This window comes from Marinobacter sp. ANT_B65, assembly GCF_002407605.1.
Taxonomy (GTDB): domain Bacteria; phylum Pseudomonadota; class Gammaproteobacteria; order Pseudomonadales; family Oleiphilaceae; genus Marinobacter.
Window position 1 is genome coordinate 1 of sequence record NZ_NXGV01000001.1, and the last position, 57004, is coordinate 57004.

55 protein-coding genes and 1 other RNA gene (1 of these 56 cut by a window edge) are annotated in these 57004 nt (G+C 54.7%); 18 read left to right on the forward strand and 38 right to left on the reverse strand.

What is annotated here, in order from left to right; all coding sequences use genetic code 11:
- On the reverse strand, positions 1–2579 hold a 2579-nt coding region (locus CPA50_RS00005; protein WP_143750710.1), incomplete at its 3' end, for a retention module-containing protein.
- A 300-nt stretch (positions 2580–2879) separates the two neighbouring features.
- Between CPA50_RS00005 and CPA50_RS00010 the strand changes: the two genes are divergently transcribed.
- Genes CPA50_RS00010 through CPA50_RS00030 form a run of 5 tightly spaced genes read left to right on the forward strand, consistent with a single transcriptional unit; the run spans position 2880 to position 9303 of the window.
- Positions 2880–4754, forward strand: a complete 1875-nt coding sequence (locus CPA50_RS00010; protein ID WP_227519424.1) for a TolC family outer membrane protein — start codon at positions 2880–2882, stop codon at positions 4752–4754.
- Positions 4755–4777: 23 nt separating this feature from the next.
- Entirely contained in the window at positions 4778–6913 is a 2136-nt protein-coding gene (locus tag CPA50_RS00015) for a type I secretion system permease/ATPase (protein ID WP_096780467.1), read from the forward strand.
- A complete protein-coding gene (locus CPA50_RS00020; protein WP_096780468.1) occupies positions 6910–8337 on the forward strand; it encodes an HlyD family type I secretion periplasmic adaptor subunit in 1428 nt (475 codons plus the stop codon). Before CPA50_RS00015 ends, CPA50_RS00020 begins: the two co-directional genes overlap by 4 nt.
- Positions 8334–8984 (forward strand): response regulator transcription factor, encoded by a 651-nt coding sequence (locus CPA50_RS00025; protein WP_096780469.1) that lies wholly within the window; start codon positions 8334–8336, stop codon positions 8982–8984. The genes CPA50_RS00020 and CPA50_RS00025 overlap by 4 nt, the downstream gene beginning before the upstream one ends.
- Positions 8962–9303: a tryptophan synthase subunit beta gene (locus tag CPA50_RS00030; RefSeq protein ID WP_227519425.1), complete on the forward strand. Its 342-nt coding sequence runs from the start codon at positions 8962–8964 to the stop codon at positions 9301–9303. The genes CPA50_RS00025 and CPA50_RS00030 overlap by 23 nt, the downstream gene beginning before the upstream one ends.
- Here the strand turns inward: CPA50_RS00030 and CPA50_RS00035 are convergent.
- Complete coding sequence (locus tag CPA50_RS00035; RefSeq protein ID WP_096780471.1) at positions 9300–11225, reverse strand: EAL domain-containing protein; 1926 nt, start codon at positions 11223–11225, stop codon at positions 9300–9302. The two genes, CPA50_RS00030 and CPA50_RS00035, sit on opposite strands and share 4 nt — an antisense overlap.
- Positions 11212–11946, reverse strand: a complete 735-nt coding sequence (locus CPA50_RS00040; RefSeq protein WP_096780472.1) for a transglutaminase-like cysteine peptidase — start codon at positions 11944–11946, stop codon at positions 11212–11214. The genes CPA50_RS00035 and CPA50_RS00040 overlap by 14 nt, the downstream gene beginning before the upstream one ends.
- A gap of 293 nt (positions 11947–12239) precedes the next feature.
- On the opposite strand from CPA50_RS00040, the gene CPA50_RS00045 reads away from it, so the two are divergent.
- The 3 genes from CPA50_RS00045 to senA all read left to right on the forward strand — a co-directional run bounded on the left by CPA50_RS00045 (position 12240) and on the right by senA (position 17262).
- Positions 12240–13832, forward strand: a complete 1593-nt coding sequence (locus CPA50_RS00045) for an isocitrate lyase (protein ID WP_096780473.1) — start codon at positions 12240–12242, stop codon at positions 13830–13832.
- Between the two features lie 135 nt (positions 13833–13967).
- Positions 13968–15863 carry an SLC13 family permease gene (locus CPA50_RS00050; RefSeq protein WP_096780474.1) on the forward strand — a complete coding sequence of 632 codons (1896 nt, stop codon included), beginning with the start codon at positions 13968–13970 and terminating at the stop codon, positions 15861–15863.
- Between the two features lie 34 nt (positions 15864–15897).
- Complete coding sequence (gene senA, locus CPA50_RS00055; RefSeq protein WP_227519426.1) at positions 15898–17262, forward strand: selenoneine synthase SenA; 1365 nt, start codon at positions 15898–15900, stop codon at positions 17260–17262.
- An 8-nt stretch (positions 17263–17270) separates the two neighbouring features.
- Here senA and CPA50_RS00060 read toward each other — a convergent pair whose 3' ends face one another.
- From CPA50_RS00060 to CPA50_RS00115, 12 genes are all read right to left on the reverse strand, one after another.
- Positions 17271–18851, reverse strand: a complete 1581-nt coding sequence (locus CPA50_RS00060) for a cation:proton antiporter family protein (protein ID WP_096780475.1) — start codon at positions 18849–18851, stop codon at positions 17271–17273.
- Positions 18852–18881: 30 nt separating this feature from the next.
- Positions 18882–19829: an alpha/beta fold hydrolase gene (locus CPA50_RS00065; protein ID WP_096780476.1), complete on the reverse strand. Its 948-nt coding sequence runs from the start codon at positions 19827–19829 to the stop codon at positions 18882–18884.
- A 106-nt stretch (positions 19830–19935) separates the two neighbouring features.
- Positions 19936–21222, reverse strand: coding sequence for a phosphoribosylamine--glycine ligase (purD, locus tag CPA50_RS00070; RefSeq protein ID WP_096780477.1), 1287 nt, complete (start codon positions 21220–21222; stop codon positions 19936–19938).
- A gap of 120 nt (positions 21223–21342) precedes the next feature.
- On the reverse strand, positions 21343–22923 hold the full coding sequence (gene purH / locus CPA50_RS00075) for a bifunctional phosphoribosylaminoimidazolecarboxamide formyltransferase/IMP cyclohydrolase (RefSeq protein WP_096780478.1): 1581 nt from the start codon (positions 22921–22923) through the stop codon (positions 21343–21345).
- Between the two features lie 85 nt (positions 22924–23008).
- Positions 23009–23326, reverse strand: coding sequence for a DNA-binding transcriptional regulator Fis (gene fis / locus CPA50_RS00080; protein ID WP_096780479.1), 318 nt, complete (start codon positions 23324–23326; stop codon positions 23009–23011).
- Positions 23323–24321 (reverse strand): tRNA dihydrouridine synthase DusB, encoded by a 999-nt coding sequence (gene dusB, locus CPA50_RS00085; protein WP_096780480.1) that lies wholly within the window; start codon positions 24319–24321, stop codon positions 23323–23325. Before dusB ends, fis begins: the two co-directional genes overlap by 4 nt.
- 223 nt (positions 24322–24544) lie before the next feature.
- Complete coding sequence (locus CPA50_RS00090) at positions 24545–25840, reverse strand: DUF3426 domain-containing protein (RefSeq protein ID WP_096780481.1); 1296 nt, start codon at positions 25838–25840, stop codon at positions 24545–24547.
- A gap of 62 nt (positions 25841–25902) precedes the next feature.
- Complete coding sequence (gene prmA, locus CPA50_RS00095) at positions 25903–26799, reverse strand: 50S ribosomal protein L11 methyltransferase (protein WP_096780482.1); 897 nt, start codon at positions 26797–26799, stop codon at positions 25903–25905.
- Between the two features lie 28 nt (positions 26800–26827).
- A complete protein-coding gene (gene accC, locus CPA50_RS00100; protein WP_096780483.1) occupies positions 26828–28174 on the reverse strand; it encodes an acetyl-CoA carboxylase biotin carboxylase subunit in 1347 nt (448 codons plus the stop codon).
- A gap of 18 nt (positions 28175–28192) precedes the next feature.
- Entirely contained in the window at positions 28193–28654 is a 462-nt protein-coding gene (gene accB / locus CPA50_RS00105) for an acetyl-CoA carboxylase biotin carboxyl carrier protein (protein ID WP_096780484.1), read from the reverse strand.
- 27 nt (positions 28655–28681) lie between these two features.
- Positions 28682–29122 carry a type II 3-dehydroquinate dehydratase gene (aroQ, locus tag CPA50_RS00110; protein WP_096780485.1) on the reverse strand — a complete coding sequence of 147 codons (441 nt, stop codon included), beginning with the start codon at positions 29120–29122 and terminating at the stop codon, positions 28682–28684.
- A gap of 267 nt (positions 29123–29389) precedes the next feature.
- A complete protein-coding gene (locus tag CPA50_RS00115) occupies positions 29390–31003 on the reverse strand; it encodes a diguanylate cyclase (protein WP_096780486.1) in 1614 nt (537 codons plus the stop codon).
- A 224-nt stretch (positions 31004–31227) separates the two neighbouring features.
- Between CPA50_RS00115 and CPA50_RS00120 the strand changes: the two genes are divergently transcribed.
- Positions 31228–32280 carry a DUF2333 family protein gene (locus CPA50_RS00120; protein WP_096780487.1) on the forward strand — a complete coding sequence of 351 codons (1053 nt, stop codon included), beginning with the start codon at positions 31228–31230 and terminating at the stop codon, positions 32278–32280.
- A 70-nt stretch (positions 32281–32350) separates the two neighbouring features.
- Here CPA50_RS00120 and ppa read toward each other — a convergent pair whose 3' ends face one another.
- The 3 genes from ppa to rpiA all read right to left on the reverse strand — a co-directional run bounded on the left by ppa (position 32351) and on the right by rpiA (position 35011).
- A complete protein-coding gene (ppa, locus tag CPA50_RS00125; protein WP_096780488.1) occupies positions 32351–32878 on the reverse strand; it encodes an inorganic diphosphatase in 528 nt (175 codons plus the stop codon).
- Positions 32879–33034: 156 nt separating this feature from the next.
- Positions 33035–34174 carry an acyl-CoA dehydrogenase family protein gene (locus CPA50_RS00130; protein WP_096780489.1) on the reverse strand — a complete coding sequence of 380 codons (1140 nt, stop codon included), beginning with the start codon at positions 34172–34174 and terminating at the stop codon, positions 33035–33037.
- A gap of 156 nt (positions 34175–34330) precedes the next feature.
- Positions 34331–35011 carry a ribose-5-phosphate isomerase RpiA gene (gene rpiA / locus CPA50_RS00135; RefSeq protein WP_096780490.1) on the reverse strand — a complete coding sequence of 227 codons (681 nt, stop codon included), beginning with the start codon at positions 35009–35011 and terminating at the stop codon, positions 34331–34333.
- 135 nt (positions 35012–35146) lie between these two features.
- Between rpiA and ilvA the strand changes: the two genes are divergently transcribed.
- Both ilvA and CPA50_RS19380 read left to right on the forward strand, forming a co-directional pair.
- The gene (ilvA, locus tag CPA50_RS00140; RefSeq protein ID WP_096780491.1) at positions 35147–36682 is read left to right on the forward strand and encodes a threonine ammonia-lyase, biosynthetic; all 1536 of its coding nucleotides are present in this window, start codon (positions 35147–35149) and stop codon (positions 36680–36682) included.
- Between the two features lie 211 nt (positions 36683–36893).
- Positions 36894–37064 (forward strand): hypothetical protein, encoded by a 171-nt coding sequence (locus CPA50_RS19380; RefSeq protein WP_179397120.1) that lies wholly within the window; start codon positions 36894–36896, stop codon positions 37062–37064.
- 12 nt (positions 37065–37076) lie between these two features.
- On the opposite strand, the gene CPA50_RS00145 is transcribed toward CPA50_RS19380, so the two are convergent.
- The 6 genes from CPA50_RS00145 to CPA50_RS00170 all read right to left on the reverse strand — a co-directional run bounded on the left by CPA50_RS00145 (position 37077) and on the right by CPA50_RS00170 (position 40575).
- Positions 37077–37709, reverse strand: coding sequence for a 5-formyltetrahydrofolate cyclo-ligase (locus tag CPA50_RS00145; protein WP_096780492.1), 633 nt, complete (start codon positions 37707–37709; stop codon positions 37077–37079).
- Between the two features lie 4 nt (positions 37710–37713).
- Positions 37714–37893: non-coding RNA, 6S RNA (gene ssrS, locus CPA50_RS00150), on the reverse strand.
- A 61-nt stretch (positions 37894–37954) separates the two neighbouring features.
- Positions 37955–38251, reverse strand: a complete 297-nt coding sequence (locus CPA50_RS00155; RefSeq protein ID WP_096780493.1) for a cell division protein ZapA — start codon at positions 38249–38251, stop codon at positions 37955–37957.
- A complete protein-coding gene (locus CPA50_RS00160) occupies positions 38251–38457 on the reverse strand; it encodes a TIGR02449 family protein (RefSeq protein ID WP_096780494.1) in 207 nt (68 codons plus the stop codon). The genes CPA50_RS00155 and CPA50_RS00160 overlap by 1 nt, the downstream gene beginning before the upstream one ends.
- Before the next feature lie 133 nt (positions 38458–38590).
- Positions 38591–39865: an ABC transporter permease gene (locus CPA50_RS00165; protein WP_096780495.1), complete on the reverse strand. Its 1275-nt coding sequence runs from the start codon at positions 39863–39865 to the stop codon at positions 38591–38593.
- Complete coding sequence (locus tag CPA50_RS00170) at positions 39862–40575, reverse strand: ABC transporter ATP-binding protein (protein ID WP_096780496.1); 714 nt, start codon at positions 40573–40575, stop codon at positions 39862–39864. Before CPA50_RS00170 ends, CPA50_RS00165 begins: the two co-directional genes overlap by 4 nt.
- Before the next feature lie 134 nt (positions 40576–40709).
- On the opposite strand from CPA50_RS00170, the gene CPA50_RS00175 reads away from it, so the two are divergent.
- The gene (locus tag CPA50_RS00175; RefSeq protein WP_096780497.1) at positions 40710–41192 is read left to right on the forward strand and encodes a DUF3299 domain-containing protein; all 483 of its coding nucleotides are present in this window, start codon (positions 40710–40712) and stop codon (positions 41190–41192) included.
- A 2-nt stretch (positions 41193–41194) separates the two neighbouring features.
- Here CPA50_RS00175 and CPA50_RS00180 read toward each other — a convergent pair whose 3' ends face one another.
- Positions 41195–41776, reverse strand: coding sequence for a ZrgA family zinc uptake protein (locus CPA50_RS00180; protein ID WP_096780498.1), 582 nt, complete (start codon positions 41774–41776; stop codon positions 41195–41197).
- 138 nt (positions 41777–41914) lie between these two features.
- Between CPA50_RS00180 and CPA50_RS00185 the strand changes: the two genes are divergently transcribed.
- Genes CPA50_RS00185 through CPA50_RS00200 form a run of 4 tightly spaced genes read left to right on the forward strand, consistent with a single transcriptional unit; the run spans position 41915 to position 46350 of the window.
- Positions 41915–42514: a UPF0149 family protein gene (locus CPA50_RS00185; RefSeq protein WP_096780499.1), complete on the forward strand. Its 600-nt coding sequence runs from the start codon at positions 41915–41917 to the stop codon at positions 42512–42514.
- 26 nt (positions 42515–42540) lie between these two features.
- The gene (gene pepP, locus CPA50_RS00190; RefSeq protein WP_096780500.1) at positions 42541–43860 is read left to right on the forward strand and encodes a Xaa-Pro aminopeptidase; all 1320 of its coding nucleotides are present in this window, start codon (positions 42541–42543) and stop codon (positions 43858–43860) included.
- 4 nt (positions 43861–43864) lie between these two features.
- Complete coding sequence (gene ubiH / locus CPA50_RS00195; protein ID WP_096780501.1) at positions 43865–45130, forward strand: 2-octaprenyl-6-methoxyphenyl hydroxylase; 1266 nt, start codon at positions 43865–43867, stop codon at positions 45128–45130.
- A complete protein-coding gene (locus CPA50_RS00200) occupies positions 45127–46350 on the forward strand; it encodes a UbiH/UbiF/VisC/COQ6 family ubiquinone biosynthesis hydroxylase (protein ID WP_096780502.1) in 1224 nt (407 codons plus the stop codon). Before ubiH ends, CPA50_RS00200 begins: the two co-directional genes overlap by 4 nt.
- A gap of 23 nt (positions 46351–46373) precedes the next feature.
- On the opposite strand, the gene CPA50_RS00205 is transcribed toward CPA50_RS00200, so the two are convergent.
- Genes CPA50_RS00205 through CPA50_RS00220 form a run of 4 tightly spaced genes read right to left on the reverse strand, consistent with a single transcriptional unit; the run spans position 46374 to position 49523 of the window.
- Positions 46374–47357 carry an FAD:protein FMN transferase gene (locus tag CPA50_RS00205; protein WP_227519428.1) on the reverse strand — a complete coding sequence of 328 codons (984 nt, stop codon included), beginning with the start codon at positions 47355–47357 and terminating at the stop codon, positions 46374–46376.
- A 25-nt stretch (positions 47358–47382) separates the two neighbouring features.
- Positions 47383–48738, reverse strand: coding sequence for a DUF3570 domain-containing protein (locus CPA50_RS00210; protein WP_096780503.1), 1356 nt, complete (start codon positions 48736–48738; stop codon positions 47383–47385).
- Positions 48729–48992: a DUF4266 domain-containing protein gene (locus CPA50_RS00215; protein ID WP_179397122.1), complete on the reverse strand. Its 264-nt coding sequence runs from the start codon at positions 48990–48992 to the stop codon at positions 48729–48731. The genes CPA50_RS00210 and CPA50_RS00215 overlap by 10 nt, the downstream gene beginning before the upstream one ends.
- Before the next feature lie 9 nt (positions 48993–49001).
- On the reverse strand, positions 49002–49523 hold the full coding sequence (locus tag CPA50_RS00220) for a TlpA family protein disulfide reductase (RefSeq protein WP_096780504.1): 522 nt from the start codon (positions 49521–49523) through the stop codon (positions 49002–49004).
- A gap of 148 nt (positions 49524–49671) precedes the next feature.
- Between CPA50_RS00220 and CPA50_RS00225 the strand changes: the two genes are divergently transcribed.
- Positions 49672–50592, forward strand: coding sequence for a DUF808 domain-containing protein (locus CPA50_RS00225; protein WP_096780505.1), 921 nt, complete (start codon positions 49672–49674; stop codon positions 50590–50592).
- Position 50593: 1 nt separating this feature from the next.
- Here the strand turns inward: CPA50_RS00225 and CPA50_RS00230 are convergent, their stop codons facing one another.
- The 6 genes from CPA50_RS00230 to hisI form a co-directional block, all read right to left on the reverse strand.
- Positions 50594–51313: a 16S rRNA (uracil(1498)-N(3))-methyltransferase gene (locus CPA50_RS00230; protein ID WP_096780506.1), complete on the reverse strand. Its 720-nt coding sequence runs from the start codon at positions 51311–51313 to the stop codon at positions 50594–50596.
- Positions 51310–52122 (reverse strand): twin-arginine translocase subunit TatC, encoded by an 813-nt coding sequence (tatC, locus tag CPA50_RS00235; protein ID WP_227519429.1) that lies wholly within the window; start codon positions 52120–52122, stop codon positions 51310–51312. The genes CPA50_RS00230 and tatC overlap by 4 nt, the downstream gene beginning before the upstream one ends.
- Entirely contained in the window at positions 52119–52529 is a 411-nt protein-coding gene (gene tatB / locus CPA50_RS00240) for a Sec-independent protein translocase protein TatB (RefSeq protein ID WP_227519430.1), read from the reverse strand. Before tatB ends, tatC begins: the two co-directional genes overlap by 4 nt.
- Positions 52530–52540: 11 nt before the next feature.
- Positions 52541–52774, reverse strand: a complete 234-nt coding sequence (gene tatA / locus CPA50_RS00245) for a Sec-independent protein translocase subunit TatA (RefSeq protein WP_096780507.1) — start codon at positions 52772–52774, stop codon at positions 52541–52543.
- 92 nt (positions 52775–52866) lie between these two features.
- Positions 52867–53196 carry a phosphoribosyl-ATP diphosphatase gene (locus tag CPA50_RS00250; RefSeq protein WP_096780508.1) on the reverse strand — a complete coding sequence of 110 codons (330 nt, stop codon included), beginning with the start codon at positions 53194–53196 and terminating at the stop codon, positions 52867–52869.
- Positions 53197–53208: 12 nt separating this feature from the next.
- Positions 53209–53625: a phosphoribosyl-AMP cyclohydrolase gene (gene hisI / locus CPA50_RS00255; protein ID WP_096780509.1), complete on the reverse strand. Its 417-nt coding sequence runs from the start codon at positions 53623–53625 to the stop codon at positions 53209–53211.
- Between the two features lie 352 nt (positions 53626–53977).
- Between hisI and CPA50_RS00260 the strand changes: the two genes are divergently transcribed.
- Positions 53978–54481, forward strand: coding sequence for a shikimate kinase (locus CPA50_RS00260; RefSeq protein ID WP_096782256.1), 504 nt, complete (start codon positions 53978–53980; stop codon positions 54479–54481).
- Positions 54482–54544: 63 nt separating this feature from the next.
- Here CPA50_RS00260 and CPA50_RS00265 read toward each other — a convergent pair whose 3' ends face one another.
- The 3 genes from CPA50_RS00265 to CPA50_RS00275 all read right to left on the reverse strand — a co-directional run.
- A complete protein-coding gene (locus CPA50_RS00265; protein ID WP_096780510.1) occupies positions 54545–54925 on the reverse strand; it encodes a nuclear transport factor 2 family protein in 381 nt (126 codons plus the stop codon).
- Between the two features lie 130 nt (positions 54926–55055).
- The gene (gene ubiB / locus CPA50_RS00270) at positions 55056–56699 is read right to left on the reverse strand and encodes a ubiquinone biosynthesis regulatory protein kinase UbiB (protein ID WP_096780511.1); all 1644 of its coding nucleotides are present in this window, start codon (positions 56697–56699) and stop codon (positions 55056–55058) included.
- A protein-coding gene (locus CPA50_RS00275; RefSeq protein WP_096780512.1) for an SCP2 domain-containing protein crosses the window boundary here: on the reverse strand, positions 56696–57004 show its 3' end. 333 nt of this gene lie beyond the right edge of the window; 309 of the gene's 642 nt are visible here — the last part of the coding sequence; the start codon falls outside the window, past its right edge — the gene reads right to left on this strand; the stop codon is at positions 56696–56698. The genes ubiB and CPA50_RS00275 overlap by 4 nt, the downstream gene beginning before the upstream one ends.

The following is a 57004-nucleotide window of genomic DNA, read 5'->3' on the forward strand; positions in this document are numbered from 1 at the left end:
GCACTGTCATCAACACCATCAATTGCGACCGACAGGTCGCCATTGACCGGACTCAGNGTNCCGTTGGCGGTATCGGAAACGGCGCCGCCGTTACGATCGGTGGCCGTGGCGGTCACCGTCAGGGNGCCGTCAGCCAGGGTAGAAATATCGGTTCCGGACACGGAGTAAGAGCCATCCGCGCCGACGGTGGCGGTGGTGTTGACACTGGCGCCGTTGCTGTCGGTGATGGTCAGGTTCACCAGTGAGTTCGGAGCCACATCGTCGGTGGTACCGGAAAGATCGATGGTGCCCGCGCTGCTGTTAACAGCCTCCACGGTAACGGAGAGGTCACCGTCGGTGGCATCCAGTGAATCTGTTGCGGTGTCGGATACCGGATTGCCATTGCGATCGGTGGCGGATGCCGCAACCGTCAGCTGGCCATCTACCAGCCCGGAAATGTCGATATCGGTAAGAGAATAGGAGCCATCGCTGGCAACCACCGCAGAGGTAGTCACCACGTTGTTGTCGGCATCGGTGATGGTGATGCTCACTGANGTGTTCGGAGCCACTTCACTGGTGGTGCCGGACAGGTCCAGCGTCTGGGCACTGTCATCAACACCATCAATTGCGACCGACAGGTCGCCATTGACCGGACTCAGNGTNCCGTTGGCGGTATCGGAAACGGCGCCGCCGTTACGATCGGTGGCCGTGGCGGTCACCGTCAGGGCGCCGTCAGCCAGGGTAGAAATATCGGTTCCGGACACGGAGTAAGAGCCATCCGCGCCGACGGTGGCGGTGGTGTTGACACTGGCGCCGTTGCTGTCGGTGATGGTCAGGTTCACCAGTGAGTTCGGAGCCACATCGTCGGTGGTACCGGAAAGATCGATGGTGCCCGCGCTGCTGTTAACAGCCTCCACGGTAACGGAGAGGTCACCGTCGGTGGCATCCAGTGAATCTGTTGCGGTGTCGGATACCGGATTGCCATTGCGATCGGTGGCGGATGCCGCAACCGTCAGCTGGCCATCTACCAGCCCGGAAATGTCGATATCGGTAAGAGAATAGGAGCCATCGCTGGCAACCACCGCAGAGGTAGTCACCACGTTGTTGTCGGCATCGGTGATGGTGATGCTCACCAGGTCTCCCGGAGTCACATCACTGGTGGTGCCAGAGAGATCGAGCGTCTGGGCGCTGTCATCAACACCATCAACCGCTACTGTCAGGTCGCCCGCCAGATTATCGAGTGTGTCGCTGGCAGTATCAGAAACGGCGCCACCGTTACGATCAGTGGCCGTGGCGGTCACCGTCAGGGCGCCGTCAACCAGAGTAGATACATCTACACCGGTTACAGAGAAAGAACCATCACTGTTAATGATCGCAGTGGTGGTGACCTGGTTGCCCTCAGCGTCTGTGATGATGATGCTGACCTGTGATCCTGGTGCTACATCGGCTGTGATGCCGGCCAGGTCCAGGGACTGCGCGTCGTCATCGACGGATGTGCCTGTTAAAGTCAGGTTGCCAGCGACAGCATCCAGTGTGCTGCTGTCGGTGCCGGATACCGGATTGTCATTACGGTCTACAGCGCTGGCTGTCACGGTCAGGGTGCCGTCAACCAGGCCACTGATATCTGTACCTGTTACAGAGTAGGAGCCGTCGCTACCGACCAGGGCGGTAGTCGTGACCAGATTGCCATCGGCATCTGTGATGGTCAGATTAACGGATTGGCCCGGTGCAACATCGGTAGTCATACCATCCAGATCAATAGTCTGAGCGGTGTTATCGATCCCGCTGATGCTCACTTCCATTGTGCCGGCAGTCACATCCAGGGAGGTCAGGTTGGTATCAGTTACTCTTATGCCGTCCCGGCCGGTTCCTGCCACCACAATCGTCACGGCGCCGTCTACCAATCCTGTCAGCTGAGAGAATACGCCTGTAAATGAACCGTCCGGCCCCGCAGTGACTTGCTGGCTGACGGTGCTTCCATTCTGATCTGTAATGTCTATCTGAACAGTGCTGGACGGTAAGAGGTTACTGCTGGAACCAGAGACTGTGAGCGTCGGGGATGCGATAGAGCCGCCATCAACCAGATCAATGGCAATGTCGCCGGGCGCAGGTGTGTTGTCGTCGGTCCCATTGCCTTCTTCGGTCAAAAGGCTGTCGTTGTCAAAGGCCGATCGTTCAAGGCCAAACTCTGCGGGATCAATAGTTTCGACAATGCGGGCAAGGCGAACAGAGCTGCTGCCTCCCGAACTGCCACCTTCCAGACCTGCAGCCGGAGCTTCCGCATCTTCAATGGACCCGCCAAGCGCTTCTTCAATAGAGGCCAGCGCCTGGGCGATGCTGTCGTCTTCAACGCTTGTATCGGCAAGTTCCGGTGCGAAGTTCCCGGCCATTTCGGGGGTCGCCAGCAGTGTTGTGCTGCCCTCTATAATGGTAGAGTTGCCATAGCCAAAATCCAGCAGAATTCTTGTGTCGTCTTCTGTGATCAGTCGTTCTCCAGCCATCAGCGCACTGCCTTCATCGAGCAGACGGCGGCTTCCGTCAGGTGCCTCGGCCCAGGCTTTTCCTGAAACGTTCAAAACGATGGCGATGGTGATGCTCATGGCGATTCTCTTATGCAGGTTGGATCCAGACGGCAAATATGCGTCTTGGTAGCTTTTATTAAGATACGGGGGTATATGGTTGTTGCCTACTGGACTCAGGTACAGGTTAGGGCCGTTTCGTGCAAGGAATTGTAAATACTTGTGATATCAGCGAGTAAAGTGCACGTATCACTGTCAAAATGAATGGTACGCAGGCATAGGGTCTCGGCACTGAAGGCGGTAGGGACTGGAAGGTTGCGTGATAGCAGAGTTAATTTATTGCTTACGGGTCATTTGCCCGGGAGCCTGGAGGTAGGAATCTTGTCAATTGTCAAACAGGCCGTTAAATCCGGCGCGGCAGCGTGGTTTTGTGCTGTTTTCCTGGTATCGCCTCTTGCGGCCCGGGAACAAACGAATTCAGATTTAATTGAAGCCGTACAGGCGGCTATAGAAACAAACCCGGAAGTGCGTGCGAGCTGGCACCAGTTCCTTGTTGCCGGGCATGATGCAGACAGCGCCTTTGGCGGCTATCTGCCGTCGCTGGATGCGCAGGCGCGCTACGGGCTGGAACACCAGAACTATGGCTCTGTAAATGAATATGATGGCTACGACGGTCAGCTGACCCTCACTCAGATGCTGTATGACGGCTTTCAGACAAAGAGTTCTGTCCAGAGACTGGAAGAACAGCAGTTAGTGAGCTATTTCGAACTTCTCAGCCAGATCGAGGACACGTCTCTTGAAGCGCTGGGAGCCTATCTTGATGTCTCGCGCCAGCGTGAGTTGCTTGATCTGGCCTGGAAGAATCTTGAAACCCATCAGGAAGTATACGACCAGGTCAGTGCCAGCGCAGAGGCTGGAGTGGCACGCGCGGCTGACCTCGAACAGATCAGTGGCCGTCTTTCTTTGGCGGAATCCAATCTGGTTGTCGTTGCAAGCAATCTTCATGACGTCCGGGCCCGCTATCTGAGAATTATTGGTGAGAACCCTCCCGCGGAAACCGGGGAGGTTTCTCTCAGCGCTGATTTGTTGCCCGCGACGGTGACTGAGGCCCTGAAAATTGCCTACGAAGGTAATCCCGGCTTCCGCGCTTCTCATCGTGATATCAAAGCAGCAGAAGCCGGTGTTCAGGAAAACCGGTCTGGCTTTCACCCAAAGCTCGACCTGGTCGCAAGTTACGGCCATCGTTCATATGATGATCTGGGTTTCGACGAGTCTGAAACGGATGGCCGTGTCGGCGTTGAGCTGAACATCAATCTGTATCGCGGTGGTTCGGATCGTGCCCGGGTCAGAAGTGCGTACGATCAGGTCAACGTTGCCAAGGATCTCCGGGATAAAGCCTGTGTGGATATCAGACAGGAGATTCAGATTGCCTTCAACGACGTACGCAATCTTGACGCTCAGGCACCTATCCTGAATAACCATCGTTTGTCCTCGGCCCGAGTGCGTACTGCTTATAAAGACCAGTTTGATATAGGCGAACGCACACTGCTGGATCTGCTGGATGCCGAGAATGAATATTTTGATGCCAGTCGGGCATATGTCAATGCGCTCTATGATCGTAAACTGGCAGTTGCCAGAGTTCAGGCGGGTATGGGACATCTGGTGTCTTCCCTTGGTCTGGTCCGGGATGGATTGCCAACGCTCGAAGAATTGGGTGCCAAGCCATTGCAGATTACTGACGGTGTCTGTCCGGCCGCAGAGATCGATGGATCCTTTGAGCTGATGCTGGATTTTGATGCTGACGGCGTAAGAAACTACAAAGATGAGTGCCCTGGCACCCCTCCTGGTACGCCGGTTGATATCAAAGGCTGTGCGAACGCCGTTAAACCCTCGGTGATTGCAACTGCGACGGTTGAATTTGCAAATGATTCGGCCCGGATCGAAGCGTCCAGTGACGAGTTTATAGACAATGTTGGCAAGCTCCTGGAGCAGAATCCGGAGGCTGAAGCTTTGGTGGTCGGACATGCTTCAAGAACTGGTGCTCCCGCATACAACCAGGCGCTTTCCATGCGCAGGGCTGAAGCTGTTGCGCAACGGTTGGTCGATGTTTATGGCGTCGACCCTGCGCGGATAAAGACGCAGGGGCTCGGTTTCTATCAGCCGCGGTTTACTCTGGATGCATCTGCCGCAGTTAATGCGAACCGCAGGGCTGATATAACGGTAAGTGCGCCGGGCGCTGATTCTGAAGCGAACTGATTCGGGTGTGAATAGGGTGGAATGTGGGAAAACCTGAGCAAGTGTTTGAAGCTGACAGTTTGCTGACATGCCTGCAGGTTTTGTGCAGGTTTCATGGACGTCAGTCCTCTGCCGAAAGCATTTTGTCCGGCTTGCCGTTGGCAGAAGGCCGGCTGATACCCTCTACCTTTGGCCGGGCCGCCCAGCGCCTGGGCTTCTCGAGTCAGATCGAGAAACAGCCCCTTGATGCAGTTAATTCTGCTCTCCTGCCAGCAGTGCTTTTGCTGAACGGAGACCAGGCATGCGTGCTTCATGCGGTAGATTATGAACAGGGAACTGCATCGCTGGTTTATCCCCAGTTACCGGATTCAGAGACTGAGGTCCCGTTGTCTACCCTTTCGGAGGACTACGCCGGAACCATCATTTATTGCCGGCCGAGGTTTAATTTCGAAAGCCGTGCGTCCCGTACCCATCCGAGCCGGAAAGGACACTGGTTCTGGAGTGTTATCGCCGAGAACAAGAAGCTCTATCGGGACATATGTATTGCGGCGTTAATGATCAATATTTTTGCCGTAGCTATGCCGTTGTTCGTGATGAATGTTTACGACCGTGTAGTACCAAACCATGCGACTCATACCCTTTGGGTTCTGGCAATCGGGTTATTGATAGCATTGTCGGCAGATCTTTTACTGAGGCTGATGCGGGGGTGGTTTGTTGACCTTGCAGCGAGCCGCTCGGACGCAAAGCTTTCTGCCACGATTATGGAGCGGGTACTTGGGCTGAGTCTTTCCCACAGACCCCAGTCAGCAGGTGCGTTCGCTGCCAATGTTCAGTCCTTTGAATCCATCCGGGCCTTCGTCAGTTCCATGACCGTTGTGGGGTTGGTGGACCTGCCGTTTGTGTTGCTGTTCCTGCTGGTTATTATGCTGATCAGCTGGCCTTTGGGTATACCGGTTATTGTGGGGGCCACTGGCCTGATCATCTATGCCTCTATTGCCCAGCGTCGCCTCAGGGATTTGTCGGAAGAAAGCATGGCAGCAGGCTCTCAGCGAAATGCGACGCTCGTCGAGGGGCTTTCCAATCTTGAAGCGGTAAAGACTTTCGGTGCTGAAGGCCGCATTCAGGAAACCTATGAGCGCACATCTCTTTATATGAGCAATATCAGTGCGCGCCTCAAGTTTATTTCTTCGTCGATACAGAATGGCGCGCAATGGTGTCAGCATCTGGTATCTGTTGCCATCATCATTCTGGGTGTTTACCTCATCATCGCGGGCGAACTGACCCAGGGCGGGCTTATTGCTGCGTATCTTCTTTCATCCAGGGCAATGGCGCCGGTGAGCCAGGCGGCAGGGCTGCTGGCTCAATACCATCAGGCCGCGACGGCTTTGCGCACGCTTGATGAAATTATGGAGTTACCTCAGGAGCGTACCCAAGGGAAGAACTGGGTTTCCCGACCGGTGCTTAGCGGCAGGATTGAATTTCGCGACGTACAGTTTCAGTATCCCGAATCAGGTCAGCTGGCACTCTCTGGCGTATCCATCAAGGTAAATCCGGGCGAAAGGATTGCTGTGCTGGGCAAAAACGGTTCTGGTAAAAGTACGATACAACGCCTGCTTCTGGGTTTGTATTTCCCCGTTTCCGGAACTATCAGCCTTGATAATGTGGATCTTCGGCAACTGGACCCGGCAGAGTTGCGCCGGAATATTGGCTACGTACCTCAGGATGTGGAGCTGTTCTACGGTAGCCTGCGAGACAACATCATGTTGTCCCGGCCTGTTTCAGATGAAGAGTTACTGCGGGTTGCCGAGCTTGGTGGCCTGAAACAATACATTGATGCGCATCCGGACGGTTTCGATCTGCAAATCGGCGAACGGGGGCAGAGGTTGTCTGGTGGCCAGCGACAGTCCCTTGCCATAGCGCGGGCGATGATCGGTGATCCTCCCATTCTGCTGCTTGATGAACCCACTGGCGCTCTCGACCACTCCAGCGAAGAGCATTTCAAGCGCAGTCTTGCGCGAGCGGCGAAGGGGAAAACGGTGGTGATGGTTACTCATCGCACCTCGCTGCTTGAGCTGGCAGACAGGATCGTGGTGCTGGACGGAGGGCGGATTGTCGCCGATGGCGCCAAGGATGCGGTTATTGAAGCCTTGCGTCAGGGCAAGATCCGGGGAGCGTCATGAGCAGCGGCCGGGAAAAGCAGTCCTTCACTGAGAAAAGCTTCCATGGCATTGGTCGCGGCTCCGACCGTGTGGGCCGGCGAACGGAACGTTGGCTTGATCGTATTACCGGGCGCTGGCTTCGGGTTCCGGATAAAAACGGTTGGGAAGTCGATGGGGAATGGGCCCGTGTCCAGCAAGAGCCTGCCCGGGCAAGAGCGTTGCTGTGGGTGGTTTTTTTCGCTCTGATCGCACTTTTGGTATGGGCGGGGCTGGCCCCGATTGATGAAGTTGCGCGTGGAGAGGGCAAGGTCATTCCGTCGAGCCAGCTTCAGGTTGTCCAATCGCTGGATGGTGGCGTGGTTGAAACACTGTCTGTTCAGGAAGGCGAACTGGTCAGGAAGGGGCAGTTGCTCGTCAGTATTGAGTCCACCCGCTTTGATTCGGATTTTGCTGAGCAAAAATCCCGTGAGATGGCGTTGCAGGCCAACATTATTCGCCTGCGCGCGCTGGTAGACGACACAGAGCTCCGCTTTCCTCCGGATTTTATTGAGCGTTCTCCCGAGCTGGTTTCAGTGCAGGAGTCTCTCTTTGTAAACGGTCGCAATGAACTGCAGGAACAGAAGGTCATCTACCAGCAGCAGCTTGAACAGCGCCAGGCCGACCTGAGAGAAGCCCAGTCCGCGCGCCAGCAGTATCGGGAGGTGCTTGCTCTGGCGTCAAGAGAACTTGAACTGAAGAAGCCACTACTGGCATCGGGCGCGGTGTCGGAGGTGGATCTGATCAAGCTTGAACGTGAAATATCCAATGCCCGTGGCGAGGTTAATCAGGCTGAAGCTGTTATAGACCGGTCACGCTCGGCAATTGCGGAGGCTGAATCGAAAATTCGGGAAACCCGGCTGGTGATGACGAACAGTTGGCGGGAGCGGTTATCTGAAGCGGTCAGTGAGTTGGCAGCGACTCAAGACATGATCTCGGGCCTTAGTGACCGGGTCAGAAAGACACAGATTTTGGCGCCTGTGGATGGCACGGTTCAAAGGTTGTTCGTCAAGACCGTGGGTGGTGTGGTTGCTCCGGGTCAGGACGTAATCGAGATTGTTCCCCTGAATGATGAGATGCTGGTAGAGGCCCGAGTGCGGCCCAAGGACATTGCTTTCATTCACAAGGGGCAGGACGCAATTATCAAATTCTCTGCCTACGACTTTGCCGTTTTTGGTGGCCTTAAGGCAAAGGTAGAACATATCAGTGCTGATACGATCACTGACGAAAACGATAATACATACTACCTGATACGGCTGCGGACTGAAGTGCAGGGGTTTTCTGATCAGTTGGCAATTATTCCTGGCATGACTACTCAAGTAGATATTCTTACCGGCCAGAAAACAGTGCTGGAGTATCTTTTGAAGCCAGTTGTGCGAGCAACCTCCCAGGCGCTGAGTGAACGATGACAGACGGCCAATCCCTCCTTGTTTATGCTCCAACATTTTGCCCGCGGGACCATTGGCAACGGGTGCTTCCGGGTGTTCGCCTTTTTGAGACCAGTCAGCATCTGCCACCTCCGTCTGACGGGCATGTCCTGTGGCTCTGCAGTGACCTGTCAGACTGGCAGGATGTCAGTCAGAGCTGGTCCCGCAGCGGCAGTCGGGTGGTGGTTCTGACTCGTGAGCCTCAGTCCGGAGAGATGAACCTGGCTCTCGCCAGTGGAGCCCGGGCCTATGTGCCTGCGCTCGCGAACAAAGAAGTATTTCAGCAAGTTGGAGAAAGCGTTAACTCCGGCGGGCTTTGGTTTCCGGAAGATATGCTGGGTAACCTGTTGAAAATGGTGTCCCATGCTCTGGATAAAGGGACCCGCCGGAGGGTCGAAGTGGACTTGTCCATGCTTACAGCCAGGGAGAAGGAAGTTGCCCTGCATGCATCGAAAGGCTCAACCAACCGGCAGATTGCTGACGCCCTTGGTATCACAGAACGCACGGTTAAAGAACATATGGGCTCCGTGTTCAGGAAGCTCGGGGTACGGGACCGTATGCAGCTGATGCTGCTTGTAACCGGACAGCGCGGAGCAGGTGAGGGTAATGATGTATATCAAGCGCAATGAGAACGGAGAAGTTGTAGCTGTCAGTGAAGAGCGGCTTGCCGGTTTTGTCGAGGTATCCTCTGATGATGCCGGTCTTCAATCGTTCCTGGCTTCCACAGCGACCGACCGTGTGGAGAGCCGCTTTCGTGATTCTGACTCATCTCTCATCCGGGTTATAGAAGATCTGGTAGACCTGCTGACAACCAAGGGCATCATCCGGTTTACCGATCTGCCACCGGAGGCCCAGGACAAGCTGATGCTCCGGAAGTCTTTACGGGGACAGGATGAGCACCTGAATCTTATCGACGAAGCCGGCGATGATATCTTCAATTTTGACTAACCCTGATCATCCTGATGCTTAGCTATGCCCGGACCTGTCACTCCATCAAAACCCGCTTCCCAGGCCACCTGAGCACAATGCCGGGATGTCGCCCCCGCTAAATAAACCTGAAGACCGATTGAATGAGCCAGAGCTGTGAGCCGCTGCAGGTATTGCTGGGTTGTGCTGTCTGAATCCAGGCGCTGAGCATACACAGGATCTGTCTTGATATAGTCCAGGCCGAGTTCGTGAATCCGTGAAATCCGTTCGAGATTGTGGCCAACGCCGCTGATACCAACCTGGCTCCCCCCTTGCTGCGCACTGTGAATGAAAGAACTCAGGCGAAGGTCGCCGATACCCAGCGCCGATTCAGGTAGTTCAAGCCGGAACAATTGTGCCGGTACAGTGCAGTTTGCAATAGCATCCAGTATCCGTTTGCTGGTTTCCTCGTCCATCAGGGTGGCGGTGGAAATGTGTACGACAACAGGCTCAGAGGTTGCCTGTGCCGGCAATGTGCAAAGATGGTTCACCATTGCACTGTCCACGAGGGGAAGTAACGACAGGCGCCGGCTCCACGGCAGGAAATAGCCTGCAGTCTGCCAGTTCCCATTGAGCTTCAGGCGAATCTTGGCCTCTTGGTGCAGGGGGGCGCCGGAGCGTCCTATCAGCGGATGAAACTCTGCCTTCAGTTCTTTGTTCCGGATCGCCTGGCTGATGGCTTCCCGCCATTCGGTGGCGCTGTGGAACGGAATATTGTCCTCATCATCCTGGGCGACAACCAGTATCTGTTGTGTTTGTTCTGCCTGTGCCAGCAAATGATCAGCTTTCATCAGGACTTCAGCCCGGGAAGAGCCTGGCCGGAATGTGCAGACAGACAACCGCAGGCCCTGCATCAGTTCACTGTGGATAGACAGCTGAATATCCCGGGTCAGCCTTTCTCTGAGCCCCGGGATATCATCAAATTCGGTGAGCAGAAGGCCAAAATCCGAACCGTTCAGACGCCCGAGGAACGCATCCGAATAATCGTGCTGACGCTGTTTCAGAGTCTCAGATATCTGTTCACAGAATTTTCGCAGCTCTGCGTTCACCTTTTCATGCCCGAGCTTCGAATTCAGTGCTGTCAGGTCGGGTACACGAACAAGCACGAGCGTATGCTGAACCGCTGTGTCCCCGTCTGCAATAAGCGCATCAAGGCGGCTGATAAAGAACTCTCGATTGGCAACGCCTGTTACCGGATCATGGAGGGCTTTCTCGCGCATTTCCGACAGCGCTCTGGCTTCACCTTCGAGAATGGTCTCAACCCTCTTCGAGAGTTTGTTCATTGCGCGCACAACACGCTTGAACTCTGTTGTGCCGGGTTCTCTGGAAACAATGAACCGTCGTTCCCCGATAGCCTCTGCCTGCTGGATCACATCCTTTAAAGGATGGCTGATCCGCCGAACCAGCCAACTGCCAGCAAGTCCAGCAAACAGTGCAACCAGGGCCAGCCACAGGAAAAGCCGTTTTGTGGTTACCCATAGAGAAGTCTGGGCATAGGTAGTGTCGCTCTCTACTGAGAGGGCTCCGTACTTAACCCAGCCATCGGAAACCGTGGCCTGTCCGGCCGGCACGTTCAGAGGGAAAAGGGTGCGGAACCATGCAGGTGCATTGTCTCCGGTTGGTTCACTCCGGAGATCAAAGGACTGTTCGTTCTGAGTGTTCAGTCTGATGCTCTGGTAGTGGCCTGTGGCAAACTGCGCGTCGAGAAAGGACCGTATCAGCGCAGGCTCTTTTTCGGTATGTGACAGCGTGATGGCAAGGGAGTTTGCGCTATCAATGTTTTTCAGAGCCAGCTGCTCCTGATAGTAACTGTGTGCAGATACCAGACTGGCCGCAAGGCTGGCGCCAAAGGCAGTGACAATCAGAAAGCTTGTGGCCAGCCACAGCTGTTTAACGAGAGACATTGAAGCTCACTCCTTCACTTTGCATTCGATTGAGGACGTTTCGCCAGGGGGACAGACGGGCTGTTGAACTACCGGCCGAAGCTCCGGCACCACCCGCCCAGAGTTCACTACTGTTAAAACTGAACACCGGAGTCAGGTCTGTGCGCTCTCCGGCTGGCAGGATATCTTCCATCAGGCTGTCCAGTAGCATGGGTTCGGATCCGGGTGTCGGGTAGTAGCCCAGCACCATGTGAGCTCTTGTGATCGGGCTCTCCGGCCCGCCGATACGGGCCCGAACGTAAATAAGCCTGAGCTGGTCATCGGTAATGCCGGCGCTGAGAAGCGTTATGTATTGAATGATAACAAAGTCTTCACAGTCACCCACGCCGCGGGAAAGGGTCTCGAGCGGTGTCGCCCAGTAGTCTTCACGTTGCCATACCACGCTGTCCAGTTTGTAGTTCAGGGACTTGTGAACGAACGCGTTGACCTGGCTGAGCTTGTCTTTATCGTCGAGCGGTTCAATGCGCTGCAGCAATGACTGCCAGTCATCCAGAATGGATGTATCTGGATCGTAGCCGTAATTGCGCCATTGTGTTCGGCTCTTGGTAAAATCAATGCTGGCGTAGACTGTATTCTCTGAGGAGCTGGAGGGCAGAACCAGCAAGGCGCAGGCAAGTGTTAACAGGGCAATGATCGCGTTGATTGCCCTCTTGCCGTCTGGTTTGTGGTTAATGACGCCCATCAGTACTCACTTTCTTTTCCGGGTCAGGAGCCGGATGCATCACCGTCGTGTGACGATTCCGAGTTGACCAGCCTGATCGAAAAGTCTCAGGGTGTCAGTTGCGTATGTGTAAACACTGGCCATATTTTTGACAAGCATCAGTCATTCATGAAAAAAATGATGAATATAGATCATATAAATTTCAATTATAAATTGAATGCTACTAGAGTACTCGTCAACGCAGGCAAACCACATATTGTTTTGCCCTGAAGTCAGTCATCAGAACCGTCATTAACATACAAAGGATCGAAATCATGCCTTACGCAAAAGACGTCGATACCATTGCTTCCATCCTGAAGCAAAACCCGACCTGGCACGCTATCAACCCCAAGCACGCAGCCCGTATGCGCGCCCAGAATAAATTCAAGACTGGTCTGGATATTGCCAAGTACACCGCCAAGATCATGCGCGAAGACATGGCAAACTACGACAAAGACACGTCCCAGTACACCCAGTCTCTGGGTTGCTGGCACGGTTTTATCGGCCAGCAGAAGATGATCTCCATCAAGAAGCACTTCGGCAGCACCAAGCGTCGTTACCTTTATCTGTCTGGCTGGATGGTTGCAGCTCTGCGTTCCGAGTTCGGCCCGCTGCCTGACCAGTCCATGCACGAGAAGACTGTTGTTTCTGGTCTGATCGAAGAGCTGTACACCTTCCTGCGTCAGGCGGATGCATGGGAACTGAACCACCTGTTCCGTGATCTGGAAGCTGCTGAAAAAGCCGGCGACAGTGCCAAGGCTGCTGATCTGATCAATCAGATCGACAACTACGAAACTCACATCGTGCCGATCATTGCTGACATCGACGCTGGTTTCGGTAATGCCGAAGCGACATACCTGCTGGCCAAGCAGATGATCGAAGCGGGTGCGTGCTGCATCCAGATCGAAAACCAGGTTTCTGACGAGAAGCAGTGTGGTCACCAGGACGGTAAAGTAACAGTTCCTCATGCTGACTTCCTTGCCAAGATCAACGCTGTTCGTCTGGCGTTCCTGGAGTTGGGTGTGGACGACGGTGTTATCGTTGCCCGTACTGACTCACTGGGTGCTGGCCTGACCAAGCAGATCGCTGTAACCAACGAGCCGGGTGACCTGGGCGACCAGTACAACAGCTTCCTGGACGGTGAATACATCGACGACGCTTCTCAGATCGAGAACGGCGACGTTGTTATCAAATCTGACGGCAAGCTGCTGAAGCCGAAGCGTCTGGCTTCTGGCCTGTTCCAGTTCAAAGAAGGTTCAGGTGAAGACCGTGTTGTTCTGGACTGTATCACCAGCCTGCAGAACGGTGCGGACTTGCTGTGGATCGAAACCGAGAAGCCGCACGTTGGTCAGATCGCTGCCATGGTTAACCGCATCAAGGCAGTTGTGCCTGACGCGAAGCTGGTTTACAACAACAGCCCGTCCTTCAACTGGACTCTGAACTTCCGTCAGCAGGTATTCGATGCGATGAAGGAAGAAGGCAAGGACGTATCTGCATACGACCGCGCCAAGCTGATGAGTGCTGAGTACGACGACACTGAACTTGGCAAGCTGGCTGACGAGTGGACTGCTAACTTCCAGCGTGATGCGGCTCGTGAAGCAGGTGTGTTCCATCACCTGATCACTCTGCCTACCTACCACACTGCAGCTCTTTCTACCGACAACCTGGCTAAAGGTTACTTCGGTGAAGAAGGCATGCTGGCCTACGTTAAAGGTGTACAGCGTGAAGAAATCCGTCAGGGCATCGCTACTGTTAAGCACCAGGATATGGCTGGTTCTAACATCGGTGATGACCACAAGGAATTCTTCGCAGGTGATGCTGCGCTGAAAGCTGGTGGTTCAGATAACACCATGAACCAGTTCGGTTAATCGAACGGTTTACTGTACCTCCGCTCCCGGGCTTGTCCCGGGAGCAGGCAAACCCCGCGGCTGGAAACAGTTTGCGGGGTTTTTATTTTGGGTTTTGCTATATTCTGTTACCCGTTGAGGAACCGGAGGTCGCACTTGAGTCTTGAGCAAGGCATTGTATTTTCGGTGCTCGGAATCACCCTCGCCATGTTTGTGTGGAACCGCCTGCGCTTTGATGTGGTGGCTATGCTTGCCTTGTTGGCGGTAGCCGTTGCAGGACTGGTGCCGACCGAAGAGCTGTTTGCCGGTTTTGGCCACCCGGCAGTGATCACCGTGGCAGCTGTGCTGGTGATAAGCCAGGGGCTCGTAAATGGCGGAGTGGTAGATAACATTGCGCGCCTTTTGGGCAGGATTGGTCATCGACCGACACTCCAGGTGCTCACTCTGACCAGTGTGGTAGCTCTTTGTTCCGGGTTTATCAATAACGTAGGTGCACTCGCACTGCTGATGCCGGTCGCAATCTGGATGTCCCGGGAAGCCGGACGTTCGCCTTCGTTGCTGCTGATGCCCCTGGCTTTTGGTTCCCTGTTGGGTGGCACCATGACACTGATAGGTACGCCGCCCAATATCATTATCGCTTCCTACCGTGAAAGCGGCACCTTTGGTCTGTTCGATTTTGCCCCTGTTGGTGTTGCAATCACCCTGGCAGGGATTGCCTTTATTACCCTCGCAGGCTGGCGACTCACGCCCCGTCGTGAAGAAAATTCCGCTGACAGCAAGCTGTTCAGTGTTGGCGAATATGTGACGGAGCTGCGTATTCCGGCCGATTCCCCGCACGCCGGTTCAACCTTACACAGCCTGCTAACCACATCCGGGGATGAGCCGGACGTGGTGGTTCTCGCGTTGATTCGGGGTGAGCAGCGTCTGGCGGCACCCTCCACCTATAAAGTATTGCGTGAAGGTGATGTGTTGCTGGTAGAGGCCGACACCACCAGCTTGCAGACATTCCTGGATACCACCGGACTTGAGCTGGCCCACCAGGCCATCGATGATCAGGAGGCAGAAAGCGAAGGCGCCAGCAATAACGATGGTCTGGCGGATGAATCCCGGGGCAGAAATGGATTCAGGGAGACCAACGGGCATAACGATGCTGTTGGTGCCGGGGACGACAAAGCGGCGTCAGACCCTATAGCGAAAGGTGAGCTGCACCTGGTGGAGGCGGTGATAGCGCCAGAGTCTTCTCTGGTCGGACAAACCGCCAACCGACTTCAGCTACGGGAAAATCACCAGATAAATATAGTGGCCGTCGCGCGGCTGGGGCACCGGCTAAAGCGGCGCCTTGGGGATATACGCTTTAATGCTGGTGATATATTGCTGGTGCAGGGCTTTGAGGATTCTCTGGGAGGCGCCCTGGCTGAGCTTGGTTGTCTGCCACTTGCGGAGCGTGGGCTGAGACTCGGCTCTCCCCGCAATACTGCGCTGGCCTCCGGTATCTTTCTGGCCAGTATAGCTGTCATTGTTACAGGGCTGCTCTCAGCTCCGGTTGCTCTGGTAGCTGCGGCCGTCGCAATGGTGCTTGTAAAGCTCCTGTCTGCCGCAGAGGCTTACAAGGCAATTGACTGGTCTGTGATTGTTTTGCTGGCGGCAATGATACCGGTTGGTCAGGCAATGGAAAGCACGGGTGGAGCCGGTCTGATCGCTGCGCAGATGCTGGTGCTGGGCGAGAACCTCTCGGTTGCTTCGGTACTGGTTATGATACTGGTGGGTACTACGCTCTTGTCTAACGTAGTCAATAACGCCGCAGCGGCTATTGTCGTTGCGCCTATTGCCCTGAGCCTGGCCGGTGAGTTGCAGATAGCTTCGGATGCCGTCTTGATGGCTGTTGCCGTTGGTGCATCCTGTGCTTTCATGACGCCTATAGGCCATCAGTCCAATGCGCTGGTTATGGAGCCTGGAGGGTATCAGTTCGGTGATTACTGGCGCCTGGGATTACCGCTGACTGTGATTGTCACTGTCGTTGCAGTGCCAGTCATAATGCTGGTCTGGACCTGAGAGGGTAAAGGCGAACCAAACAAGAGGAATCGTGATGGACACGGGGCAGATGCGGAAAACTGAATTGCTGGCAGAGCTTGCCCTGACGCGGAAGCGAACGCGGGAACTCATTACCTCACTGGCAGAGCGACAGCTTAAGGTTCCGTATCACCCGGGAGTGAATCCACCTCTCTGGGAAATGGGGCATGCGGCATTCTTCTATGAAGTATTCGTCTTTAACCTCCTGGACGGTGACGCCAGTTTTGATCCGGAAATGGACGACCTCTGGGACTCTTTCCACATTGATCACCAGGATCGCTGGTGCCGTGACCTGTTCCCGGGCCTTGAAAGGACGCTGTACTATTTTGACCACGTCTACGACAAAATGGCTGAGCGTATTCAGTGTAAGCCACTGACAGATCGGGCGGTCTACCTCTGCCGTTACGCTATATTTCATCAGAATATGCACATTGAGTCTCTGGTGTGGTGTCGTCAGACTGTTGGTTATCCGTCACCTCCGGGGGCTAACTTAACGCGCCCTGCGCCTGCTGAGGTGCCAGATGAGTTTCCGGGTGGTGATGTGATTGTGCCTGCCGGGGACTGGGAGATCGGCATGCCGGGGAACTCATTGCAGTATGCAACGGAGGATTTTGCATTCGATAACGAAAAGCCTCGTCATCTGGTCCGCCTGGAAGGGTTTGCGATTTCCCGGTGCCTTGTCAGTAACCAGCAATTCAGTGTTTTTGTAGAGGATGGTGGTTATCAAAAGCCGGAATTCTGGTCTTCTGGTGGCAGGAAATGGCTGACAGAAAAAAACGGTATGGAGCTGGTGGAGGGTGAAATGAAGCCCCGGATGGAGGCTCCAAAGCATCCGCTATACTGGCGCTGGCATGCTGGCCAGTGGCAGGAGAGGTTGTTTGACCACTGGAACCCGTTGATCCCTGACGCACCAGTGACTCACGTCAGCTATTGGGAGGCTGAAGCCTATTGCCATTGGGCCGGGCGGCGTTTGCCTGAAGAGTATGAGTGGGAGGTGGCGGCACTTGGTAACCAACAGGGGGGAGCATTCCAGAGGTATCCATGGGGTAACGAATCGCCAGAGCCTGTTCATGCCGACATGAATGCCAGCAGTATGGCGCAGAATCCGGTGTACGATTATCCCGCGGGTGACAGCCCGTTCGGTTGCCGACAGATGGTCGGCACGGTATGGGAGTGGACCAGCAGCCAGTTTTTTCCCTACGACGGTTTCTGCATAGACATGTACCCGTTCATGTCCAGCCTTCAGTTTGGCGACCACAAAGTCTGCCGGGGGGGCAGCTGCGCTACCTCATCCGGCCTGATTCGTGGCACCTATCGCCAGGCTTATCTGCCCCGGAGAAACGATGTCTACACCGGATTCCGGACGTGCGCCCTGCCGTGAGGCGGCGATCAGCCCGCCCTGGCTGAGACGGGAGTTGATGCGGTCGGAGCCTTGTCGAGAAGGTGGCTGGCCAGGGCGACACCGGTTTCGCTCATGGTCAGGTAGGCGTTGTCGGCGCCGGCTTCGCAAATGCGCTCAGCTTCATCCGTATACATGGTGTGGGCCACGATGTAGCCGGTAAATCCAAGTTTCCTCAGCATGCGGGCCGCAATCAGTTTCGCCTCGATGTCGCTCATGGCCAGAATGACGGCTTCCAGGGATGGCATGTGGAGCGCTTCCCAGAAGGTATTGTCTTCAGCGTCGGCGTAGACGACATTACGCCCTTCTGCCTGGTGCCGGGTCACTTTGGGGAGATCGGAATCAAGTGCCATCAGCCTGGCTTCCGAGCTTTGTAGCCAGTCATAGGCAGCCGTACCTGTCCGCCCCATGCCCATAACCAGAACGCGGGTGTCACCAAGAGAAACAGGGAGTTCATCCGGGTGTCGCTGATGGCTTTCGAAGCGCACAAGACGATTGCTCAGCCGCTCATACAGAGGATGTGCGAGGCGGTTTAGCGGCGCTGAAATCAGAAATGAGAGTGCCACAGTTATAGCAAGAGGAACCAGCCACTCGGGCAGTGCAATGCTGGCTACGATGAGCCCGAATTCACTGTAGTTGGTCAGAGCCAGCGACGTCAGAAAACTGCTGCGGGCCCGCAGACGGAACAGCAGCATCAGGAAGAAAAACAGAATGCCCTTGAGGGGCAGAACCAGCGCTGCCACGACAGCAAAAATTATGGCGTTTGTGTCCGGCAGGCCCCCGATTCCGATCTGTAGAAAAAAACCGACCAGAAAGATTTCCTTCACACTCCACAGGGATTTTGCCAGTTCCTGGCTGCGGGGGTGATTCGCAAGAATGGCACCGAAAATCAGGGCTCCCAGTTCCGAGCTGAGGCCAACAGTTTCAAAGCCCATTCCGCCAAGTACCAGTGCCAGCAGCAGGCCGAGAAGAACCAGGAGTTCATCGTGCCCGCTGGCATCCAGGAGCCTGAACAGCAGGGGGCGCAACAGTGGCAGGCCAAAGACAATCAATGCCCATTCTGAAGGTGTCTGACCCGCAGCCAGGCTCATCACCAGCAGCGCAATCAGATCCTGCATGATCAGAATGCCAATGGCCACGCGGCCATGAAAGGCACGGAGTTCGCGCTTGTTTTCCAGTACTTTTGCAGCCAGTACGGTAGACGAGAAAGACAGGGCAACGGCCAGCATGAAAGCTACGTACCAGCTTATGTCCATCAGGAAGTAGAGGCCGGGTGTAAATACAAAGCAGGTGATGGAAAAGTGCAGCAGGCTGCCGCCGATGACTTCCGGGCTTATAACCGATTTGAACTTGAGTTTGAGGCCGACCGTAAACAGCATCAACAACACACCCAGGTGAGCGATATGAGCCAGCACAGATGTAGGCTCCGCTGATATGCCGACATCGGGATTGGCGGCGAGACCGCTGAGCACAAAGCCGGCTGCCAGGTAACCAACCAATGGCGGTAATCCGACCGCTTTGATCAGCAGGCCAAGGCCAAATGCAAAAGAAATCCAGATAGCTTCAGGCATGTGCGGTTCTTTACCTCGTGCTTTTGTGTCTTACCCGGCGGGGGTAATGTAGGGATTGGCAAATTCCAGGAACAGGCGGGCCGAATCTTCCGGAGCCTCGATCATTGGTACATGGCCAATACCTTCCAGTATCTCCAGCCGTGCGCCGGGAATGGACTCCCGGAAAACTTCACCGTTGCGGTAGTCCAGTACGCGATCTTCCCTACCCCAGACTATCAGTACTGGATCTTCTATGCGTTTAATGGCGTCGCGGAAATCCGGTTCGAAGCCGGCATCGCTGATAGCTGCAAAGATGACCTGATTCACATCCCGGTTGGCCAGAGCCTGCTCTTCCATAACGCCCATAATGGGCCAGGGTACAAAAGGCTTTTTCTCAAGCGCAAAATCCATTAGGCGTTCGAAATCTCCGGGCTTTGAAGGTATCAGGGGGTTGTCTCCGGCCAGCACCATATCAACCAGTTCGTTTTCATAGTCGAGAATGCCGGCAGGGTCGAACAAGACGGCGGTTTTTATCTGTTCGGGGTAAGTGGCAGCGTAAAGCGCCGTAATCCCGCCACCCATGGAGTTGCCCATCATGTGCATCTCTTTTATGCCCAGTGCTTCAAGAATGCGGGCAAGATGCCTGACCTGGTCTTCCAGTTTGTAGCCCAGGTCGAGTGGTTTGCTGCTCTCACCGTGGCCGGGGAGGTCTATGGCATAGATGTTGAAGTCATCGCTGAGCTCCCGGGCGATGCGGGTCCAGTTGTCCTTGTTGGCTCCAAAGCCGTGAACCAGCACTACAGTGTCGCCGTTATTCATTTCTGAATTGCGCAGATATGCAATATTCAGATCACCCACAATAACCGTGTCAGCCTCTAATCCCGCGGCAGAACGTTCCAGGCCAATGGCTGTTTCGTATAAGTCATGTCGCGAGCATGCGCCTACAAGCAGAAAGATTAAAAGGAGAAAAACACCAGTAGAAGGGGACTTCTTCAGCATGAGGGTTATTCCTGACTTTTGGCGTAATTCGCTGCTGGGAGAACGGATTTACACTACTCCATAAAAAAGCCCGGTCAATAGCCGGGCCCTCATTCAGGATGTCAGATCAGGCCTGTTCGCGTGCAATAGCCCGATAAGCTATGTCTTTGCGATAAAACACCCCATCCCAACGGATTTTTTCAGCAAGCCTGTAAGCACGCTGCTGGGCTTCTGTTACGGTGTTACCCAGCGCCGTTGCGCAAAGAACCCGGCCACCACTGGTGATTACCTCATTGCCCTCAAGGGCAGTGCCTGCATGGAACGCCTTCTCGCCCCCGGTCTCCGTTTCTGGCAGGCCGGAAATGACATCGCCCTTATTGTAACTGCCGGGATAGCCCCCTGCGGCCAGAACGATGCCGACGGCAGCGCGCTCGTCCCACTCAGAGCTGCACTGGTCGAGCCTGCCATCGATGGCAGCCTGGCAGAGCCCGACAATATCGGATTTCATCCGCAGCAGGATAGGCTGGGTTTCAGGGTCGCCAAAGCGGCAGTTGAATTCGATCACCTTGGGTGCTCCCGAGGTATCGATCATCAAACCTGCATACAGGAATCCCTTGTAGGGATGGCCTTCAGCCGCCATGCCGCGCACAGTCGGGTAAATGACTTCATCCATGATGCGCTGGTGCACTTCAGCGGTTACTACCGGAGCCGGAGAGTAAGCTCCCATGCCGCCGGTGTTCGGGCCGGTATCACCGTCGCCCACGCGCTTGTGATCCTGGGATGTGGCCATGGGCAGTACATGCTCACCATCAACCATTACGATAAAGCTGGCTTCTTCTCCGTCCAGGAACTCCTCAACGACAACCCGGCTGCCTGCTTCCCCAAAGGCATTGCCTGCAAGCATGTCACGGATGGCGTTTTCGGCTTCCTCAAGGGTCATGGCAACAATCACGCCTTTACCTGCGGCAAGACCATCTGCTTTCACGACAATGGGTGCACCCTGCTCGCGAACATAGGCGAGGGCTTCATCTACGTCTGTGAAGTTGCCATAGCCGGCTGTAGGAATCTTCTGGCGCGCCAGAAAATCCTTGGTAAACGCTTTCGAGCCTTCCAGCTGCGCTGCTCCGGCACTGGGGCCGAATACGCGCAGGCCGCGTTCTTCAAAGAGATCCACAATGCCGGCTACCAGCGGTGCTTCTGGTCCAACGATGGTAAGGCCAACGTTATTGTCGGCTGCAAATCCGGCCAGGCCTTCAAGGTCCATAACGTCCAGGTTAACGTTCTCTACACCCGGTTCGCGTGCAGTACCGGCATTACCCGGTGCTACAAAAACTGTGTCCGCATCCGGGGACTGGGCCGCTTTCCAGGCCAGTGCGTGTTCGCGCCCGCCACTGCCGATTACCAGAATATTCATATCTTGTTGCCCTGTATCATCATAAAAGTTGCCACTAAGAACTGTGACAAAGAGCTATCAAAAGTGTTTTCTCAGGCACGATTGTATGCGGGGCAGAATGGGTTTTCACCCCGCTTGCAATCAGTGCCGGAAATGGCGCATGCCGGTAAATACCATGGCAATGCCGTGTTCATTGGCGGCATCAATGACTTCCTGGTCGCGCATGGAGCCGCCGGGCTGGATAACAGCGGTAATGCCGGCTGCCGCAGCAGCATCAATACCATCCCGGAAAGGGAAGAAGGCATCGGATGCCATAACCGAACCTTTTACTTCCAGGTTCTCGTCGGCGGCTTTGATTCCTGCAATCCGGGCGCTGTAGACGCGGCTCATCTGGCCTGCGCCAACACCAATCGTGCGGCCCGCACGGGCATAAACGATGGCATTGGATTTCACGTATTTTGCCACTTCCCATGCAAACAGCAGATCATTCAGCTCGTTTTCGGTGGGCTGGCGGGTGGTCACAACTTTAACGTCGGACATGGCCACCATACCAAGATCGCGATCCTGAACCAGCAGCCCTCCGGTCACGCGCTTGTAGTCCATAGCCTGGGCGCGTTCACCACTGAGTTCACCGCAGGCCAGCAGTCGAACGTTTTTCTTGGCGGCGACCAGTTCTACGGCTTCGGGCGCAATAGTTGGTGCAATGATGACTTCAACAAACTGGCGATCAATGATTGCTTTCGCGGTTTCTGCATCCAGCTCCCGGTTAAAGGCAATAATGCCGCCGAACGCCGAGGTGGGATCGGTTGCAAAGGCCAGGTCATAGGCCTGAAGAATATCAGCACCGATTGCCACACCGCAGGGGTTGGCATGCTTGACGATAACGCAGGCAGGATCTGCGAAGGGCTTCACGCACTCCAGGGCAGCGTCGGTGTCTGCAACGTTGTTGTAGGACAACTCTTTGCCCTGAAGCTGCTTTGCAGTAGCAACGCTGGCTTCCTTCGGGTTGCGCTCAGCGTAAAAGGCCGCGCGTTGGTGCGGATTTTCACCGTAACGCATGTCCTGTACTTTGACATACTGGCTGTTGAAGGTGCGCGGGAAATCGACGTTGTCATTGTCCGCCGTGCGGCCACCCAGATAGTTGGCGATGGCGCCGTCATACCCTGCAGTATGCTCGAATGCTTTTACTGCCAGGTCAAAGCGCGTGCTATGGCTCAGTTGGCCGTCATTGTCATCCAGTTCTTGCAGAACCCGCTCGTAATCAGAGGCGTTGACCACAATGGCAACGTCGTTGTGATTTTTTGCCGCGGCACGGACCATGGTCGGGCCGCCGATGTCGATATTTTCGATGGCAGTGGCGAGATCACAATCCGGGTTGGCAATGGTGGATTCAAACGGATACAGATTAACCACAACCATATCAATCGCAGTGATGCCATGCTCATCCATAATGGCATCGTCGGTGCCCCGGCGACCCAGAATACCGCCGTGGATTTTCGGGTGCAGGGTCTTTACCCGGCCGTCCATCATCTCCGGAAACCCGGTGTAGTCAGAAACTTCCGTTACGGGAACCTTGTTTTCTTTCAGGAGACGAAAGGTGCCTCCGGTGGAGAGTAGTTCGATACCGCGGCCGGTAAGGGCGCGCCCGAACTCGACGATGCCGGATTTATCACTGACGCTGATCAGTGCGCGACGGATGGGGGTGTTAGCCTGGTTTGCCATGGGGTCACATTCTTCACTTGGGGTGAACGAACGAGGGCCTCGCGGAGGGTATCCTGGAGGCCCTCATCAAGTCAGGGTGTTTCGATTATAGCAGCCCGTACTGTTTAAGCTTTTTACGCAGGGTTCCGCGGTTCAGACCCAGCATAGTGGATGCCTTGGTCTGGTTGTTCCGGGTGTATTTCATCACCTGTTCCAGCAGAGGTGCTTCCACTTCAGAGAGTACCAGTTGATAGACTTCAGTAACGGGAGCCCCGTCAAGCTGGGTGAAGTAGTTTTTCAGTGCCACTTCAACGTTGTCGCGCAGGGTAACGGTGTTGCCGCTGCTGTTCACCGTTTGTAACTGGTGAATATCATCGTTGGCCGGGGTGTTCAGAGTGTTGTTTGCCAAAGTCTCAGCGGTCATGCTGCGAATTCCTCTCCATTTCGTAAGCCTGAAAAATACTGTTGAATGCTGTCTTTCTGCGCCAGTGATTCGTTGAGCGCATTAAAGCGATTACGGAACTGTTTGCCGGGGTCGTGGGACTGCAGGTACCAGCCCACATGTTTTCTGGCAATACGCACGCCCATGAGCTCTCCGTAAAAGCTGTGCAGGGCGTCCAGGTGTTCGCTCAGAATCTGTTCTACTTCATCGAGTGGCGGAGCCGGAAGGTGCTGGCCGGTTTCAAGGAAATGCAGTATTTCCCTGAAAATCCATGGGCTGCCCTGTGCGGCACGGCCTATAAGCAGGCCGTCTGCGCCGGTATATTCCAAAACCCAGCGGGCTTTCTCCGGTGATGTGATATCGCCGTTGGCGAATACCGGAATGCCTATGCTGGATTTCACTTCGGCAATGGTGTCGTATTCAGCATCGCCGTTGTACTTGTCTGCGCGGGTGCGGCCATGAATTGCCAAAGCCTGAATGCCAGTATCTTCAGCCATGCGCGCAATTGTCAGGGCATTGCGATTGTCCTGGTCCCAGCCAGTGCGCATTTTCAGGGTAACCGGAATATCAACTGCGCTGACCACTGCCTCCAGTATGTCCCTGACCAGCCTTTCATCCTTCATCAGTGCAGAGCCGGCAGCCTTGTTGCACACTTTTTTAGCCGGGCACCCCATGTTGATGTCGATAATCTGGGCACCGGATTCTGCGTTCAGCCGGGCTGCATTTGCCAGCATGTCCGGATCACCGCCGGCGATCTGTACTGATCTTGGCTCTGGTTCCCCGGTATGATCCATGCGGGTCCTGGATTTTCGGGTATGCCAGAGTTTGCTGTCTGCTATTACCATTTCCGATACCGCCAGCCCCGCGCCCATTTTACGGCAGAGAAGCCGGAAGGGCCGGTCTGTTACACCCGCCATAGGTGCAACTATCAGCGGATTGGGCAGCGTGTACGGCCCGATTTTTGCCATTGGCAACATGGTATGAATCCGTATCACGGCAGATGAAGCAAAGTCGGAGTGACGGTGCTGGTCAATAAATGACCGACGTCAGTTCCGAAGGGCGCTAATGATACCGCCGAGGGCACTGTGATTGAAGGGGCAGGAAGGCTAAAAAACTGATTATTTTTCGCTCTTTCTGGTTGACTTTTGTTCTACGAGGCCGAGACTGACTTGCCCGCCGGGTCTCCGCCGGCGAGCAATCTCAGGGTATATAGGGTTGAAAACTGATGTTGTAATTCACGGCATCCCGGCCCGGGTCACGGATACTGATTGCAATGCGCACCGGAGTTTCCACTGGCATGATTTCAAGCTCTTCGGCCTCGCCGGCAAGGTATTCCGATGGTGTGAAAACACTTTGGGCCACGACGTCTCCATTGAGGTTGGAGAAGGTGAGGGCGATGGCCGGGAAGGGCTGTTGAAAATCTGCCTGGTTGATGATCACCGCATCAACAACCAGTTGACTACGGTTTTCAGGGTTGGTGCGAACCACCAGCTTGCGGCTCTTTATTGTTTCAACGTTGATCAGGGGCTTCAGTTCGCATCCTGCCAGCTCGCAACCCTTTTCATAGAAGGGCCGGAGCTCTGGTATTACCGATAGCCTGTCAAACTGGAACCAGGTCACCTGTGCAACGAGAACACCCACAAGGCCGAGTACTATCAGAGACCAGACGAGGGTGCGTAGCCAGCTCCTGTCTTTACCACCCACCGACACAGGGTCATGTCTGAGATCGCCAAATGGAGCACTCGCTGTGAAAGGTTCGGACCCTTGATGGCGTTCGTTTTCCGCTTCACCACCGTGTTCATTGGCAAACGATTCAAATGCCGGATCCGGTTGTTCGTCCACGTAAAATCCCGTGGCATCCGCCTGCTCCAGAGGAGGCTTTGATGGTATGCGGGCGCTGGACTCTTCGGGGACGGCAGAGGGCTCTTGCTGTGGTTTCGGTTCTGGTTTCGGTTCTGCTTTTTGTTCTGGTTTTACCTTTTCCTCTATCTTCTCGATTTCTGGCTCAGCAGGGGCTTTTGCGGGTGCGCTGTCTTCATTGAGGATAGCTTCAGCCCAGCTTTCATCGACGTCTTTGGTAAGGTCTTCGCTGTCCGCCCCACCCAGTGAGGTCAGATCCTGGGGGTCTACACCACGAAAACTGTCGCTTAGCTCTTCCTCGGAAAACGTCAGTTTTGTGCCGGCATAAGGGCCTTCTTCGGCATCTTCCTCAGGATTGTCGGCAAAGATGAAGTCATCTTCAATTGGGTCACTGGTGAAACCCGTGGCGGAACGCTCCCTGGAAGCATGGGGAGTAGCGGGTGGCGTGTTGCTGCCTTTACCTGGTGTTGCTGCAGTGGCTGAGCCACCGCCTGTCACCTGGTGTTCGACCGCATTGAAGACATTCATGCAGTGGCCACAGCGCACCTTGCCCTTGGCAATACCAAGCTGTTCATTGGTAACCCTGAACCGGGTGCGACATTTTGGGCACTGAGTCTGCAGACTACTCTGGGTCATGCTTCGTTCCTGAAAGCGACTGAACTACGAGTCTGGGAGTTTAGTCGTTAAGAAAGCCTTCGTCATCTCTCGTTACGCCGTCCTGTGAGGCGTATCCACTCTTCACGCTGTTCCGGCTCATCCATAATAAACCAGGGTTCGTAGGCCGCCATGACCTCGCGGGCCTGGTTTGACAGGATACCTGAAAGCACCAGAGCACCGCCGGGCTTTGTCAGCGCAGCCAGGTGCGGAGCCAGACCAATCAGAGGCTGTGCGAGAATATTGGCAAGCATGACGTCAGATTTGGTATCCGGTTCATTTTCCGGAAGAAACAGATCGAGCCTGGTTTCGTCTACACCGTTGCGGCGGGCATTTTCCCGGCTGGCTTCCAGTGCCTGAGGGTCAGTATCTACACCCACAACATGGTTTGCGCCCAAAAGTAGTGCCGCAAGGCCGAGAATACCTGAGCCGCAGCCATAGTCGGTAACCTGCTTGCCAGTAACATCCTGCCCGTCCAGCCATTCCAGGCAGAGGGCGGTGGTTGGGTGTGTCCCTGTACCGAAGGCAAGCCCCGGATCCAGCATAAGGTTTGCTGCATCGGGATTCGGCGCCTCATGCCAGCTTGGTACTATCCAAAGGCGTTCGCCGAACTGCAGTGGATGGAAGTCATCCATCCACACCCGTTCCCAGTCTTTGTCTTCAACCAGGGTAACCTCAATGTCTGCGAGGGTTTGCTGGGTTTGTTGATGCCAGGCGTTACGGACATCTGAACACAGCTGATCTATATCCCTGTCGGACTGAAAGAGCCCTGTGACGGTCGTCTGGCTCCACAGGGGTGTGGTGCCGTGGTCGGGCTCGTAAAGTGGCTGGTCTGCTGCATCTTCCATGGAGACGGCGTCTGCGCCCATCTCCATAAGCAGATCCTCAAGCTGATCCGCGGTATCGGGATCAGCCGGGATCTGAAGTTGTATCCAGGGCATGGTTTTTCCTGCATTGGGATGCAGGATGTCAGTCCCGCATCAGTTTCTCAAGGTAGTGGATGGTGAAGTCTACCGTTTTAAAGCCTCCATCGCGCACCAGTTTCCTGTGCAGGGGCTGATTGGTTTTAATACCATCGACCAACAGTTCGTCCAGCGCGTTTTTCATTCGCCTGCGGGCTATTTGCCGGTCGTCGCCCCAAGTGATCAGTTTTGCAATCAGTGAGTCATAAAACGGAGGTACTGTGTAGCCACTGTACAGATGTGAATCAACCCGTACACCATTACCACCGGGAGCATGAAAATGCGTCACTTTCCCGGGGCTGGGTACAAATGTATCCGGGTCTTCCGCATTGATGCGACACTCGATAGCGTGGCCCGTGATACGAATATCTTCCTGCTTGTACTGAAGCGGGAGGCCGCTGGCGATACGCAGTTGCTCACTAACAATATCAACACCAGTCACCATTTCAGAGACAGGGTGTTCTACCTGAACGCGAGTGTTCATTTCAATGAAAAAGAACTCGCCGTCCTGATACAGGAATTCAAAGGTGCCCGCACCGACATAGCCGATTTCCTTGCACGCATCCACGCAGGCTTTGAGCGTGCGTTCACGGGATTCCGCGTTAATGTTCGGTGCCGGCGCTTCTTCTATTACTTTCTGGTTGCGTCGCTGCATGGAGCAGTCACGGTCACCCAAATGGATGCAGTTGCCGTGCATGTCGGCCAGAACCTGAACCTCTACGTGGCGCGGAGTTTCCAGAAATTTTTCCAGATAGACCGTAGGGTCGCCAAACGCATTTTTTGCTTCGGTCTGGGTAATCTGAACAGCCTTGAGCAATGCAGCTTCAGAGTGAACCACCTGCATCCCGCGACCACCGCCACCTGAGGCAGCTTTGATCATTACCGGGTAGCCGATTTTGCGGGCAACTTCCAGAGTGCGCCCGTCGTCATCGGTCAGCGGGCCGTCCGAGCCCGGAACAGTAGGCACTCCGGCGCGAATCATCGCATTAATGGCCGATACCTTGTTGCCCATCAGGCGAATGGTTTCTGCTCTGGGGCCGATGAAGCGGAACCCGCTTTTTTCGACCTGTTCGGCAAAATCGGCATTCTCGGCAAGAAAACCGTAGCCAGGGTGGATGCCTACGGAATCTGTTACTTCAGCGGCGCTGATGATTGCCGGAATATTGAGGTAACTTTCCAAAGGACTGTTTGGGCCGATACACACAGATTCATCGGCCAGGCGCACGTGCATCAGGTCGCGGTCAACCTGTGAGTGAACCGCTACGGTCTTGATACCGAGCTCCTTGCAGGCACGCAAGATCCGGAGGGCTATTTCACCCCGGTTTGCGATCAGAACTTTTTCTAACATGGCCATGAGTAGCTATCACCGGGTTCAGGAAATGATTAACAGCGGCTGGTCGAATTCTACGGGCTGACCGTTCTCAACCAGGATTTCAGTGACCGTACCGCTCTTGTCTGCCTCAATCTGGTTCATCATTTTCATAGCTTCTACAATGCAGACAACCTCGCCGGCTTTCACCTGCTGGCCGATTTCCGCGAAAGAATCCGCCGTGGGTGAGGGCGCCCGGTAGAAGGTTCCGACCATCGGGGAGCGCAGCGCATGCCCATTGTGAGCGGCTGGTTGTGCACTCTCTTCCTGAACGGGCCCCGGGGTTTCAGGGGCCGGAGCATAGTGGGGTTGCTGCGGAGCATAATGGCTGATGAGCTGGCCGCCAGAGGCCTGTTCACGGCGCCGGGAGATGCGAACAGAATCGTCTCCCTCGTGAATTTCAAGCTCTTCGACGTCGGACTCCTCGAGCAGTTCGATCAGTTTCTTGATTTTGCGAATATCCATAGTCAATCCAGTCCCGTTTTGTCAGGTCTATCGGTGAGTTCGTTGCATGGCGGCCTGGAGCGCGAGTTCGTACCCCTGGCTGCCCAATCCGCAGATAACGCCTTCGGCGATATCAGAAAAATAAGAGTGATGGCGAAAAGCTTCCCGCGCATGCACGTTTGAAAGATGTACTTCTATAAACGGAATCCCTGAGGCCAGTATGGCATCCCGTAAGGCAACGCTGGTGTGAGTAAAAGCGGCAGGATTGATAATGATAAAATCCACACCTTCTGTCCGGGCTTCGTGAACCCGGTCAATAAGTTCGTACTCGGCGTTCGACTGCAGGTGCAGCAGGTGGTGGCCATTGTCTGCTGCTTTCTTTCGCAACCGATCGTCAATGTCCGCGAGTGTCTCGTGGCCATAAACCTCTGGCTCGCGGGTTCCGAGCATGTTCAGGTTTGGGCCATGGAGCACGAGAATTGTTGACATGGATGCGTCAGCCTTTGTGTCTTATTAAACAGGATCGCCGAATATAACGGCATTTTCCACCAATAGTGTGTGCTTTGTTTCTTTAGATCAACACTTTTTGACAATGTAGACGGTTGTCCGCCGGTTGTCACAGCAGGGCAGGCAAAGCTGAAACAGGATCCCTTTAATGATGGTAATCATTGTCGTGAACGGCGGAGGGGACTTCTATACGACGATGGTTTCATACGGGCCGCTTGCTGGAGCTGGCCCGGCCTGCTATCTGTCCTTTCAGCTATCGGCAAGCATGACGCAGTTGCGCCCATGTTTCTTGGATGCATAAAGCGCCCGGTCAGCGCGCTCACGCAAGGTTTGGGACGACTCGTCGTCCCAGGCCGCCACACCGCAGCTGAAGGTGACATTGAACTCCCTGTCGCCTGCAGGCTGCTTCAGCTCAGAGAAGCGCTCACGAATTTCGTTGAGAACATTGCGGGCATCACTTGGGCGGGTGTCAGGCAGGATGATGGCGAATTCTTCACCACCGTAGCGGCCGACATGGTCGGTTTTACGCAAACGCTGCTTGAGAAACATCGAAAGGCTCCGGAGAACCCGGTCGCCTATGGGGTGACCGAAGGTGTCGTTTACCTTCTTGAAGTAATCAATATCAATCATCGCAAAGCACAAAGACTGGTTCTTCTGCCGCGCACGGACAATTTCCTGATCCAGCAGGTACAGCGTATGGGTGTGGTTGTATAGCCCTGTGAGGCTGTCACGGATCATGAGCGCGAGCAGAGAGCGCGCGCGCCGGCCCCGGTTGTGGAGGGTTGAAATCAGGTGTTTGGGATCAATCGGCTTGGTCAGAAAGTCATCGCCGCCAAGACTCATGGCATGCAACTGCTTGGTGACATCGTCCTCGGCTGAGAGGTAAATGATGGGCACGCTGTGGAACTTGTCCTGCTGGCGGATTACCCGGGCAATCTCCATGCCGGTACACCCTGGCATATACATATCGAGAACGATAATCTCCGGAGAGAAGGTATCGAGAGCATTAATGATATCCATGGGGTCGGTAATGATATGTGCGGTCATACCCGCGCGCTTCAGAACCGTTTCCATGAATTTAGCCTGTGCTCTGGAATCGTCCAGAACCAGTACCCGATAGGGCTCAACAGTATTGCCGTGAGTATAGGTTTCGATCTTTTCGATCAGTTGGCCTGGATCGACTGCCGGGTAAAAAAACTCTTCGCCGCCGCAGCGGGAGGCGCGCAGACGGGTCTCGATAGTTCCGTCTTCATCGCTTATAAAAATAATGGGAATGGGGGTGTCGTGCCGTTCCTGCAAGTGTTCAATAGTGGCGATGCCGGCATTTGGACTGCCGCCAAAATTCACATCCACCAGTATGGTTTCCGGCTTGTGAAGAGCGCAGGCCTCGGTCAGCTCTTCTGCAGAATCATAGGCTGAAGCGCGGAAGCCGAAAAATTCAAGCTGGCGAATCAGTCTGGATGCCATCTCTCCGCTTGCCAGTGCGATGTAAACCGGTGTGCGCCGGAATTGGTGGGGGGCTTCTGTATTGCTTTGATCGGTGCGCCTGAGGGTGCTGCGGGCAAGCGCGTCAATGGCATCCTGAAGTTGCCGCTCGGTGGATTCATCCAGAGGTTTGTCTGTCGGCCAGTGCTGGACAATCGCAAGAATATTGCTGCCAGCTTCAGCATGACCTGCCATCTCGAAACGCTGTGCATAACGCACCAGCTTGTCAGCGGCAGAGAGCAACTCTTCGCGATGGGTTGTAAATGAACCGTTGTTGGTATGGATTTTTTGCCAGGTGTCCAGGACAACTCGAGCTTGGGTGGTTACGCGGCGTGCAAAGTGCTGCCTGAGTTTTTCTTTCTGGCTTGCGTCGCTCATTATGCTCCGGCCTTTCTCTTTTCGTTATGGGCCGTCCTTTGCGGTGTGGACGATTTTGCCAACCTTAGTATGTTTCGGAAGTCTATATTGTTTAGAGTTGTCGGAGTAAGTTGCACTGTGTAACGGTTTGTCAATTATGCGGTGTGTATATAGAGGGCACCATGGGTTACGATCTGTACAGACTATTTGCTCAGCGAATTAACAAACAAGGGGCTTAACGTAATATGCCAGGCAAAATCAGACAGTATTTCAGGGACAAAAAGGACGATGCTCAGGATTATGCTGGCAACAGGGGCGTAATCGGCAAGTTTGTAGTGGTTGTTCTGCTGGTATACCTGCTGGTGGCAGTGGTGGTGGGGATGTACTGGAGCAGTGAACCAGAGCCTTTCTCTGTGCGGGAACATACCCGGGCGGTTGCCAATGAGATGCAGAGGGAGCCTATAACCGGCTTTGCCACGACGGTAACCATGATCCGTATAGCTGAAACCCTTCTGGACAAGCCGGGCGGCTATATTACCAATGATATTTTCCCGCCTGGCCTGTGGCTGGATAACATGCCCAACTGGGAATACGGAGTGCTGGTGCAATTGCGTGACCTGTCCCGCGCCATGCGTAAAGATATCAGCCGCTCCCAAAGCCAGTCCGCAGAAGACCCGGACCTGATTATTGCCGAGCCACAATTTCACTTTGACAGCTCCAGTTGGGCTATTCCCTCGACGGAAGCTGAGTACCGCAGAGGTATTACGGCGTTGAAGCGTTACCTTAATCGCCTTTCCAGTCCGGAACAGGCGAATGCCCAGTTTTTTGCCAGAGCCGATAACCTGGAAAACTGGCTGGGTGATCTGGAAACCCGTCTGGGCAGTCTGTCGCGTACTCTGGGAGAGAGCGTCGGCAAAGCGTCTGTGTCAGAGGCGGTGGCCAATGTTGACGCAGACAATCCGCTGAATGAGGAAAGCAGCGGGGGTGATATAAAAACTGACTGGACGAAGATTGATGATGTGTTCTACGAAGCCCGTGGCAGTTCCTGGGCGCTGTTGCATATCTTCCGGGCGATTGAAGTGGATTTCCGTAAAGTGCTTCAGGATAAAAATGCCATCTCCAGCGTTAAGCAGGTAATCATTGAGCTTGAAGGTGCTCAGGGTGAGATGTGGAGCCCGGTTATTCTGAACGGCAGCGGATTTGGTGTTCTGGCGAACCATTCACTGACGATGGCGGCCTATCTTTCCCGTGCTAACGCGGCGATCAGTGATATGCGGGATCTGTTGTCCCGGGGATGAGGGCGTTCGTTCAGGCATAAAAAAACCGGGCTGCGATGGCCCGGTTTTTTTATGCGCCTGTATAAGCCGATCAGCCTTTGTAGGCGTTGATCGACTCGACAATGGCTTTCTTGGCAGCGGCTGCGTTATCCCAGCCCTGAACCTTGACCCATTTTCCTGGCTCAAGTGTTTTATAGTTTTCAAAGAAGTGTCGGATCTGATCGCGCAGCAATGAGGGCAGATCGTCGATGTCCTTTACGTCCTGGTAGGCGTTGGTCAGCTTGTCATGGGGTACGGCTACCAGCTTGGCGTCGCCGCCAGCTTCGTCTTCCATGTTCAGGACGCCGACAGGGCGGCAGCGGATCACGGAGCCGGCCTGAATCGGGTATGGGGTAACAACCAGAACGTCCAGAGGGTCGCCGTCATCAGCCAATGTGTGAGGAATGAACCCGTAGTTGGCCGGATAGAACATGGGAGTTGCCATAAAACGGTCAACCAGAAGAGCACCCATATCCTTGTCCAGCTCGTACTTTACCGGAGAGCTGTTGGCCGGAATTTCGATGGCAACGTAGATATCTTCAGGCGGGTTTTTGCCTGCGGGGATGTTGTCGAATTGCATGTGCGATCCTTTTGGTATTGAGATAGGTTTAACGGCGGTTAAAAATTGGTCGCAATTATACGGGACATTGGTGTGGATCGAAACTAAACGTTGGTCTGTACTTCCAGGCAACAGGTTGCTCCGGTAACGGGGGGTTGCCTGCCGAGGGCCCGGTAGTTAAAGCTTTATTTGCTTGGCAATCAGCTCTTTCATGATCTCCGTAGTGCCACCGCCAATAGAAAGAATTTTTGCATCCCGATACAGGCGCTCAACCACCGATTCCCGCATATAGCCCATGCCACCAAAGAGTTGGACGGCCTCGCGGGTTACCTTTTCGCACACTTCTACTGAAAAGTTTTTGGCCATGGCCACCTGTTTGATGGGGTTTTTGCCAGCTTGGATCAGAGCTGCGCAGCGATAGGTATATTCCCGGGCAATGTCGATCTGGGTAGCCATATCAACCAGTTTATGGCGAGTTACCTGAAAGCCGGCGATGTTGCGCCCGAATGCTTTGCGCTGGCTGGCATATTCCATTGCCGCCTCATAGGCCATCTGGGCGGTCATGTAAGCCATGATTGCGAGCATCAGGCGCTCAGAGAGGAAGTTGCTCATGATCGCTATAAAACCGGAGTTCTCTGCACCGATCAGGCGGTCAGCGGGCACCCTGCAGTCTTCGAAGAAAAGCTCCGCTGTATCGCTGGCCCACCAGCCCATTTTCCGTAGCCTGGTGCTGTTGGAAAAACCGGGCATGTCGCGGTCAATCAATAGCAGGCTGATACCGCCGTGGCCGTCACCACCTGTGCGGACAGCAACTGTGTAGTGATCTGCACGGGTACCACTGGTGATGAAAGTTTTGCTGCCATTCACAATGTAATGGTCGCCATCCTTCACTGCGCGGGTTTTCAGACTGGCTACGTCGGAGCCGCCCCCAGGTTCTGTAATTGCCAGTGCTGATATCTTTTTACCGCTAAGCACTGCAGGCACGATCTGTTCGCGGACCTCCTTTTTGGCCCATTTGGCAACGGGAGGCAGGCCGATATCGAGGGAGCCCAGGCTGGCAACAAAACCGCCGGAGGTGGAGCGCATCAACTCTTCGGAAACGGCGACTTTCAGGAATACGTCGCCTTCACCCACGCCCCCAAGTTCCTCAGGAAAACCGACGGCGAGCAGGCCAGCATCGCCCGCTATATCGAAGATTTCACGAGGAAACTCGCCTGCTTCTTCCCATTCGTCAATATGAGGCCTTACATGTGTAGTGATGAATTTGCGCGCACTCCGGCGTACTTGTTCATGGGTATCGTTGAAGTAGTCGGACACGGCAAAAGCCTCTGTTCAGAAATGATATGGAGCAGTGTCGCGCAATTTCAGATGCCAAGCAAGCGCTTGGTTTTTGTCTTCGGGGGTATAAAAAAACCGGCATGAGGAGCCGGCTTTCTTTTTGGTTTCGGGCCAGGGGTTGTGTCCCCGCCGGAATCAGATGCCTTTTCGAGGAATACTTTCTACTCCGTTGGCGGTACCGAGCAGCAGCAGATCTGCCGGGCGTATGGCGAAAAGCCCATTGGTGACGATGCCCACAATATTGTTCAGCTTCTCTTCAATCTGGATAGGGCGGGAAATGTCCATGTTGTGTATGTCCAGAATGATGTTGCCGTTATCGGTTGTGAATCCGTCCCGGTACACGGGGTCTCCGCCCAGTTTGACGATTTCACGGCCAACGTGACTGCGTGCCATGGGGATTACTTCCACCGGCAGAGGAAAGCCGCCCAGCAGGTTCACTTTCTTTGATTCGTCGGCAATGCAGATAAAGGTCCTGGCGACCGCTGCAACTATTTTTTCCCGGGTCAGTGCGCCACCCCCACCTTTGATCAGTTCAAGGCGTTCGTTGGTTTCGTCAGCTCCATCTACATAGAACTCCAGCGCACCGGCACTGTTCAGGTCATAGACGGGAATGCCGTGGCTTTTTAGGCGCTCTGCTGTTGCTTCCGAGCTGGCTACAGCTCCATCGAACTCGGTTTTCAGATCCGCGAGCATGTCGATGAAAAAGTTGGCAGTACTTCCTGTACCAACGCCAATAATGCTGTCGCGTTCAAGACGCGGTGCTATGTAGTCCACTGCGGCTTTGGCAACGGCTTTTTTCAGTTCGTCCTGGGTCATCGGGCGCTCCGGGTGCAAATCGTGTGAGTTCGGCTTCATTATAGCGCCTAAGGTAGGTCTGCTTATAGACGGCTGATGTGCAAACTTTCTACACTGTACGTTTTCCTCTACCATTCACCAGCAATCGGAACCAGCATGCCGCAACGCTACATCAAGAAAATTCTCGATGCGCGCGTCTATGACGTGGCCATCGAAACACCCCTCACTGAAGCCCGCAGCCTGTCCAAACGCTTTGGCAACAATATTATGCTCAAGCGGGAAGACCTTCAGCCGGTGTTTTCCTTCAAGATTCGTGGTGCGTACAACCGAATTGCCCAGTTGTCAGAGGAGCAGAAAGCCAAGGGAGTGATTTGCGCATCTGCCGGCAACCACGCTCAGGGTGTAGCACTTGCTGCCAAAAAGCTTGGTATCAAGGCCATCATTGTGATGCCGCAGACTACGCCGGAAATCAAAGTACGCTCAGTGCGGGATCATGGCGCGAAGGTGGTGCTCAGGGGGGATGCCTTTGATGAGGCGGCAGCCCATGCCCATGAGTTGATCGAGAAGCACGGTTATACCTACATCCCGCCCTATGATGATCCGGATGTTATTGCCGGGCAGGGTACCGTTGCGATGGAAATGATGTGGCAGTTCACCAAGCCAATCCATGCAGTGTTTATCTGTGTGGGCGGTGGTGGGCTGATTGCAGGCATGGCAGCGTACATCAAGTATCTGCGCCCCGAAATCAAGATCATTGGTGTTGAGCCGGAAGATTCGAACTGCCTGCAGGCTGCCATGAAAGCGGGCAAACGCGTGATTCTGGATGAGGTGGGTATCTTCGCCGATGGCGTAGCTGTAAAACAGATCGGCGAGTATCCCTGGGAGATATGCAAGGATCACGTGGATGAGGTGATCACCGTTTCCACCGACGAGATCTGCGCGGCGATCAAGGATATTTTTGAAGATACGCGTTCCATATCCGAACCCGCCGGCGCGCTGGGTGTGGCCGGGATCAAGAAGTATATTGAGCGGGAATCGATCGAGAATGAAAATCTGATCGCCACCCTCAGCGGCGCCAATATGAACTTTGATCGCCTGCGATATATTTCCGAGCGTACGGAAATCGGTGAGAAGCGTGAAGCTATCCTTGCAGTTACCATTCCCGAGAAGCCGGGTGCTTTCAAAACCTTCATCAATGCTCTGCACAAGCGCAGTATTACTGAGTTCAATTATCGATATTCAGATGCGAGCCAGGCCACAATTTTTGTGGGTATTCAAATCCAGGCTGGCGGTTTGGGAAGGGACGAGCTGGTTCAGGATCTTCGTGAAAATGGTTACTCGGTTGTTGACCTTACTGACAGCGATATGGCCAAACAGCATATTCGCTACATGGTCGGTGGTCATGCGCCCACGATTACCAACGAGAAAGTCTTCCAGTTCGAGTTTCCCGAACGCCCGGGTGCTCTGCTGAAGTTTCTTATGTCTTTGGGGACTCGCTGGAATATCTCCATGTTCCACTACCGCAATCATGGTGCTGCATACAGCCGTGTTCTGCTGGGCGCACAGGTGGAAAACGATGAAGTAACAGATTTTGAAGCAATGCTGAAAAAAGTGGGTTTCCGTTATGAAAACATGACGGACAACGAGGCCTACCAGTTATTCCTGGGAGCAGGTAACGGGAAAGCGTCCTAGCCAGAAAGCAGGCAGCCCGGCTATTCCTGCCCGGGCTGCTTTTTATCCGCAATGCGTTCCGGTATTCCTCTTTTTTTATCTTACTGAACTTTAATCTGTGAAAAATTGTAAAATTCAGGATGCGTGTTAGTCTTTCGTCTAATTCTTGAAAACAAGAATAGCTAACTGATTTTCCGCAGATTTAATCTTATTTGGAACAGGGATACGCGTCATGGGTGGTAAGCCTGATATTATCCGGGCCATTGTGCTGATTTTTGCTGTCGGCCTTGTAATTACCGGATTTACCTCGCTTCAGGCCTCGGAAGATGGTTCCTCGTCCTCCACGAAAAGTTTTGTTTCAAGCTATTCCGAATACATGGCCAAAGCGCCGTTAAATCGGTAACAGCGACCCTCACTATTTAACTCGATATACCTGTTTGTCTGTCACCACGCTGTGAAGTGGTACATCCCAGGACTCAACCGGCAGTTTTTCTACCTTCTGGAACTCGTGGGCAATGCCTATTAGCTTTGGCGCTGGCCGTGTCCCCTGCCTGCTGAATGCGAAGGTTCTATCGTAAAATCCTCCCCCCATCCCCAGTCGTCCACCATTTTCGTCAAAGCCCACCAGTGGAAACAACACTGCATCCAGCGCCCAGGCGGGTCGCCTGAGCCCTTTACTGAACGAAGGTTCGGGAATGCCAAATCGATTGGCAGTTAGTTCGACGCCATCGTAGTACGGGCTGAACACCAGCTTTCCCGGGTGAATAGGGTGCAGTACCGGCAGGTAGAAGTTGACGCCCTTGCGGAGGGCCGGGGCCATATACAGATGTGGATCGATCTCGCCGTCGTTGGGAAGATAAATGGCTATGTGCCTGGCTCTGTGTAAATCCGGATTCTTTATCAGATTAAGCGCAAGGGAAGCAGCGGCCTGTTCCTGCTCACGGGGCGACAACATACGTCTGCGCTGACGCAGCTGTTTACGTAGTTCGTTGCGGGATAAAGAAAGTAAATCGGATTCAGAGGGGTGTGAGTCGATTCGTTGGCTCAAAATGAAACTTCCCGGACTGCCGTTATCAGATGTGGCCCTTGAACCCAAAGTTCAAGGTCGGTGGCCGCTGTGGCATATTAGGCTTTCCCCTGACGGGGACATGCTCACAATGCCCTGAAGTGGCCACCTGGGTAGTGCGCATCGGCTCGAGGACGAATCCGACCAGCGAACAGCCCAGGAAGTGAAATCATTATAGGGTCAGACCCGGGGCTGATTGCAACACCTATCGGGGAATCTTCGCAGAATCAGTGGTTGGAGGACTCTCCGAGAGCGTTTTCCAGCTTGCTGTCCATGGCTTTCAGCAGGGTGCTGGTGGCATCAGACATGGTGTCTCGCTCAAGCAGTTCGTGGGTCATGTTCAGGGCCGCCATCACCGCGATGCGTTCGGTTCCGAATACTTTGCCGCTGGTGCGTATTTCGCGCATTTTACTGTCCAGGTGCCTGGCCGCACGAATGAGGGCTTCCTGTTCCTCCGGGGGGCAGGCAACCAGATATTCCTTGTCGAGAATCTTGACCTCAACGGTGGTGGATTGCTTAGACATCAATGATGCTCCAGCGCCCGAAGGCGGCCGATCATGGCTTCGATCTTGTTTTTGGCAAGATCATTTTTGTGCATAAGCTGGGACCGTTCCCGGTTCCAGTCGTCCTGCAACTGCCTCAGGGTGGCATTGTTCTGTTCCAGTTTCTGGCAGTGTTCGATCAGCTTGTCCAGCTTGTCCGCTAATGCTTGTACTTCGGACTGTTCCATGACGTGCCCAGCATAGGTTGAAGGTATTGCGCCTAACTATAAGTGCGCGCGCCATAACGGTCAATTTACATGGTTGTCATGAGAGCTACTCTCTGGCGTTCTTGGCTGTTTTCGTTCTCCAGCGAGAATTGCATCACGATTCGCCGGGGCTTCCAAATCCTTGTGAACGGCTCTGGCGCCAGGCACTGAATGCGGGGACCAGCGCTACTGCCACGGCGGCCAGAGGCACGGACGCCAGGAGAGCCCACTCCTCAAGGTTCAGTGGGCGGAGCTGAACCTGAAGCCCGTAATTTGTGAGTAACCAGGGGCCCAGCATTGAAACCGTGAATGCACTCAACGCCAGTGAAATCACGCAGGCCACTACCGCGAGCGCCAGGCACTCGATGATATAGAGGCTTGCTATCAGTCCGGGAGAGGCACCTGTAGCGCGCAGGATCGCTATTTCATGGGCGCGCTGGGTCTGCAGTGTGAGTAGGACTGCAATCAACCCGATCAGGCTGGTAATTACCACGAATCCGGTTATACCCAACAGTGCCCGTTCAAACTGACTCATCAGGCGCCAGAGTTCGCTCAGGGCGACGCCCGGCAGAATGGCGGAGAGTGGCTCACCTGTGTATTGGTTAAGATCGCGCTGCACGCGGAATGTGAGGATCTTGCGATCCAGGCCGGCGAAGACGGCGGTGATGGCGTCTGGTGTGAAATCCCGGCCCTCAGCTTGTGCTGGCGTGAGTGTACGGCCAGGAATGGCAACGCCAGACTCCCAGCCTACGTGTATAGCTTCCATTCCCTGGAGGCTGATGTATACCGCCTGGTCTACTGGCGTGCCCGTGGCCTCAAGAATGCCAGTCACCGTAAACGGAGTATTCGTGTGGTTGGAGAAGCTGGTACGGCCGCCGCCATGGGAAAGTATGATTTTGTCATCGAGGACGTGGTTCAGCTTTTTGGCTACACCCGCCCCCAAAACCACATCGAACACTCCGTCAAACCACTGGCCGCTAGCCAGAGCCAGAGGCTGCCCCCGGCCAAACCGGAAGTGCCTGCCAAACCCTTCGTCTGTGCCGACAACCCGAAACCCTTTGTAGCTATCACCCAGAGAAATGGGGATCAGCCAGTCAATGCGAGAGTCTTGTTTTAGTTCCTGGAACGTAGACCACCGGATGTTGTTTGTTGCATCGCCAATATGAAACACCGTATACAGCAATAGATTTATCTGGCCGCTGCGGGCACCGATGATCAGGTCTGTATCACTGATGGTACTGGTAAAGGACTGTTTTACTTCTGTGCGCAGATACTGGATGCCGAGCAGCAAAGTGACGCTTAAAGTAAGCGTGAGGCACACCAGTGCCAATACCTTGCGCCGGTGCCAGAGGCTTGCGGTTGCCAGTGAGATTGCCAGACGGATTTTCATGCCGGCACCTCCCCGAGTTGAATCTGATGGTGAAATCTCTGGGCGAGAGAGCGGTCATGGCTGACGAACAGAACGGAGGTGCTGGACTCTTCCGCCAACTTCAGCAAAAGGTCGATGAAGCGATCGCGGTTGTTGCTGTCCAGTGCAGAGGTTGGCTCGTCTGCCAGAATAATTTCCGGGGCACCGATCAGCGCCCGCGCAGCGGCAATCCGTTGCTGCTGGCCAATACTGAGCTGGGTCACTTTCTTTTGCCAGTGGCTTTCAGGAATGTTGAGTGCGGTCAGCAGCGTCTGAGCTGCACCTGAAGCCTCGCCCGATGAGGTCTTGCGTATTTTTGAGAGTCTGCAGGGCAGGGTCACGTTGGCCTGGGCCGTAAGGTAGGGCACAAGGTTGAATTGCTGGAAGATCACGCCAATATGATCAGCCCGGAAACGATCACGTTTGCCCGAACCCAGTTTCTGGATGCTTGTTCCCAGCAGGTTGATGGTGCCGGTTGCTGGCGGAAGCATGCCCGCCAGAAGGCTCAGGAAAGTGCTCTTTCCGGTACCGCTTGGGCCGTGAAGGAAAAGGTGCTCGCCTCGTGGCAGGAGTAAATCCGGGAATGTGAGTGCCGGCTGATGTTTGTCCCAGCGGAATGTGAGGTCTTTGACCTCAATGGCCGCGGTTCCATCTGCAGGTCTTTGTGTACTGGATTCTGACTGGCTATTCATGTTGATCCTTACCCGCCCCGTGTATTATGTCTGGCATAGATTCGCCGGCGTTTACTTCGCTGTCAGTTTTTCGGAGAGTTATATTGATGATCCAGTCCTTACATTGCCCTGCCAGGCTACTCCTTCCGGTTCTGATGATTGCTCTGCTGGGCGCAGCTGTTCCGGCATATTCAGAAACGAAGCAGGAGTTGCGGGAAATTGACTGGCTCGATCTGATGCCTGCTGAAGATCTGGCCTTGCTTGAAAATATGCCAGAACTTGAGCACGAGGGCGATGGCCCGACTTTGCTGCCGGACGAAATAATGACCGGCAGGGTTGTTCCGGAGATGGCTAGCGTTCAAGGCCGCATCCCCGGTTTTGTGGTGCCGCTCAAGACAACCAGGGATATGCGCATTCTGGAGTTTTTCCTGGTGCCATATTACGGAGCCTGCATCCATGTGCCGCCGCCGCCGCCCAACCAGATTATTCATATGAAATACAAAGAGGGGTTCAAGCTCGATGCCCTGTACGATCCGGTCTGGGTTACAGGTACACTTGTTATTGACCGGACGGAAACAGACATAGGTACGTCCTCATACTCAATGGTGGTAGAAGCTGTTGAACCCTACGAGGAATAGTTTCAGCGACCGGTATTGAATGAGCTCTCTCCATGCCCCAGGCGGGTGGCTCCTTGTCCATCCGGGCCGGCCCAGGCTATATCGAGATCTTCGATGCCAGGAAACCGGGTGATGAGTGGCGTCGTCAGAGAGGCAGGCTCATCAAGTCCGGGGCAGTTCAAAGTCTGGATTACTGTGATATCTGCGTGCTGAGCGCCGTGGTTGTGGTCTGATTCGTCATGCTCGTCGTGGTCGTCATGCTCGTGCTGATCGTGCCCGCCTGCAATTTCATGCTGAACCTCTGTGGCTTTCACTATGCAGGTGGATTCGGGTGTGTTTATCAGGGGGGTTTCGCTTAGCCACATGGTCGTGCTTTCTATAACCTGGTGTTGCTCCGGTGTGCGCGGCTCATGCTCGAATCCAAGTATATTTGCAGCCGGCGACAGGAACAGTATTTCGACCTGGCTACCGGTGAACGCAAGTTGCATTTCTGCGTGTCCGTGCTGATGGGAAGCCGGGTTATCTGCAGCCATGGTGTTCGCGCTGACGATGGCGGTAAGAAGTGTCGATACGATTGGTAATGTCAGGAGCTTTTTGGGGTGCATCACTCTGTCCTCTGATCGAAAATGATATGTTATAACATGTTCCTCTCTCAATTCGCGAAAATCAACCTGCGAGTGCCTTGATGGCACCTGAATGTTAGGATAGTTCCCTAACCCTATAACACAGGATTGGCTTGTTTCATGTCAGAAACCGACACTGCCAGCGCGGCCTATGCCGAAGAATTCGAGCGCTGGGCTAACATATTCAGCACCCATAAAGCGTTCAGTCATCCTTCCGAACTGCATGGCGCCCTTTGTGGCCGTCTGGCCGCCGGATCACGCATAGAGGAAGACGAGTGGCTTGCCATGGTTTGCGAACACATGGGGTTGCCCGAAAGCGCGACCGGGGAAGCCAGTGACCTGTCCGTATTCATGAACGAAGCCTACGAACAAACGCTGGCCATTCTGAAGTCGGCTGACATGAGCTTTCACCCTTTGCTGCCTGATGATGATTATGCGATTGACCAACGCCTGGAAGCCCTGGTGGCCTGGGTACGTGGTTTTCTTGAAGGTATGGCCCTGTCTGCCGGAGAGTCTCTGGGCGAGGCGCCGGATGAAATTCGCGAGTTGATCGAGGATATGGTGGCCATCAGCCAGGTTTCGGAAGATCAGGAATCAGACCAGGAAAGCGAACAGCAACTGATGGAGATAACCGAATACATCCGGCTCGGGGCTCTGGCCGTATTCACCGAGTTCAATCCCCCGGAAAAACCGGCACAGCTAACGCCAACGCTGCATTAAGCGTCTCACACACTGCGGGAGAATCCATGTCGTCTATTATACCCGTCAAAGAATTTGCCGAGCGCCGTCGCAAACTGATGGAGCGCATGGCGCCCGACAGTATTGCCATTATTCCGGCTGCGCCTGAACGTGTCCGGAACCGGGATGTGTTGCACCCATTCCGTCAGGACAGCGATTTCCAGTACCTGACCGGTTTCGGTGAACCTGAGGCTGTATTGGCGCTGATTCCGGGCCGCGAGCACGGTGAGTCGGTACTGTTCTGTAAAGAGAAAAATCCTGAGAAGGAACTCTGGGATGGCTTTCTTGTGGGGCCTGAGGGGGCAATTGAACGTTACGGCCTGGATGACGCCTTCCCGGTATCCGATATCGACGACATCCTGCCAGGTATGATTGAAGGGCGCAGCCGGGTGTACTACCCGCTTGGCAAAGATCAGGGTTTCGATACCCGGGTTATGGACTGGGTCAAAGTTCTTCGCAGCAAGGTTAAAAGCGGTGCGCATCCGCCAGGTGAGTTCGTTTCGCTGGAGCACCTGCTGCACGATCTGCGGTTATATAAAAGCGCGAGCGAGATCAAGGCCATGGCGCGAGCAGGTGAAATCAGTGCCGAAGCCCATATCCGTGCGATGAAGCGTGCCAGGAAGGGTGGGAACGAATACAACCTTGAGGCTGAGTTGATTCATACGTTCATGGATCATGGGGCCCGTTCCACGGCTTATCCATCCATCGTCGGTGGTGGTGCCAATGGTTGCATTCTGCATTACATCGAGAATACAGCGCCCCTGAATGAGGGCGATCTGGTACTGATTGATGCAGGCTGTGAAGTGGAATGTTACGCATCTGACATTACCCGAACCTTTCCGGTCAGCGGTAAATTCAGCCCCGAGCAGCGGGCAGTTTACGAAGTGGTACTGGACTCTCAGTATGCAGCCATCGAAGCGGTTCGTCCCGGTAACCACTGGAACCACCCTCACGAAGCGGCCTTGAGAGTACTGACTGCAGGGCTGATCGATCTGGGGATTTTGTCGGGCACGGTTGATGATGCCATTGCCAGCGAAGCCTTCAAACCCTTCTTCATGCACCGCACTGGCCACTGGCTGGGGCTGGATGTGCACGATGTAGGCGATTACAAAGTTGGCGATGCATGGCGATTGCTTGAACCGGGCATGGTGTTGACGGTTGAGCCTGGCCTGTATATCGCGCCGGATAATACCGATGTGGATGAAAAATGGCGTGGGATTGGTATCCGCATTGAAGACGACGTAGTGGTGACGAAAGAGGGATGCCGGGTACTGACAAACGGCGTGCCCAAAACTGTTGAAGAGATTGAAGCACTGATGGCGGGATGAGCCTGTGACTCACTCAGATACCGATGTGATCATTGCTGGCGGAGGGCTTGCAGGTGCGACACTGGCCCTGGCTCTTGCCCGGGTTGCGCCTGCGCTGAGAGTGACAGTGGTTGAGGCTTTTCCATTGTCTGCAGATGCCTTGCCCGAGTCCTACCAGCCCAGCTATGACGCCCGCTCTACAGCGCTGGCCTGGGGTTCGCGGCTGGTCTTCGAAGAGCTTGGGCTCTGGTCGCGGTTGTCGGAGCATGCAACTCCTATCCGGCATATTCACGTTTCCGACCGGGGCCGCTTCGGTGCCACCCGTCTGGCAGCCAGTGAATACGGGCAGGAGGCTCTGGGCTATGTGGTGGATAACCGCTGGATGGGGCTGTGCCTGATGCGGGAGTTACTGGATACCGGTACCCAGTGGCACGCGCCAGCCGAGGTCACTGGCATGGAACCCTGCCAACATGGGGTGAGCGTTGCCGTAAGGACTGGAGATGACACTCGCACTATCACCGGTCAATGTCTGATTGTTGCAGATGGAGGTCGTTCAGGGTTGAGAGAAAAGCTCGGCTTTCAGCCCCGACATCATGGATATGAGCAGAATGCTCTGATTGCCAACGTGTCCACCAGCGACAGCCATCAGTTCACTGCATTCGAACGCTTTACCGATACCGGGCCCATGGCCCTGTTGCCCCATGGTTCGCCGTCCCGTGCAGGCCGCCAGTCGGCACTGGTCTGGACCTTAAGTGACAAGGAACTCGGAGAGGTTCTGGAAATGTCCGATGGCGACAAATGTCAGCGGCTTCAGGAGCGGTTTGGCTGGAGACTGGGCCGGTTTACGCGGATTGGTGAATGTAATCACTACCCGCTGAAGCTTACCACGGTTGATGAACCGGTAAGGCCTGGCGTAGCGCTTGTAGGCAATGCCGCCCATGCTTTGCACCCGGTTGCAGGGCAGGGCTTTAACCTGGCGTTGCGGGGCCTGATGACTCTTGCAGAGCAATTCCGGTTGGCTGCTGAGCAAGGCCTGTCTCCGGGTGATTTTCATATTTTGCGCCGTTATCACGAGCTGCACAGCCCGGACTGGAAGCAAACCGTACAATTCTCGGATTCTCTGATCCGTATCTTTGGTAAATCTCCGGCACCAGTGGCGGTGGCCCGTGATGCCGGGCTGGTAGGCCTGGATCTGCTACCTGGAGCCAAGCGACTGTTTGCGCGTAAAGCCATGGGTACCGGCGGGCGCAGGGCAGTCATTAACGGGCCTGCGGCAAGCGGTAAGATATGAGCAATACAGAAGTATTCGATATTCTTGTTGTTGGCGGTGGCATGACTGGAACCGCACTGGCTCTCGGCTTGTCCCGGCAGGGGTGGAACACTGGCCTGATCGAGGCGGCTGACCGTACCACTCTGTTGCAAGCTCCGGCTGCGGTTACAGGTGTGGAGGATTTTGAGCCCCGGGTGAGTGCTATTTCCGTTGCGAGTCAGCAGCTTCTGGAATCGCTGGGAGCCTGGCAGGGCATCACCGCCGGACGTCATTGCCCCTATCAGGGTATGACTGTTTGGGATGGAGACGGCACCGGACGCATCCATTTTGATGCGGCTGAATTGCAGGCCCGTGCGCTGGGCACGATTGTCGAAAACCGTGGTCTGGTCAGAGCACTGTTCGAAGTAGTGGAAAACAGCTCGGTTGAGTTGATTGATAAGGTCCAGGTTACAGGCTGTTCGCTGGACGGGGATCAACGCAACCTGGAGCTTTCGGATGGCCGCAGACCCGGAGCCCGGCTTGTGGTCGCTGCCGACGGTGCCAACTCCAGGCTGCGCCAGTGGGTAGGGCTGCCTACCCGTGAGTGGGATTATGATCAACAAGCCATTGTCTGTACTGTACGCACGGCCCTGACCCACCAATACACTGCCTGGCAGCGATTTTCTCAAACCGGACCACTGGCATTTCTGCCGCTGTCTGCGGAAGGTGGAGATGAGCATTTCTGCTCCATCGTCTGGTCACAGGATACCGGCGAAGCCCGACGTCTGATGACGCTGGATGATGCGGCTTTCACTGCGGAACTTGAGCGCGCAATCGAAAGAGAGCTCGGAGCCATTGAGGCTGTTTCCCGGCGCTTTGCTTTTCCGCTCAGGCAGCGCCATGCGAAAGATTACATTGCACAAGGTTTTGCAATGATAGGCGATGCTGCCCATACCATTCACCCGCTTGCCGGGCAGGGTGCCAACCTGGGATACGGTGATGTCCGGGTTTTGCTGGAAGAACTGGCCCGGGCCAGAAGTTCCGGCTTGAGCCCTGCTAATGAGCTGGTTCTGGGTCGCTATCAACGTCGTCGCAAGGGTGACAACCTGAGCATGATGGCTGCCATGGAGGGTTTCAAACAGCTATTTGGTCGTGATGAACTGCCATTGAGATGGCTCAGGAATACCGGTATGCGCTGGCTTGACGGTCTTGGCCCGGTAAAAAACCGGATTGCTGCAGAGGCCATGGGGCTGAGGGGCTGAGGCGGGCTGAGAAGTTGAACGGTTCAGCGTTGCACCCAGAACTGAACATCCTGCTGTTCCAGAAAATGTTCCGCTTCCCGGCCCGCAAGCATGGCGAAGGTTGCGAGCATGCCTGCCAGTGTGCAGGTTGGAGCAGCTACAGTGATGCTGTGAGGCGCATCCGGCACTGGCCAGCCATTGTGGGGGTCGAGGATGTGACTATAGCGAACGCCGTTTTTCTGCAGGTATCGACGACTGTCTCCGCTGGTTGCCAGGGCGCCGCCATACAGTGACAGGGTTTTGCTGCTGTCTGATAACGCCTGATGGTCTTCCACACCAACAGTCCATGCCTTACCGCTGGCTCTGGACCCGTTGCAGGCCAGGTCTCCACCAAAGTTAACCAGAACCCTGCTGCCTTCCGGCAGCGATTGTTCAAGATCCAGTAGTACCCGGTCGACGGCGTACTCTTTGCCAATGCCTCCGAAATCAATTTCCATTCCTTCGGGAAGAGTCAACCGGGGGCGCTGCCAGGAAAGCCTGTTCCAGCCGACCAGCTTCAGAAGTGCATCGGTTTCGTCCTGGTCGGGAAGATTGTCGCTGCCATCGAAATGCCATACCCGGCGGAGGACGCCGGAGGTTATGTCGAACCGGCCTTCGCTGAGGTCATGGCAACGTGCGGCATAGTCCAGCATCAGAGCTATCTCATCATCTACTGTAACTGGCTGGCCTTTGCTCCGGTTAATCCGGGCTACCTGATTGTCGGAAACATAGCGGGAGAATTTATGCTCCAGGCGCCAGGTTTCCCGGGCAGCAAAGGCGAGCGCCTGTTCAGCGTCCTGATGGTTTACGTTATCCAGCAGGATCTCGCATGGGCTGGCCATAGCTTCAAAACGGCCATGCCAGGAGAGTGGGCCGCCGCTGAGCCGGGGCAGGGGGTGTCCAGCAGGATTGTCTTCAGGGCTGAGGCTTATGGTTGTGGTGGCGGTCATGGTGTCCTCAGATACTGTGCCAGATGAAAAGTCTGGCACAGTACGCCGGGTAAATCAGACTTGGTCAGAAACTATAGCTGAGTTGGACCCACGCGGCGCTGGTATCCGGGTACAGATCCTGGCCGGCCAGGCTGCCAAAGCCCTGATCGCCGTCGTTCGTCTGCAGCAGATATTCTGCTCGTATTGCCAGTTCGCGGTCGTTGTCAAAACGATAACCCCATTTTGCACCGAACGTCAGGCCGGTCATATCGCCCAGTCGGTAATCTGCGCTGGCTTCAGTCAGAGCCCGTGCGCCGGAGTTGTACTCGCTGCCGGTGAGGTAGCGTTTGTAGAAATCTGCTTCCGACTGCAGATAATAACGGAAGTGTGGTTCGAGATAGCTTTTTCCCATTCTCCACCGGTATTTCAGATCAAGAGTGTGGGAGGTGATTCCCCAGTCATCGATCATGAACCGGTAGGAACCATCCATGATATCCCCGTTGTCCAGCATGTATTTGGTTTGCCAGTACAGCGAATGCTTCAGACGGGTGTCCGGCCTCTGCTCATAGACGTACACGGAATTGCCGTCGGCACCAATCAGGTTCCCGCCGTAATTCGCGCCGCTGGTGTCGTCAATCACGCTCAGAATTTTGTAGGGATCAGTGAGGTAGCCGCTGGAGTAGCTGATGCCGTACGTGAACTGCATCAGCGTCTGGCGATTGATTACCTGAGTGACACCGAATAGCGCATCCACCACCGTTTTGGTGTCATCGCTCTGTCGTGTTGCCGAAAACTCCTGATCGAAACCGGCCTGACTCTTGTTATTGTCTATTGGCATCCGGGACAAGCCAACAGGGGCGCCACCGACAGGATCTACCAGGTCTATGCCCAGAGACAGTCCGCCCGTCAGTGTGGTGTTTTTGTTATCAAGATATCGGGACAAGCTGGCGTTAACAGCGGTAGACATATAGTCATACTCCCGGGAGCCGTAAGCACCCACACTGTAGGCGTAATCCCGGTTAATCGGAGCTTCCCAGTTGGCTGATACGGCAACCCGGGTGTCCTTGAAAGTGTCATCCAGAGGCGCGTCTCCGGGTGCAACGTCGTAGTTGCCGTTACCGGATGGGCTGGTATAGGTTTGTGGCAGCGTACTGGGTGTTGCGCCGGAAGGCGATGCACCTGTGAGCGTATCGGCAACCAGCTTCAGGTTGAGTTTTCGTTCACCGTCGAAGTTGCGGGTGGCGCTGATAACTGGCTCAGCAGCCTGAACCCGGTCATCGGTTTCCGAATACACCAGCAGTGCAGTTTCTACATCCCACTCACCAGGTTGCCCGTTTGCGAGACTATCACTTGCCTGAACCCCTAGCAGAGCGCAGGTGGCTGCAGCCAGAGCACGGCCCACTGGTTTGCTTTTGCACTTGTCGCAGTTTTTCAGTTGCATCCGCAGCCACCCCCGCCGAATCCGCGTCCACCACTGGACGCTTCTTTACTGAAATAGATGTGGTCATCCAGGCCTGCGTCGACGCCGGAGACGGTTAGTTGCATATCCGGGTCTGCCAGCAGATCGCGCTCCCAGGGCTTCACTCCCGGATTACTGCAGCCGGCTACAGCCAGTGCCGAAGCCATAAGTGTGGCCAGCCTCAGCGTTTTCAGGGCTGGTCTTGGAGATCCATGAAAAAAACCGGTATCAGACATTTCTATTCCTCAGTTCCGGGCGCCTAAAAGGCTGCGAATCGCTGCTTCATAGGTATCTTTGTTGTCGTTCTGAAAACCAATGTGCTGGCTGTGAATATGGCCATTCCGGTCAATCAGGTAGGCGCTTGGCATGCCCATAACCTCGTACGCCTCAGGGGACTTGCCGTCTGGATCGTAAGCCACTGTAAAGGTTGCCGGTACCTGCCTCAGAAACTCCGCCGCGGCTTCGGGTTTCTGATCGACATTGACGGCCACCACCTCAAAGCCCTGGGCCTGATATCTGGCCTGCATCTTGTTCATCCAGGGAAAGGACTGGCGACAGGGACCGCACCAGGATGCCCAGAAATCCAGCAATACAACCTTGCCATGCAGCTCAGAAAGGGTGATCTTGCCATCTTTTGTCGGAAGGCCCAGTTCCGGGGCGAGCCCCGAATCCAGCGCCAGAGATGGCATGCTGAGGAGTGCTGAGCAGAAAAATGTTGCAATGAGGGCAACAGGCCGCTGAATAAAGGGTGTTGCGGAAACAACCATGGGCAAGACTCCGGGCGATTATTGATGTCAGTCTAAAGAGCAAATCTTAAGGAAGTCTTAAAGCTGTCTTTTCAGTGCAGGTTTCTGGGGAATCGGGTTTCGGATACACTCGCCTGATACCTATCCACAAACCCGGGAACCCAGTGCCATGGCAGGAACCAGCCTACTTGCTCTCATCGATGACATAGCCACGATTCTCGACGATATCGCCCTGATGACAAAAGCCGCTACAAAGAAGACTGCTGGAGTGTTGGGAGATGACCTTGCCCTGAATGCGCAACAGGTAAGCGGCGTGAAACCTGCGCGAGAGTTGCCTGTGGTATGGGCCGTGGCCAAAGGTTCCATGATTAACAAGGCGATCCTTGTACCTGCAGCCGTGGCGATCAGTTTTTTTGCCCCCTGGCTTGTCACGCCACTATTAATGCTTGGTGGAGCTTTTCTGTGTTTTGAGGGTGCGGAAAAGCTTGCCCATAAATTCCTGCACGCGAAAGAGGATGAACAGCACAGGAAGGAACTGAGGGAGGCGCTCATTCAGCCAGGCACAGACCTTAAAGTTCTGGAAAAACAGAAGATAAAAGGCGCTATCCGGACCGATTTCATTCTTTCCGCAGAGATCATAGCCATTACCCTCGGCGTGGTAACCGGTGAGAGTATCGGCATGCAGTTTGTGGTGCTGGCCGTGGTGGCGGTCATGATCACCATCTGCGTATACGGGTTGGTTGCCGGTATTGTGAAACTGGATGATGGAGGTCTTTACCTGAGCCAGAGAGAGAGCGCCATTGCACAGAAAACCGGGCGGGGCATTCTCTGGCTGGCTCCCTATCTGATGAAAACTCTGTCGATTCTCGGAACGATTGCCATGTTTCTGGTGGGCGGGGGTATTCTGGTTCACGGCATTACGCCGGTCTATGAGGCCATCCACCATTTCTCTGTGGATCTGGGTGGCCTTTCCACAGCGCTGGTGCCGATGCTGGCAAACGGCCTGTTTGGTTTGTTGGCGGGTGCTTTGCTGGTTTTGGTAATTACGCCACTGCTCAGGATGTGGGAAGGCAGATCTGGAGCTTCCTGAATCAGAGGCAGGCGTCAAACAGCCGGCTGACGAGAACAGGAACAGCGGTTTCCATCCGGAGAATACGTGGCCCCAGATGAACGCTCTGGCATCCAGCCTCTTCCAGTTTGCCTACTTCGTAGGGTGTGAAACCGCCTTCCGGGCCTATACATAGCGCAGTGGGGCTATTCACGTGGGTAGGGCAGGGTGTGGAGGTACCAGGGTGAGCAACCAGAGCTCGCTTGCCTTGCAGGAGCGCGGGCAACTCATCTTCCACGAATGGTTTGAACAGTTTGCGGATATGCAGGCGCGGCATAGCCGTATCTTTTGCCTGCTCCAGCCCGAGAGTCATGTTTTCACGCAGGTTTTCATCCGATAGCCAGGGCGTTTGCCAGAAGCTTTTTTCAACCTTGTAGCTGTTGATCAGCCAGATATCTTTTACGCCCAGAGTCGCACTGGTTTGCAGAATACGGCGAAACATTTTTGGCCGGGGCATGGCGAGCATGAGTGTGAGGGGCAGTGGAGCCGGTGGTTGCTGATTCAGTACAACAATCAGTTCTGCTCTGGAATCGGTGAGGCTTACCACCTCGCCCAGCCCCATCTGTCCGTTTACGCGGCCAACGGACAGTTGGTCTCCTGAGGACGCGCCAAGCACCGATCTGATGTGCTCCAGCCGGCGGCCGCGCAATACCACACGATCTGTCGCAACAAAATCATCATCGAACAGTAACGCCATGTTCATCCGGCTGGCGGCTCGTCAGCTTCCTGCCCGGATGCCTCGCGCGTGGCCAGCCGGCCGAACAGAATGCCCAGCTCAAACAGGATCCACATGGGCACGGCCAGAAGCGTTTGGGAAATAATATCTGGTGGTGTCAGCATCATGCCGATGATGAAGCAGGCGACCACAACGTAAGGTCGTTTGGCCGCCAGGTCTGCCGGCGTTGTTATACCGCTGAGGATAAGCAGAATGGTAGCGATAGGAATCTCGAAGGCGACTCCGAACGCAAAGAACATTTTCAGCACAAAATTCAGATAGCTGCTGATATCCGGTAGTTCAACTATGCCTTCCGGGCCTATGGCTGTAAAAAAGCCGAATACCAGAGGGAACACCACATAATACGCAAACGCGGCACCCAGATAGAACAGAATGACCGAAGTAAACAACAGAGGGAAAGCAAGACGTTTTTCATGGGCATAAAGGCCGGGCGCGATAAAGCTCCAGAGCTGATAGAGAATGATCGGGATTGCGGCAAACACCGAGAGGAACAGAGCCAGCTTCAGGGGCGCAAAAAACGGCGAGGTAATGTCTGTTGCGATCATGGTCTGGCCGACTGGCAGCAGTGTACGTATAGGCTCGGACAACCAGAGATACAGCTCGTTGGCGAAGGGGTAAATGGCGGCAAAACAGATAATTACAGCCAGTACCATCTTTAACAGGCGGTTGCGAAGTTCCAGAAGATGTTCAACCAGGGGCATTTCCGGTTGCTGAGAACTGTTGTCAGGGGTGTTGCTCTGATGGCCTGGCTCTTTACCATCTGTCTTTGCATTCATGAAGGCTTATCCGACAGTTTTTTCGCGGCGTCCGGCTCGTCGGGCTTGTTCTCACCCAAGGCTGCGGTAGTCTCGCCCTGTATGCTGTGGTCAGTTGCGGTTTGTTTGTCGGTCTCTGATTTGTCCGACATGATCATATGCTCGTACTTTTTGGCTTCGTCCAGAGCTCCCCGTACGGTTTTCTGAACGTCATCCAGGCCGACGTCTCCCGCTTTACGCAGCTCTTTCCGGAACTCTTCGGCCTTGAGCTGGTTGTCGAGCTCTGAGGTGAACTGGCTAACCATGCGGCGGGCACCACCAACCCACCGCCCAGCCGCGCGTGCAGCCGTCGGTAGCCGCTCGGGGCCAAGTACCAACAACGCAATAACGCCACAAATCAGCAATTCCAGAAAGCCGATATCAAACATTCTGTCTGGTCTCAGCTGTTGGTTTTATCCTTGGGTTTCTCTTCAGTCGCTTGCCGGGTCTGTTCTTCGGCCTGACCTTCCAGAGAATCCGGATTTCCGGGTTTGCTGTCTTCGTCGTTCATGGACTTTTTGAAGCCGCGGATGGCACCACCGAGATCAGTACCAATGTTGCGCAGTTTTTTGGTTCCGAACAGCAGAATTACGATGCCCAATACGATAAGAAGTTGCCAGATACTGATACCCATTACGGGGGTCCTCAATTTAATGTGTCTGTTCGTTAATATTGTACGCTACCGGAGGCGTCTGGCGGAAACCCTCAATAAGAGAGTTTGCAGTTCTACTGGCTCCGGGAGGCTTTTTCTTCCAGGCCGGAAAGATCAAACCGGCGGGCTAATTCGCCCAGGACATCCTGAGAGCTAAGTCCCAGATTGGATAGCATCACCATGCTGTGAAACCAGAGATCCGCAGTTTCACTGATTACTGCGCGAGTGTCGCCAGAGTGTTCGGCATCTTTGGCTGCCAACAGTGTCTCAGTACACTCTTCACCTACCTTTTCCAGTATCTTGTTCAGACCTTTGGAATGGAGGCTGGCAACATAGGATTTCTCCGGGTCGGCTGATTTTCGGGCTTCCAGAACCCGTGTCAGATCTTCCAGAACATCACTCAATGCATTAACTCCTCAGTTTTTGCCATAAATGGCATCCGGGTCTTTGATGACGGGGTCTACACTGGCCCACTGGCCGTCTGTAAGAGAGCGGTAAAAACAGCTGCGCCGGCCAGTATGGCAGGCAATCCCACCTTTTTGCTCAACCTTCAGTAATATCACATCTTCATCGCAGTCGAGGCGAATATCCTTCACTATTTGCTGGTGCCCGGAAGTCTCTCCTTTGCGCCATAGTTTACCCCGTGAGCGCGACCAGTAAACGGCCTGCCCTTCCTCGGCAGTTAAACGAAGTGATTCACGGTTCATCCAGGCCATCATCAGAATGTCGCCGTTTGCTGCATCCTGGGCGATCGCCGGAACCAGGCCCTCGGCAGTCCATCGAATGGCCTCAAGCCAGTCGAGGTTGGCTAGATTATCTGTTACATCTTTCATTTTTATGAATCCTGAGCGTTTGAACGACGTGGGTCGTTTATTTTTCTCCGGTCTTTTCGAGTGAACGGCTGTGGCATCGCTGGCGCTGTTCAGAATCGTATGGCTGGTGATTTTGACACGGTTCGGCGGCGGGCGCCAAAGCTGGCGTTGAAACTTTGGGAATTTCCGTCGTACTGAGGCGGGTTTGTATCTGGTGCCTTGCGTCGTGAGCACTGTGCTGACGCGGAATCTTCTGCTGTTTTGATGTATGTTGTTGAATCACCTGATGCATCAATGTGATTGTTTGTGGGCTGAGGCCCGAGCGTATCGGATTAACAGAGAGCTAATACCCTGTTCAGGTAGTGTATATATGATGCCGTCACCGCCGAAAAATATTGTATTGATAGGTATGCCCGGTTCGGGCAAGAGTACTGTGGGTGTTTTGCTGGCCAAGGCGGCCTCGCTGGCTTTTGTGGATACGGATCTGTTGATTCAGTCACACGCGGGCGAAAGCCTGCAGAGCATCGTTGATAAAGAAGGCTATGAGGCTCTTCGCCGTGTTGAAGAGGAGGTGCTCTGTAGTCTGGATGTGACTGGCCACGTGATTGCCACCGGCGGGAGTGCTGTATACAGCGAACGTGCAATGCAGCACCTCAAGCGCAACAGTGTGGTCGTGTTTCTGGACATTTCTATGGCAAATGTACGTCAGCGTATTGGTGACTTCAGTCTGAGGGGGATTTCCAAACGCCCGGGCCAGACTCTGGATGAACTGTTTGCCGAGCGCTACAGGCTATACGCCCGCTATGCCGACCGGGTTGTTAGCGGTGATCACAAGACCCAGCAACAGGTGTGTGACGAGATCTTCAGGGTGGAATGACCACTTTGTTGAGTATGTTCCGGGTGCAACCTCGTTATTTGGGGCTGCACCTTCGGGTGGGAATTATTCCACGGCTGCAGGCAGGTTTCCCCCCAGCATGTTTTCAACTACGGCCGCATTATAAAAGGCTTCGACTGTCTGGATTTTGTCGTCCCGGACACGAAACCAGAGCGCCAGCCGCACATCTCCGATTGGTTCAAAGTTGGTCTGATAATCCAGGATCGCGAAAACGTGTTCGCCGTCGGCGCTGAGTTGCCGGAGAATCAGGTCCTTCTGTATGGCTGCCATGGCAAACTGGAAGGAGATCATGTCATCCGGACTAAGGAAACGCATATTCGGGCCCACATACTCAAAACCCTCAGCAACCAGCAAGGTCTTTGCGTTGTCAAAACGCTGGGCGCGGATCTCAGAGATGAACTGAGCCACGATGTCTTTTGGCTGCATAAATAAACTCCACTTCTAATACGAGGATAGTTTTAATACCGGGGCTCACGAAACGATTATATTCAGGCCTGACCATAATGAAACCATCGGTCGCCTCAATTTACTCCGCCGGTTAAGTGTAAAGCATGATTCAGCGACTGCTACGCATGGCCAGAACCCCGGCGGCAACCAGCAATCCCCAGCTCCAGAGCGGCACAGTCTCCGCCCATGTGCGGGCCTCTGGCTGCGATCCGATAATGGCTGCGGTAACCAGTACTATGGCGGTAATTCCACGGCGCCAGCGTCGATCTGTTATGCGTTGCTGTTCCCGGATCAGCGCCAGTGTCCCCTGGTTCTGTTTCTCGATGGGGCCTGAGCCGCGTAGCTGCAGTAGCGCGTCGTGAATCAGTTGCGGCATTTCCGGGGATTGCTCCAGCCACGAGGGCAGGTGGGTCTGAAGGGATTTGATCAGACCTGATGGGCCAATCCGCTTGCGCATCCAGTTTTCCAGGAAGGGCTGCGCGGTGCTCCAGAGATCAAGCTCCGGATACAGCTGGCGACCAAGGCCTTCCACATTCAGCAGGGTTTTCTGAAGCAGCACCAGTTGCGGCTGAACTTCCATATTGAAACGGCGGGCAGTCTGAAACAGCCGAAGCAGGAAGTGACCAAATGAAATGTCCTTCAGGGGTTTTTCAAAAATCGGCTCACATACGGTACGGATGGCGGCCTCAAACTCGTTTACCCGAGTGTCGGCTGGTACCCAGCCGGACTGGATATGGAGCTCCGCTACCTGTCGGTAGTCACGGCGGAAGAAGGCCAGAAGGTTTCGGGCAAGGTAGCTTTGGTCGTCCGGTGCCAGGGTACCGACAATGCCGAAATCAATAGCGATGTATTTCGGGTCGGCGGGGTTGCTGACGTCTACAAAGATATTCCCCGGGTGCATGTCTGCGTGGAAGAAGCTGTCACGGAATACCTGGGTGAAGAAGATCTCAACGCCTTTCTCTGCCAGAACCTTCATGTTTACCCCCGCCGCTTTCAGGGCCGGAACATCGGCAATGGGGATGCCGTGGATGCGCTCCATTACGAGTACTGACTTGCGGGTATAGTCCCAGTCGATGAAGGGGATGTAAATCAGTGAGGAGTTTGCGAAATTACGGCGCAACTGGCTGGCGTTGGCGGCCTCGCGCTGCAGGTCCAGCTCGTCGTGGATGGTGGAGTCGTAATCTTCAACCACTTCCACGGGGTGCAGGCGCTTGCCTTCGGTCCAGTATTTTTCCAGCAGATTGGCCATCAGATACATCAGGGCAAGATCCTGCCGGATCACTTTCTCTATGCCCGGGCGCAGTACCTTCACAACAACTTCCTGGCCGTTCAGCAGAGTGGCAGCATGAACCTGTGCCACTGAGGCGGATGCCATGGGATCGGCGCTGAACTCTTTGAACAGCTCGGATACCGGAGCCCCCAGAGAGGTTTCAATAATGTTTCGGGCTGCGTCGCTGGGGAAGGGGGGGACGCGATCCTGGAGGGTTTTGAGTGATTCTGCCATGTCGTCTGGCAGGAGATCACGGCGGGTGGAGAGAATCTGGCCAAATTTGACAAATACCGGCCCGAGTTCTTCCAGAGCCAGACGCAGGCGGTCTCCACGGCTGAGTTTTGGTTGCGGAAACAGGTGCCAGGGTGCGAGCAGGAAGAAGACCTTTAGTGGCCCGGGAAGCTCAGCCAGAGGCAGGAAGATGTCCAGCCTGTAGCGGCAGAATACCCAGGAAATTCGGAACAGGCGTTGCAGACGGGTCACGGAGTCTCCGGTTTGTCAGTAGTGCCACGATTTGCAATCAGGCTTACGCGCGCTTCCAGGCGCTCTGTGCGCAGACTGAGGGTATCGATATCTTCGAATGTGGCTTCCAGCTCGCGACGGCCTGGCAGGGTGCGGCTTTCCTCATGCACGTATTCTTCGATATTGGCGTTCAAAGTAGTGAAGGCCTGTCGGCTCCAGCTCACGGCATTGCGAATGCGCTTGCCGATAAAATGGGCCGGTACATCGCCGATATGCTGTGCCATGGCGGCTTCCCAGTCCGGGTCAAGCTGATCCAGGGCGCGCTG

Coding starts and splice junctions, on each gene's coding strand:
- accB (WP_096780484.1), bottom strand. CDS start 28,654: ATGGATATTCGCAAAATCAAGAAACTGATCGAACTGCTCGAGGAGTCC.
- CPA50_RS00215 (WP_179397122.1), bottom strand. CDS start 48,992: ATGTCTGATACCGGTTTTTTTCATGGATCTCCAAGACCAGCCCTGAAA.
- CPA50_RS00030 (WP_227519425.1), top strand. CDS start 8,962: ATGATGTATATCAAGCGCAATGAGAACGGAGAAGTTGTAGCTGTCAGT.
- ppa (WP_096780488.1), bottom strand. CDS start 32,878: ATGCAATTCGACAACATCCCCGCAGGCAAAAACCCGCCTGAAGATATC.
- fis (WP_096780479.1), bottom strand. CDS start 23,326: ATGACCGCTGAGACTTTGGCAAACAACACTCTGAACACCCCGGCCAAC.
- CPA50_RS00260 (WP_096782256.1), top strand. CDS start 53,978: ATGCCGTCACCGCCGAAAAATATTGTATTGATAGGTATGCCCGGTTCG.
- CPA50_RS00180 (WP_096780498.1), bottom strand. CDS start 41,776: ATGCACCCCAAAAAGCTCCTGACATTACCAATCGTATCGACACTTCTT.
- tatC (WP_227519429.1), bottom strand. CDS start 52,122: ATGAATGCAAAGACAGATGGTAAAGAGCCAGGCCATCAGAGCAACACC.
- CPA50_RS00060 (WP_096780475.1), bottom strand. CDS start 18,851: ATGCCTGAAGCTATCTGGATTTCTTTTGCATTTGGCCTTGGCCTGCTG.
- tatA (WP_096780507.1), bottom strand. CDS start 52,774: ATGGGTATCAGTATCTGGCAACTTCTTATCGTATTGGGCATCGTAATT.
- CPA50_RS00115 (WP_096780486.1), bottom strand. CDS start 31,003: ATGAGCGACGCAAGCCAGAAAGAAAAACTCAGGCAGCACTTTGCACGC.
- tatB (WP_227519430.1), bottom strand. CDS start 52,529: ATGTTTGATATCGGCTTTCTGGAATTGCTGATTTGTGGCGTTATTGCG.
- purH (WP_096780478.1), bottom strand. CDS start 22,923: ATGGCAAACCAGGCTAACACCCCCATCCGTCGCGCACTGATCAGCGTC.
- purD (WP_096780477.1), bottom strand. CDS start 21,222: ATGAATATTCTGGTAATCGGCAGTGGCGGGCGCGAACACGCACTGGCC.
- CPA50_RS00170 (WP_096780496.1), bottom strand. CDS start 40,575: ATGAATAGCCAGTCAGAATCCAGTACACAAAGACCTGCAGATGGAACC.
- aroQ (WP_096780485.1), bottom strand. CDS start 29,122: ATGTCAACAATTCTCGTGCTCCATGGCCCAAACCTGAACATGCTCGGA.
- CPA50_RS00175 (WP_096780497.1), top strand. CDS start 40,710: ATGATTGCTCTGCTGGGCGCAGCTGTTCCGGCATATTCAGAAACGAAG.
- rpiA (WP_096780490.1), bottom strand. CDS start 35,011: ATGACCCAGGACGAACTGAAAAAAGCCGTTGCCAAAGCCGCAGTGGAC.
- CPA50_RS00045 (WP_096780473.1), top strand. CDS start 12,240: ATGCCTTACGCAAAAGACGTCGATACCATTGCTTCCATCCTGAAGCAA.
- CPA50_RS00210 (WP_096780503.1), bottom strand. CDS start 48,738: ATGCAACTGAAAAACTGCGACAAGTGCAAAAGCAAACCAGTGGGCCGT.
- ilvA (WP_096780491.1), top strand. CDS start 35,147: ATGCCGCAACGCTACATCAAGAAAATTCTCGATGCGCGCGTCTATGAC.
- CPA50_RS00155 (WP_096780493.1), bottom strand. CDS start 38,251: ATGTCTAAGCAATCCACCACCGTTGAGGTCAAGATTCTCGACAAGGAA.
- CPA50_RS00025 (WP_096780469.1), top strand. CDS start 8,334: ATGACAGACGGCCAATCCCTCCTTGTTTATGCTCCAACATTTTGCCCG.
- CPA50_RS00220 (WP_096780504.1), bottom strand. CDS start 49,523: ATGGTTGTTTCCGCAACACCCTTTATTCAGCGGCCTGTTGCCCTCATT.
- CPA50_RS00090 (WP_096780481.1), bottom strand. CDS start 25,840: ATGACCCAGAGTAGTCTGCAGACTCAGTGCCCAAAATGTCGCACCCGG.
- CPA50_RS19380 (WP_179397120.1), top strand. CDS start 36,894: ATGGGTGGTAAGCCTGATATTATCCGGGCCATTGTGCTGATTTTTGCT.
- hisI (WP_096780509.1), bottom strand. CDS start 53,625: ATGAAAGATGTAACAGATAATCTAGCCAACCTCGACTGGCTTGAGGCC.
- CPA50_RS00185 (WP_096780499.1), top strand. CDS start 41,915: ATGTCAGAAACCGACACTGCCAGCGCGGCCTATGCCGAAGAATTCGAG.
- dusB (WP_096780480.1), bottom strand. CDS start 24,321: ATGTTGCCAATGGCAAAAATCGGGCCGTACACGCTGCCCAATCCGCTG.
- prmA (WP_096780482.1), bottom strand. CDS start 26,799: ATGCCCTGGATACAACTTCAGATCCCGGCTGATCCCGATACCGCGGAT.
- senA (WP_227519426.1), top strand. CDS start 15,898: ATGGACACGGGGCAGATGCGGAAAACTGAATTGCTGGCAGAGCTTGCC.
- CPA50_RS00065 (WP_096780476.1), bottom strand. CDS start 19,829: ATGCTGAAGAAGTCCCCTTCTACTGGTGTTTTTCTCCTTTTAATCTTT.
- CPA50_RS00165 (WP_096780495.1), bottom strand. CDS start 39,865: ATGAAAATCCGTCTGGCAATCTCACTGGCAACCGCAAGCCTCTGGCAC.
- CPA50_RS00225 (WP_096780505.1), top strand. CDS start 49,672: ATGGCAGGAACCAGCCTACTTGCTCTCATCGATGACATAGCCACGATT.
- CPA50_RS00040 (WP_096780472.1), bottom strand. CDS start 11,946: ATGGGCGTCATTAACCACAAACCAGACGGCAAGAGGGCAATCAACGCG.
- CPA50_RS00035 (WP_096780471.1), bottom strand. CDS start 11,225: ATGTCTCTCGTTAAACAGCTGTGGCTGGCCACAAGCTTTCTGATTGTC.
- accC (WP_096780483.1), bottom strand. CDS start 28,174: ATGGCCATGTTAGAAAAAGTTCTGATCGCAAACCGGGGTGAAATAGCC.
- CPA50_RS00120 (WP_096780487.1), top strand. CDS start 31,228: ATGCCAGGCAAAATCAGACAGTATTTCAGGGACAAAAAGGACGATGCT.
- CPA50_RS00265 (WP_096780510.1), bottom strand. CDS start 54,925: ATGCAGCCAAAAGACATCGTGGCTCAGTTCATCTCTGAGATCCGCGCC.
- CPA50_RS00160 (WP_096780494.1), bottom strand. CDS start 38,457: ATGGAACAGTCCGAAGTACAAGCATTAGCGGACAAGCTGGACAAGCTG.
- CPA50_RS00200 (WP_096780502.1), top strand. CDS start 45,127: ATGAGCAATACAGAAGTATTCGATATTCTTGTTGTTGGCGGTGGCATG.
- CPA50_RS00020 (WP_096780468.1), top strand. CDS start 6,910: ATGAGCAGCGGCCGGGAAAAGCAGTCCTTCACTGAGAAAAGCTTCCAT.
- pepP (WP_096780500.1), top strand. CDS start 42,541: ATGTCGTCTATTATACCCGTCAAAGAATTTGCCGAGCGCCGTCGCAAA.
- CPA50_RS00230 (WP_096780506.1), bottom strand. CDS start 51,313: ATGAACATGGCGTTACTGTTCGATGATGATTTTGTTGCGACAGATCGT.